58 protein-coding genes (1 of these 58 only partly in view) are annotated in these 57,671 nt (G+C 40.3%); 5 read left to right on the top strand and 53 right to left on the bottom strand.

What is annotated here, in order from left to right:
- Positions 1–1,831, top strand: the 3' portion of a protein-coding gene (locus ABRT01_RS00885) for a PBP1A family penicillin-binding protein (RefSeq protein WP_367746076.1). 1,013 nt of this gene lie to the left of the window's left edge; only the last 1,831 of its 2,844 coding nucleotides appear in the window; its start codon lies beyond the left edge, outside the window; the stop codon is at positions 1,829–1,831.
- A 40-nt stretch (positions 1,832–1,871) separates the two neighbouring features.
- Here the strand turns inward: ABRT01_RS00885 and nth are convergent, their stop codons facing one another.
- The 12 genes from nth to ABRT01_RS00825 form a co-directional block, all read right to left on the bottom strand.
- On the bottom strand, positions 1,872–2,519 hold the full coding sequence (gene nth, locus ABRT01_RS00880; RefSeq protein ID WP_367746073.1) for an endonuclease III: 648 nt from the start codon (positions 2,517–2,519) through the stop codon (positions 1,872–1,874).
- Position 2,520: 1 nt separating this feature from the next.
- Positions 2,521–3,201 (bottom strand): DnaD domain-containing protein, encoded by a 681-nt coding sequence (locus tag ABRT01_RS00875; protein WP_269412386.1) that lies wholly within the window; start codon positions 3,199–3,201, stop codon positions 2,521–2,523.
- Positions 3,202–3,322: 121 nt separating this feature from the next.
- Entirely contained in the window at positions 3,323–4,615 is a 1,293-nt protein-coding gene (gene asnS, locus ABRT01_RS00870; protein WP_269412385.1) for an asparagine--tRNA ligase, read from the bottom strand.
- Between the two features lie 4 nt (positions 4,616–4,619).
- Positions 4,620–5,804, bottom strand: a complete 1,185-nt coding sequence (locus tag ABRT01_RS00865; RefSeq protein ID WP_367746071.1) for a pyridoxal phosphate-dependent aminotransferase — start codon at positions 5,802–5,804, stop codon at positions 4,620–4,622.
- 14 nt (positions 5,805–5,818) lie between these two features.
- Positions 5,819–6,364, bottom strand: coding sequence for a cell wall elongation regulator TseB-like domain-containing protein (locus ABRT01_RS00860; RefSeq protein WP_269412383.1), 546 nt, complete (start codon positions 6,362–6,364; stop codon positions 5,819–5,821).
- 446 nt (positions 6,365–6,810) lie between these two features.
- Positions 6,811–9,612, bottom strand: a complete 2,802-nt coding sequence (gene dinG / locus ABRT01_RS00855) for an ATP-dependent DNA helicase DinG (protein ID WP_367746070.1) — start codon at positions 9,610–9,612, stop codon at positions 6,811–6,813.
- 145 nt (positions 9,613–9,757) lie between these two features.
- Positions 9,758–10,735 carry a biotin--[acetyl-CoA-carboxylase] ligase gene (locus ABRT01_RS00850; RefSeq protein ID WP_269412381.1) on the bottom strand — a complete coding sequence of 326 codons (978 nt, stop codon included), beginning with the start codon at positions 10,733–10,735 and terminating at the stop codon, positions 9,758–9,760.
- A complete protein-coding gene (locus ABRT01_RS00845; protein ID WP_367746068.1) occupies positions 10,711–12,003 on the bottom strand; it encodes a CCA tRNA nucleotidyltransferase in 1,293 nt (430 codons plus the stop codon). Before ABRT01_RS00845 ends, ABRT01_RS00850 begins: the two co-directional genes overlap by 25 nt.
- Positions 11,894–13,051, bottom strand: coding sequence for an N-acetyl-alpha-D-glucosaminyl L-malate synthase BshA (bshA, locus tag ABRT01_RS00840; RefSeq protein WP_367746066.1), 1,158 nt, complete (start codon positions 13,049–13,051; stop codon positions 11,894–11,896). Before bshA ends, ABRT01_RS00845 begins: the two co-directional genes overlap by 110 nt.
- Positions 13,048–13,464, bottom strand: coding sequence for a methylglyoxal synthase (mgsA, locus tag ABRT01_RS00835; protein ID WP_269412378.1), 417 nt, complete (start codon positions 13,462–13,464; stop codon positions 13,048–13,050). The genes bshA and mgsA overlap by 4 nt, the downstream gene beginning before the upstream one ends.
- Before the next feature lie 9 nt (positions 13,465–13,473).
- Positions 13,474–14,271, bottom strand: a complete 798-nt coding sequence (gene dapB, locus ABRT01_RS00830) for a 4-hydroxy-tetrahydrodipicolinate reductase (RefSeq protein ID WP_269412377.1) — start codon at positions 14,269–14,271, stop codon at positions 13,474–13,476.
- 20 nt (positions 14,272–14,291) lie between these two features.
- On the bottom strand, positions 14,292–14,630 hold the full coding sequence (locus ABRT01_RS00825) for a nucleotide pyrophosphohydrolase (protein ID WP_269412376.1): 339 nt from the start codon (positions 14,628–14,630) through the stop codon (positions 14,292–14,294).
- Positions 14,631–14,806: 176 nt separating this feature from the next.
- Here ABRT01_RS00825 and ABRT01_RS00820 point away from each other — a divergent pair, with 176 nt between their 5' ends.
- Complete coding sequence (locus ABRT01_RS00820) at positions 14,807–15,679, top strand: YitT family protein (protein WP_269412375.1); 873 nt, start codon at positions 14,807–14,809, stop codon at positions 15,677–15,679.
- A 135-nt stretch (positions 15,680–15,814) separates the two neighbouring features.
- Here ABRT01_RS00820 and ABRT01_RS00815 read toward each other — a convergent pair whose 3' ends face one another.
- The 32 genes from ABRT01_RS00815 to sleB all read right to left on the bottom strand — a co-directional run bounded on the left by ABRT01_RS00815 (position 15,815) and on the right by sleB (position 44,643).
- Entirely contained in the window at positions 15,815–16,504 is a 690-nt protein-coding gene (locus tag ABRT01_RS00815; protein WP_269412374.1) for a zinc metallopeptidase, read from the bottom strand.
- A 60-nt stretch (positions 16,505–16,564) separates the two neighbouring features.
- Positions 16,565–16,762, bottom strand: a complete 198-nt coding sequence (locus ABRT01_RS00810; RefSeq protein ID WP_439649456.1) for a sporulation protein YpjB — start codon at positions 16,760–16,762, stop codon at positions 16,565–16,567.
- Positions 16,763–16,897: 135 nt separating this feature from the next.
- A complete protein-coding gene (lhaT, locus tag ABRT01_RS00805) occupies positions 16,898–17,473 on the bottom strand; it encodes a lipoprotein heptaprenylglyceryl N-acetyltransferase LhaT (RefSeq protein WP_269412535.1) in 576 nt (191 codons plus the stop codon).
- A gap of 132 nt (positions 17,474–17,605) precedes the next feature.
- Positions 17,606–18,382, bottom strand: a complete 777-nt coding sequence (locus ABRT01_RS00800) for a menaquinol-cytochrome c reductase cytochrome b/c subunit (protein WP_269412373.1) — start codon at positions 18,380–18,382, stop codon at positions 17,606–17,608.
- An 18-nt stretch (positions 18,383–18,400) separates the two neighbouring features.
- Positions 18,401–19,075: a menaquinol-cytochrome c reductase cytochrome b subunit gene (gene qcrB, locus ABRT01_RS00795; RefSeq protein WP_269412372.1), complete on the bottom strand. Its 675-nt coding sequence runs from the start codon at positions 19,073–19,075 to the stop codon at positions 18,401–18,403.
- 6 nt (positions 19,076–19,081) lie between these two features.
- On the bottom strand, positions 19,082–19,594 hold the full coding sequence (locus tag ABRT01_RS00790) for a QcrA and Rieske domain-containing protein (RefSeq protein WP_269412371.1): 513 nt from the start codon (positions 19,592–19,594) through the stop codon (positions 19,082–19,084).
- A 126-nt stretch (positions 19,595–19,720) separates the two neighbouring features.
- The gene (locus tag ABRT01_RS00785; RefSeq protein ID WP_367746064.1) at positions 19,721–20,182 is read right to left on the bottom strand and encodes a DUF2487 family protein; all 462 of its coding nucleotides are present in this window, start codon (positions 20,180–20,182) and stop codon (positions 19,721–19,723) included.
- 103 nt (positions 20,183–20,285) lie between these two features.
- The gene (locus ABRT01_RS00780; RefSeq protein ID WP_269412369.1) at positions 20,286–20,861 is read right to left on the bottom strand and encodes a ReoY family proteolytic degradation factor; all 576 of its coding nucleotides are present in this window, start codon (positions 20,859–20,861) and stop codon (positions 20,286–20,288) included.
- Positions 20,862–20,907: 46 nt separating this feature from the next.
- The gene (locus ABRT01_RS00775) at positions 20,908–22,170 is read right to left on the bottom strand and encodes a tetratricopeptide repeat protein (protein WP_367746060.1); all 1,263 of its coding nucleotides are present in this window, start codon (positions 22,168–22,170) and stop codon (positions 20,908–20,910) included.
- A gap of 63 nt (positions 22,171–22,233) precedes the next feature.
- Positions 22,234–23,523 (bottom strand): 3-phosphoshikimate 1-carboxyvinyltransferase, encoded by a 1,290-nt coding sequence (gene aroA, locus ABRT01_RS00770; RefSeq protein WP_269412367.1) that lies wholly within the window; start codon positions 23,521–23,523, stop codon positions 22,234–22,236.
- Positions 23,524–23,617: 94 nt separating this feature from the next.
- Positions 23,618–24,724, bottom strand: a complete 1,107-nt coding sequence (locus ABRT01_RS00765) for a prephenate dehydrogenase (RefSeq protein ID WP_269412366.1) — start codon at positions 24,722–24,724, stop codon at positions 23,618–23,620.
- 1 nt (position 24,725) lies between these two features.
- The gene (gene hisC / locus ABRT01_RS00760) at positions 24,726–25,817 is read right to left on the bottom strand and encodes a histidinol-phosphate transaminase (RefSeq protein WP_269412534.1); all 1,092 of its coding nucleotides are present in this window, start codon (positions 25,815–25,817) and stop codon (positions 24,726–24,728) included.
- Entirely contained in the window at positions 25,792–26,196 is a 405-nt protein-coding gene (gene aroH / locus ABRT01_RS00755; RefSeq protein ID WP_269412365.1) for a chorismate mutase, read from the bottom strand. The genes hisC and aroH overlap by 26 nt, the downstream gene beginning before the upstream one ends.
- Positions 26,193–27,272, bottom strand: a complete 1,080-nt coding sequence (gene aroB, locus ABRT01_RS00750) for a 3-dehydroquinate synthase (protein ID WP_269412364.1) — start codon at positions 27,270–27,272, stop codon at positions 26,193–26,195. Before aroB ends, aroH begins: the two co-directional genes overlap by 4 nt.
- Positions 27,272–28,438, bottom strand: a complete 1,167-nt coding sequence (gene aroC, locus ABRT01_RS00745; protein WP_269412363.1) for a chorismate synthase — start codon at positions 28,436–28,438, stop codon at positions 27,272–27,274. The genes aroB and aroC overlap by 1 nt, the downstream gene beginning before the upstream one ends.
- Positions 28,439–28,739: 301 nt before the next feature.
- Positions 28,740–29,186 (bottom strand): nucleoside-diphosphate kinase, encoded by a 447-nt coding sequence (gene ndk / locus ABRT01_RS00740; protein WP_269412362.1) that lies wholly within the window; start codon positions 29,184–29,186, stop codon positions 28,740–28,742.
- 75 nt (positions 29,187–29,261) lie between these two features.
- A complete protein-coding gene (hepT, locus tag ABRT01_RS00735) occupies positions 29,262–30,233 on the bottom strand; it encodes a heptaprenyl diphosphate synthase component II (protein WP_269412361.1) in 972 nt (323 codons plus the stop codon).
- 325 nt (positions 30,234–30,558) lie between these two features.
- A complete protein-coding gene (gene menG / locus ABRT01_RS00730) occupies positions 30,559–31,269 on the bottom strand; it encodes a demethylmenaquinone methyltransferase (RefSeq protein WP_269412360.1) in 711 nt (236 codons plus the stop codon).
- A 3-nt stretch (positions 31,270–31,272) separates the two neighbouring features.
- Positions 31,273–32,055, bottom strand: coding sequence for a heptaprenyl diphosphate synthase component 1 (locus tag ABRT01_RS00725; RefSeq protein ID WP_269412359.1), 783 nt, complete (start codon positions 32,053–32,055; stop codon positions 31,273–31,275).
- Between the two features lie 346 nt (positions 32,056–32,401).
- On the bottom strand, positions 32,402–32,674 hold the full coding sequence (locus ABRT01_RS00720; protein ID WP_269412358.1) for an HU family DNA-binding protein: 273 nt from the start codon (positions 32,672–32,674) through the stop codon (positions 32,402–32,404).
- A gap of 460 nt (positions 32,675–33,134) precedes the next feature.
- Entirely contained in the window at positions 33,135–34,613 is a 1,479-nt protein-coding gene (gene spoIVA / locus ABRT01_RS00715; protein WP_269412357.1) for a stage IV sporulation protein A, read from the bottom strand.
- 270 nt (positions 34,614–34,883) lie between these two features.
- A complete protein-coding gene (locus ABRT01_RS00710) occupies positions 34,884–35,618 on the bottom strand; it encodes a hypothetical protein (RefSeq protein ID WP_269412356.1) in 735 nt (244 codons plus the stop codon).
- A 14-nt stretch (positions 35,619–35,632) separates the two neighbouring features.
- Positions 35,633–35,827, bottom strand: a complete 195-nt coding sequence (locus ABRT01_RS00705) for a DUF2768 family protein (RefSeq protein ID WP_269412355.1) — start codon at positions 35,825–35,827, stop codon at positions 35,633–35,635.
- A 241-nt stretch (positions 35,828–36,068) separates the two neighbouring features.
- Positions 36,069–36,329 carry a stage VI sporulation protein F gene (locus tag ABRT01_RS00700; protein WP_269412354.1) on the bottom strand — a complete coding sequence of 87 codons (261 nt, stop codon included), beginning with the start codon at positions 36,327–36,329 and terminating at the stop codon, positions 36,069–36,071.
- Positions 36,330–36,405: 76 nt separating this feature from the next.
- A complete protein-coding gene (locus ABRT01_RS00695; protein ID WP_269412353.1) occupies positions 36,406–37,452 on the bottom strand; it encodes an NAD(P)H-dependent glycerol-3-phosphate dehydrogenase in 1,047 nt (348 codons plus the stop codon).
- 13 nt (positions 37,453–37,465) lie between these two features.
- A complete protein-coding gene (der, locus tag ABRT01_RS00690) occupies positions 37,466–38,776 on the bottom strand; it encodes a ribosome biogenesis GTPase Der (RefSeq protein ID WP_269412352.1) in 1,311 nt (436 codons plus the stop codon).
- Between the two features lie 116 nt (positions 38,777–38,892).
- Positions 38,893–39,516 carry a YphA family membrane protein gene (locus tag ABRT01_RS00685; RefSeq protein ID WP_367746055.1) on the bottom strand — a complete coding sequence of 208 codons (624 nt, stop codon included), beginning with the start codon at positions 39,514–39,516 and terminating at the stop codon, positions 38,893–38,895.
- Between the two features lie 100 nt (positions 39,517–39,616).
- Positions 39,617–40,747 carry a 30S ribosomal protein S1 gene (gene rpsA, locus ABRT01_RS00680; protein ID WP_269412350.1) on the bottom strand — a complete coding sequence of 377 codons (1,131 nt, stop codon included), beginning with the start codon at positions 40,745–40,747 and terminating at the stop codon, positions 39,617–39,619.
- Between the two features lie 73 nt (positions 40,748–40,820).
- Positions 40,821–41,420 carry a lysophospholipid acyltransferase family protein gene (locus tag ABRT01_RS00675; RefSeq protein ID WP_269412349.1) on the bottom strand — a complete coding sequence of 200 codons (600 nt, stop codon included), beginning with the start codon at positions 41,418–41,420 and terminating at the stop codon, positions 40,821–40,823.
- A 16-nt stretch (positions 41,421–41,436) separates the two neighbouring features.
- On the bottom strand, positions 41,437–42,111 hold the full coding sequence (cmk, locus tag ABRT01_RS00670; RefSeq protein ID WP_269412348.1) for a (d)CMP kinase: 675 nt from the start codon (positions 42,109–42,111) through the stop codon (positions 41,437–41,439).
- A gap of 396 nt (positions 42,112–42,507) precedes the next feature.
- Entirely contained in the window at positions 42,508–43,842 is a 1,335-nt protein-coding gene (gene ypeB, locus ABRT01_RS00665; protein WP_269412347.1) for a germination protein YpeB, read from the bottom strand.
- A gap of 15 nt (positions 43,843–43,857) precedes the next feature.
- Positions 43,858–44,643, bottom strand: coding sequence for a spore cortex-lytic enzyme (sleB, locus tag ABRT01_RS00660; RefSeq protein ID WP_269412346.1), 786 nt, complete (start codon positions 44,641–44,643; stop codon positions 43,858–43,860).
- A gap of 261 nt (positions 44,644–44,904) precedes the next feature.
- On the opposite strand from sleB, the gene ABRT01_RS00655 reads away from it, so the two are divergent.
- The gene (locus ABRT01_RS00655) at positions 44,905–45,876 is read left to right on the top strand and encodes an asparaginase (RefSeq protein ID WP_269412345.1); all 972 of its coding nucleotides are present in this window, start codon (positions 44,905–44,907) and stop codon (positions 45,874–45,876) included.
- Positions 45,877–45,953: 77 nt separating this feature from the next.
- Here the strand turns inward: ABRT01_RS00655 and ABRT01_RS00650 are convergent, their stop codons facing one another.
- The 5 genes from ABRT01_RS00650 to ABRT01_RS00630 form a co-directional block, all read right to left on the bottom strand.
- A complete protein-coding gene (locus tag ABRT01_RS00650) occupies positions 45,954–46,940 on the bottom strand; it encodes a YpdA family putative bacillithiol disulfide reductase (protein WP_269412344.1) in 987 nt (328 codons plus the stop codon).
- Between the two features lie 278 nt (positions 46,941–47,218).
- Positions 47,219–48,502 carry a Glu/Leu/Phe/Val family dehydrogenase gene (locus ABRT01_RS00645; RefSeq protein WP_269412343.1) on the bottom strand — a complete coding sequence of 428 codons (1,284 nt, stop codon included), beginning with the start codon at positions 48,500–48,502 and terminating at the stop codon, positions 47,219–47,221.
- Between the two features lie 193 nt (positions 48,503–48,695).
- A complete protein-coding gene (locus ABRT01_RS00640) occupies positions 48,696–49,277 on the bottom strand; it encodes a genetic competence negative regulator (protein WP_269412342.1) in 582 nt (193 codons plus the stop codon).
- Positions 49,278–49,634: 357 nt separating this feature from the next.
- Entirely contained in the window at positions 49,635–51,026 is a 1,392-nt protein-coding gene (locus tag ABRT01_RS00635) for an amidase (RefSeq protein ID WP_269412341.1), read from the bottom strand.
- Positions 51,023–51,208, bottom strand: coding sequence for a hypothetical protein (locus ABRT01_RS00630; protein ID WP_269412340.1), 186 nt, complete (start codon positions 51,206–51,208; stop codon positions 51,023–51,025). The genes ABRT01_RS00635 and ABRT01_RS00630 overlap by 4 nt, the downstream gene beginning before the upstream one ends.
- A 215-nt stretch (positions 51,209–51,423) precedes the next feature.
- Here ABRT01_RS00630 and ABRT01_RS00625 point away from each other — a divergent pair, with 215 nt between their 5' ends.
- A complete protein-coding gene (locus ABRT01_RS00625) occupies positions 51,424–53,475 on the top strand; it encodes a catalase (protein WP_269412533.1) in 2,052 nt (683 codons plus the stop codon).
- A 117-nt stretch (positions 53,476–53,592) separates the two neighbouring features.
- On the opposite strand, the gene ABRT01_RS00620 is transcribed toward ABRT01_RS00625, so the two are convergent.
- From ABRT01_RS00620 to ABRT01_RS00605, 4 genes are read right to left on the bottom strand one after another with little or no spacing between them, the layout of a single operon-like run.
- Positions 53,593–53,910: a hypothetical protein gene (locus ABRT01_RS00620; protein ID WP_269412339.1), complete on the bottom strand. Its 318-nt coding sequence runs from the start codon at positions 53,908–53,910 to the stop codon at positions 53,593–53,595.
- A complete protein-coding gene (locus ABRT01_RS00615) occupies positions 53,907–54,488 on the bottom strand; it encodes a CPBP family intramembrane glutamic endopeptidase (RefSeq protein ID WP_269412338.1) in 582 nt (193 codons plus the stop codon). The genes ABRT01_RS00620 and ABRT01_RS00615 overlap by 4 nt, the downstream gene beginning before the upstream one ends.
- The gene (locus tag ABRT01_RS00610; RefSeq protein WP_269412337.1) at positions 54,481–56,025 is read right to left on the bottom strand and encodes a RecQ family ATP-dependent DNA helicase; all 1,545 of its coding nucleotides are present in this window, start codon (positions 56,023–56,025) and stop codon (positions 54,481–54,483) included. The genes ABRT01_RS00615 and ABRT01_RS00610 overlap by 8 nt, the downstream gene beginning before the upstream one ends.
- Positions 56,026–56,035: 10 nt before the next feature.
- Entirely contained in the window at positions 56,036–57,073 is a 1,038-nt protein-coding gene (locus ABRT01_RS00605; protein WP_269412336.1) for a YpbB family protein, read from the bottom strand.
- Between the two features lie 104 nt (positions 57,074–57,177).
- Between ABRT01_RS00605 and ABRT01_RS00600 the strand changes: the two genes are divergently transcribed.
- On the top strand, positions 57,178–57,429 hold the full coding sequence (locus ABRT01_RS00600) for a ferredoxin (protein WP_269412335.1): 252 nt from the start codon (positions 57,178–57,180) through the stop codon (positions 57,427–57,429).
- The last annotated feature ends 242 nt before the right edge of the window (positions 57,430–57,671 follow it).

Here is a 57,671-nt window from a genome sequence, read left to right as displayed (position 1 = left end):
GGAAGATCCAAATACCCATGAAATGGTTGATCTACAAGCCGGAGCGGTAGTATTGGATACACAAAACGGGGCCATTCGTGCCATCGGTGGCGGCCGGGGACTTGAAAACGATGGGTTTAACTACGCGCTTCAAATCAACCGTCAAGGTGGTTCAACGATGAAACCAGTTTTGGCATACGGCCCAGCGATTGAAAATGAAAACTGGTCAACCTATCACCAGATCAATGATGACAAGCCATACCAATATCCCGGTACAGATAAAAAAGCTGGTAACTGGAATGGTCAATATCAAGGCTGGATTACGATGCGTAAGGCGTTGGCGGAGTCCTTAAATGTTCCCGCCCTGAAAACAGCCGAGGAAATCGGTAGTGCGAAAGCACAAAAATTCGGTGAAGATTTAGGGCTCGATTTTGGTGATAACAATATGACCGTTGGAGATGCCATTGGCGGTGGATCATTTACAACCAACCCACTTGAAATTGCAACCGCCTTTCGTGCCTTTGCCAATGAAGGTGTATCAAGCGACTCTTATTCGGTTACAAAAGTGGAATATCCAAATGGACGGACTGTTAAGCTTAAACCGAAACAAAAACCAGTCATATCCGATTATACTGCATACATGATTACAGATATGTTAAAAACCGTCATGTCCAGTGGTACAGGTGAAATGGCTAATATTCCCGGGCTTCCTGTTGCCGGTAAAACCGGAACTACTAACAAAACAGATGTGGAAGACAGTCCAGATTCCTGGTTTACGGGTTATTCAACCAATTATACGATATCCATATGGACTGGTTATGATAACGATAATATTGGTATTTCTGATACAAAGGTTCCACTTGCAATATTTAAGGATACAATGTCCTATATCTCGAAAAACATCGATACAAAAGACTTTAAGCAGCCAAACTCCGTGGTCGAGATGGGTGTGGAAAATGGATCAAACCCTGCACGATTACCAAGCAGCAATACACCGGATTCGCAAGTCATTACCGAATTATTTGTTAAAGGAAACGAACCATCAAAGCAATCCGTGAAATTTGATAAGCTTGATCCAGTCAGTAACTTAGCCGCAAACTACGATAATGATGGCAAGAAGATTAAGATTAATTGGGACTATAATGGGGACAAGGATGTTTCCTACCGAGTAAGTGCCAGTGTCGATGGTGGGGATATGAAAGAATTATCTACAACAAAAGATAAATCAATGGAGATCTCCAAGGTTGATCCAGGCAGCGAATATAAAATCCAAGTTGTCGCTGTTAGTGGTGATGAAACAAGTGATGCGAAAACAACCACGGTAAAAGTGCCTGGCGGTGATGATGATGACGAAGATAAGAATGAAGATATGAAGCCAGTTAGCGGATTAAACGCATCGTATAATAATGGCACCATTGATGTGTCATGGAAGTATGACGGGCCTGCTGCTGCATTTGAGGTAAATGTCACATCTGATAATGGAGCATCACAGCAGCAAACAGTCAACTCAAATGGAATCAAGATTGACAATGCCAAGGAAGGATCAACATACACTATCGCGGTAACACCGATTGGAAAAAATGGCGACACAGAGGGTGAACGAGGAGATACCCAGCGTACAACTGTTACCATTCCTGGCGAAGAAAATGACTCACCTGCTGATGAAGACAATCAAGCAGATGATAATACGGATCAACAGAGTGATGACCAGGAAGAACAAGGACAAACTGAGGAACAAGATCAGCCTCAAGACGATGAAGATAATAATGATCATCAAGATGAGAACGACCAAAATCAAGATGAGGAACAAGACCAGGATCAAAGCGATGGAGATAACCAGACAGACGAATAGAGACAAGAAGAGGCAACTCATGCTTGAGTTGCCTCTTCTTTTATTTGTTTTTCATCCGTTTCTGCCCTTCTCTGCAAATATCCAACAATGGACATTCGGGGCAATTGGGGTTTTTGGCGCGGCAATGGTAACGGCCGAAAAATATCATTCGGTGATGGGTTTGGCTCCATTCCTCTTTTGGAACCTTTCGCATTAAAGTATGTTCTACTTCCAACACAGAATCTTTCCAACGGCAAATCGCCAATCGCTTCGATACTCGTTCCACATGTGTGTCAACAGCAATGGCTGGCTCATTAAAGGCAACTGATGCCACCACATTCGCAGTCTTTCTCCCTACCCCGGCCAGCTTCATCAGTTCTTCCCTTGTTCTTGGAACCTCACCATTATAGTCATCAATTAACATTTGACAAAGTTTGCGAATGTTTTTTGCCTTGTTACGATAAAGTCCGATCGAGCGAATATCCTGTTGTAATTCCTCTAATGAAACGGCTAAATAATCCTCAGGTTCCTTATATTTTTGAAATAATTCCTTTGTTACTTTATTCACCAATGTATCGGTACATTGTGCGGAAAGTAACACGGCAATAACCAGTTCAAACGGATTATCATGGTTTAATTCACATTTTGCCTCAGGGAACATCTCACGCATGACATCCAGACAATACTGTACCTGTTTTTTGGATAGCAAGTTACTCTTCCCCCTCTAACCAGTTATAATAAAAGGATGTATCCCGTTTTGTTGCTGTTTTTGTTTGGCTATGGATTTGTTTGTCATGAAATGATTGCGTAGCTTCCCTCGCCTGTTCAACGGTGTGAATCCCCTTCTTTTTCCACTCTCGCAAAATACGGTCAATATATTTAAAGTTTAGTTTCCCCATTAAAACAGCTTCTCTTAATGCTGCTTTAATTAATGATATGCTAAGCCTGTCCTCATCCAGCCAAACATTCACTGTTTCAATTTCAAAGGGGGAAAGCGGACGACCAAATTCCTGTTCAAACAAAATAAATATCGTACCCTCTTCAGGCTCTTTTTCGGATTTTGTTGTTGAGAATATTTTTTCCCAAAGTGGATCCAACGAATAAATTTCACTCCAAATTCCCTGCTCGTCTTTCGTTTGTTCAATCGACAAAAAACCTTTTTGAATCAGTTTTCGCAACATGGCAGAGCATTCTTGTTCACTTATTGTTAAAAATGATGTTAACTCTGCAGGTGTTGGAAAGTCATTCTCATCAAAAATGAAACGGTAAATTTGTAAAAGGAGCATTACCTCTGTTTCGTTAAGCCCTAGCGACTTGTAATTGGTTAACAGTCTAGTCGGAATTTGCAGCTGGTTCAGTAAAATTTGTTGAATTTGAATCGATCTCTCCATTATCATGCACCCCATACATAGTATAGCAAAGCAAACCTATTGTGCCCATTTTAAAAATCCCCTGTATGAACAAGGGATTTTTAAAACAACGTCGCAGCGGTCAATATATTTGCGTCTTTCTTTATGGATAGAGCCGATTTAGCAGACGTGGGAATGGGATGGTTTCACGCACATGATCAACTCCGGCAAGCCATGCTACTGTTCGTTCCAATCCAAGCCCAAAGCCCGAATGTGGCACACTTCCATATTTACGCAGCTCCAAATACCATTCATACGCGTCACCGGTCAAGTTATGTTCTTTATAACGCTGCTCCATTAATGCCAAATCATCGATACGCTGCGACCCGCCGATAATTTCACCATAACCTTCAGGTGCAATCAAATCGGCGCATAATACAACCTCTTCCCGATTTGGATCTGGTTTCATATAGAAGGCTTTAATATCTTTTGGATAATTGGTAATAAATACCGGCTTATTAAAGCTTTCGGCAATTGCTGTTTCATGCGGGGCTCCGAAATCCTCCCCCCATTCGATATCATCAAAGCCTTTTTCTTTTAGCAGTTCAACAGCTTTATCATATGAGATCCTTGGAAATGGTGCCTTGATCGCTTCCAGTTTCGAAGTATCGCGTTCAAGTGTCGCTAACTCCAGTTTGCAATTGGTTAGCACCGATTGCACAACAAAACTTACATACTGTTCCTGAATCTCTAAGCTTTCTTCATGGTCAACAAAGGCCATTTCCGGTTCAATCATCCAAAATTCAATTAAATGCCTTCTTGTTTTTGATTTTTCTGCCCGGAAAGTCGGTCCAAATGAAAACACTTTTCCAAATGCCATGGCTGCGGCTTCCATATAGAGCTGTCCACTTTGGGAAAGATATGCTTCCTCATCAAAATATTTTGTATGGAACAGTTCGGTTGTCCCTTCAGCTGATGAACCAGTTAAAATTGGCGGATCGATTTTAACATAGCCATTTTCATTAAAAAACTGATACGTCGCACGAATGATTTCATTTCGGATTTTCATTACTGCATGTTGTCGTTTGGAACGCAACCACAGGTGTCGGTGATCCATTAAAAACTCCGTCCCGTGTTCTTTTGGTGTAATCGGGTAATCCATTGCCTCATGGATCACTTCAATCTGCTCGACCTGCATTTCGTAACCGAACGGCGAACGTTTATCTTCAACAATTTTCCCAGTAATATACATCGATGTTTCTTGTGTCATTGTTTTAGCTAACTGAAATACTTCTTCCGTTACATCATTTTTTACGACGACACCTTGAATAAAACCTGTGCCATCACGAAGTTGTAAAAAAGCGATTTTTCCGCTTGAGCGCTTATTGGCAAGCCATGCACCAATGGTAACAGTTTGCCCTTCATGTTCTGGTACTTCTGCGATTGTTGTTTTCAAAAAATTACCTCCTATGGCGATGAACAAAACGATTGATTCTTGTCATTGCATCTGTTAATAATTCAAGTGAAGTTGCATAAGATAAACGCACATTTTCATCGGCACCAAATCCGGATCCCGGGACGAGAGCGACTTTTTCTTCTTCCAATAATGCAGTTACCCACTCGTCCGTTGTTGCAAAGCCATTCCTTGCAACAGCATCTTTTACATTTGGAAATAAATAAAAGGCTCCCTTTGGCTTATTACAAGTAATGCCCGGTATCTCAGTTAATAAACGGTAACAGGTATTAAGTCGTTCCTGAAATATTTTTCTCATTTCTTTAGTTGTCGAATCATTGCCTGTATACGCTGCAAGCGCTGCATATTGAGCAATTGACGTTGGATTAGATGTTGAGTGGGAAGCAAGATTTGTCATTGCTTTAATGATTTGTTCATCCCCGGCCGCATAGCCAATGCGCCATCCGGTCATGGCATGTGATTTGGACACGCCATTGATGATAATCGTTTGCTGTTTCAATGCATCCGACAACTGCGCGATGGAAACATGTTCATCCCTTGTATAAATCAATTTCTCGTAAATTTCATCGGAAACAATTAGTATGTCATGTTTTAGACAAATTTCACCAATTGCTTTCAATTCATCTTTATTGTAAACCGTTCCCGTTGGATTGCTAGGTGAGTTAATGACGATGGCCTTTGTTTTTTCGGTTAATGCTGCCTTCAGTTGATCAGGAGTTATTTTAAAATCATTACTCTCCTTCGCCTCAACAATCACCGGTTTACCAGCGGCCAATTTAATCTGTTCCGGATAGCTTACCCAATACGGAGCCGGGACAATTACTTCATCATCCGGGTTTAATAATACTTGAAATAACGTATAAAGCGCATGTTTCGCCCCGGTTGTCACAATAATTTGCTGCGATTGATAAGTTAGTTTATTGTCCTTGGCAAATTTATTAATAATGGCATCCTTAAGCGCTGCTGTTCCGCCTGAAGGAGTATATTTGGTAAAACCTTCACGCATTGCTTTTTCAGCCGCATCAAGAATATATTCTGGTGTATTAAAATCCGGTTCACCAGCTCCTAAGCCAATGACATCGTGCCCTTGGGCTTTTAATGCTTTTGCTTTTGCCGTAATCGCCAATGTTGATGATGGTGTTATTGTTTTTACCCGGTTTGCTAAGTCCATGTTGTCACCTTCCTCTAATTAAACATACTTTTTAAGCGAATCTGTTCAAATCGATCTCCATCGTAAATCGATAAATAATCCATTATATAGTTGTCTGAACCCTGCCAATATGTGACTTCCCATAATGGCTTTTCATCAATCATTGCCGGGGTAACTTTTACTAATTTACATTGATCGCATTGCTTCTGCCACTGGTTAATGATGTCCTGTTTCTCTTTTGTCTTTTTCGCATCAATGACAACCGTTTTTGCACCTTTTTTTTCCGGAACAAACACGTATTGCTCCTTTTGATCCTTGGCCTTACCCAAAACGATCGTATAGCCCTGATCAGCTTGAAAACGGGTAATGTCCTCAATTTCAGTTATGTTCGTATTCTTCAGCACATAAGCTTGTGTTTCCGCAAATCCATCTGTTTTATCCTGCAAAATCGTATGATACAAATAGGTGAAATAGATCAAACTAATAAGAATAACAAGACATACAATAATAACAACCCACTTTAGCCAGGTCGGTACACCAGCATGTGAATAAGGCTTAACCTTCGTATATCTTGTTATCATCTAAAGCAAGCCTTCCTTTAATAATAATTGGTCGACAATTTATTACCAGTTCTTTTGAATCCTTTGCTGTTATCCTGATACCCTGCAATCGCGTTCCCTCCAAAGCTTCTACAGGATGTGGTGACTTCTGCATTACCCACAGGACGTGGGTGACTTTAGCAGAAGATCCCCTTATCCTGAAGCGTGATTTTTACCGGACTTTTTGAACATCCTCTATTATCAATATTTGCTACACATAGTAACGTAAAACAAGCTAAAAATAATGGTACGGTTGAAGATAAATATCAAGGATTTCCTTATTCAGTATAACAAGCTTGTGTTTGTTTGTATTTATTTCAACAAAAATTTCCCTTGCCCATACCTTTTATCTTTGCTGATGCTTGTGCCCTTGCATCAGCATTTTTTTAGTGAAAAAGCCATGCCCAGCTTTTGGTCGTTATCTTATATTAAAACCACTCATTCGCTTTTTCAATTAAGTTAATGGTCGAATCAAATGTAATTGGTACATCCGGGATGGAATCAGTAAAATATTTACCGTATCTGGCTTTGATTAAACGAGCATCACAAACAAAAACAATCCCTCGATCATTTGCCGAGCGGATGAGACGGCCAAACCCTTGTTTAAATCGAATCACAGCATTTGGTAAAGAAAGTTCCATAAATGCATTCTTGCCATCATTTTTTAAACGGTCAGATTTCGCCTGAACAATTGGATGATCCGGTGGCTCAAATGGAAGTCGGACAATAACAAGGCATGATAGATCCTCACCAGGAATGTCAACACCTTCCCAAAATGAGCTGGTACCGAGCAAAATGGTTCGATCATAATGAACAAAATTTTTCTTTAATCTTGATCTGCTTCCACTGGATATACCCTGCGCAATTAACATGAATGTTGATAAATCCATGGTTTCTTTTAATACATTGTATGATTTTCTAAGCATGTCATAGGACGTAAACAGGACAAGCATCCTGCCCTGGGTAATTTCTGCCAGTGACAGGATCGACTCACATACGGAATAAATATAATCCTCGCTATTTCCCATCCGTACATCAGGAAAATCATTCGGAACCATTAGTTGTACCTGATCTCCATAAGCAAACGGAGACTGAATTTTTTTAGTGATTAACCGCTCGTCTGTTAATCCCAACCGATTTTGGATAAATGAAAAAGATTGCTTCATCGTCAATGTCGCACTTGTTAACACAACGCTTTGTTTCCGGTCAAAAAAATCCTTGGCCAGCGACCCGGCGATCGCAACCGGCTCACTATACAAATAAACAGCATTCTTCGCTCCATTTGCATCGATTTCGATCCATTTGACATCCTGACTGTCATCTTCAAGTAAAAACAATTGTTCAAGCTGATCAATCAAATGCTGAATGGTTTCCATCACAGATTGGATCGCCTCTTTATCGTTTTTATCCAGTCCTTGCCGGGATTCAATCATTTGCTCCAATTGTGCCAATATATGAATTAAGTCACGGAAATAAAAGGTCAGTCTGGTTGTCATTTCTTTTACTACTTTCCAATGTCCAGCTTGTTCTTTTCCGTTTTCAAAGCGGTATTGGATCCTCCCAATATCACTGTATGATTTTTGTTTTCGCTGCTGATCCAGAACATATTGAAACAAAAAGCGAAATAAATCATCCACCTCATACTTTGTCTGCTGAAAAATGGTATTCCAGTTCAGCAAAAATGATTCATTTGGATCGACAGGGTACTGAGCCAGCAATCCTCCGAGCCAATTATTCTCTTCAGTTGAACCAATCTGATTTAAACGATAATGAATACTGGCATAATCAAGCTTTAGACCATAATGTTTGGAAGCCGTTTCTTCAAAGTGATGTGCTTCATCAATGATCGCTTTATCGTAACTCGGAAGAAATTGATAATCGTTAAATATATCGGTACATAACAACGAATGATTAGTAATGATCAGGTTCGCCTTTTGCGCTTGTCTTCTTGCATGCTGATAAAAAGATTTTTGGAACCATGGTGAAGCAGGGTCAGCATAACCTTCTGCATCTACACAAACACGCTTAAAAAATAAATACCCACTTGAAGGCAATTGAATCTCGTCTATGTCTCCAGAATTGGTTTCCGTCAGCCAAACAAGGATCATTGCTTTGGTTAGGGTGACATCATAATTATCCGTTTGTTCCAAAGACATCTCATGCGCGAATTTTTCAAGGCTTATGTAGTGTCTTTTTCCCTTTAGGAGTGCTACCTTAAAAGGAAAAGGAACCAGTTGCTGAATTAGCGGGATCTCTTCATCGAGCAACTGTGACTGTAATTGTGTTGTATAGGTACTTATGACAATACGTTGTTTCTGATTCACTGCTTCATAAACAGCAGGGAGCAGATATGCCAACGATTTCCCTGTTCCTGTCTCCGCCTCCATTAGTGCGTGCTTGTGTGATTGAAAAGCATCAAAAATAGCCTCAGACATTTCCCGTTGTTCAGCTCTTTTTTCATAATGCTCCATTTGCAATGGGAGTGTACCGTTTTCTTCGTATATTGCGTCCAGATACTCCCCAAAAGAAACATTGACTTTGGTTTGTTCACTTTTTTTGTCGGAAAACTTCTTGAATGCCAATCCTTGAAAAACCATTATATCATCGTCAATTTCAGTTGAAAATGCTAACTTTTTATGCTGTTTATACAATAACGGATAAATATCCGATTTTAGCGTTTTTTCTAATTTCAACAACCCATCGATGGTTTCATAAGGTAATGATTCAAGTTTTTGCTTCAGCTTCAAAAATAATTTTGCCGTCACATATGCATCAGATAAAGCCCGATGTGGATCATCATGATAAATGTTCAGATAATGACTGATTTGACCTAATTTAAAGCTTGGTGCTTGTGGATACAAGATACGCGCAAGCTCTACCGTATCAAGTACTGGATTGGTTAACCTTGGTTTGTTTTGTGCAGCCAATTCTTCATTCAAGAAGCCTAAATCAAACGGTACATTATGTGCTATCAAGTAACCATCTGCAAACATTTTGGCTATCTCATCCGCTTTATCTTTAAATAACGGTGCTTCTGCAACATCATCATCCGATATTCCCGTTAAGTTTGTTATAAATGGCGGAATTTTGCGTTCCGGATTGAAAAAGGTCGAAAAAGTATTTGTGATTTCATTGTTTTCAATCGTGACAATTCCGACTTCAATGATTTTATCATTCTGTATCGGTGTATGACCAGTTGTTTCCAGATCGATAACGACGTATTTATCCATTTATTTCACCTTCTCAGATACGAAAAGAAAACTAAAACTAAAAAAGTCTTCTCCAATGTTATCTCGCTAACCTCTTTTCAATAATAGCAGGATTTTTCATACCGTCAACTATTGAATTTGCTCAGTTACGTAAGGAGGTTTTCCACTATCCAAACCAATCTATTTCTGCTGAATACAGTTTTTTTATTTTTTCATTGGAGGTTTTTGTTAATAATGCACCATCTTCAGCAATGCCCATAAATGTTGCATCATAGCATTCCTTCATTGTTTTGATCCGAATTGCCTGGCCTATTTTAAAACCATAACTCTCCCATTTATGTTTTACATCTGGAAACCCATTGTCCATGTATTCGCTATATGCAAGTTCAAATGTTTGCAGGATCGTTTGGATAAGCTGTCTAATATTCCAGTGTTGATGGCTTTCCAAAAACAGCGAAGTTGCTCTATCCTGTATTTCTGTGGGCAAATCTTCTTCAGATTGGTTCACATTCATACCGATCCCGATCACAATGTATTGTATTTTATCCTGTTCCGCTTGCATTTCAGTAAGGATACCGGCAGTCTTTTTCCCATTTAACAACAAATCATTCGGCCATTTGATCTTTGGAGTCATTTGATAATTTGTTAGAACATCCGCGATAACGGTAGCCGTCAATAAGGTAAGTTGTGGTGCCAGATACGGTAAAATAGCAGGGCGCAAAATAATACTCATCCAAATTCCCTTTTGTTTTGCCGAGTGCCATGTATGATCCGCTCTGCCTTTCCCGCTTGTCTGTTCATCGGCAACAACAATAGTACCATGATCCGCCCCTTCCCTTGCCAACTGGTGGGCAATATGCTGTGTCGACGCGGTTACTTCCTTATGTACCACTTTTTTTCCCAACCAAAATGTATCAAGTCCCCACTGAATTGTGTTTTCACTCAACTTATCAGGAAAGGTTAGAATTCGATAGCCTTTTTTGGACTTGCCCTCAATTTGATACCCGTCTTTTTCTAATTCCTTCATATGTTTCCAAATCGCTGCTCTGGAGATCGATAATTTTTCTGATAATAATTGACCGGAAATATAACTGTCCTTGTTTTCAGCTAGCAATTTGATTAATTTGTTTCGGGTGGATTCCATATTATCCACTCCTTCAATTCATTTTTATTATTTTTTAATGTACCGTACACTACTTTACGCTCTAAAATGGATAAATAACGCTTGATCCAGGAACCCTTTTGTCTATTTGGAAACAACTGGATAATATCATTGCCGTTTACTGCCAATTCTTTTAATGAGGTAATTGGAAGAGATTTTCTTTTGCGCTCCAGATCGTCTATAGATATTGCAAATGGATTTTTAAGGTTTTTCCCCAACCGGACAAATCCGGAAAAATAGTTCCTATCCAATCGATATACCAGCCATTGGTCAAGTCCAAGTGATTGATAATGGAGCCAGGCATTCACCAATTGGACTGCTTCCTGTTTTTGCTTGTTCGAACACTTCCAATGTTTCACCCAGGTATCAATCGTTATGGCTGGTTTCACAATATGAAATAACGCAATCACTTCAGCAAACGAATGTAACGGGCGAATGGATGGAGGAAGTAAGGAAAGAATCCCCGGGTATTTCTCCATGACAGGAAGCTGTCGATAAATTCCCGTGCTTCGTAAACAATCAATCCCTTGTTGAATAAATTTTCCAGCAAACATTTTTGCTATTTCAGTGGTAATTCGCTCCACAGCAAGTCCCTTTATTTGTTGTTGAAACTTAATCATGTTTGCTTGCGTTACAGGCTCTATCGAAAACCCCAATTGACTAACAAATCTTACTGCCCGAATCATTCGTAACGGATCTTCCTGAAACCGTTCTGCCGCTTTCCCAACCGTACAAATTCGCTTATATTTCAGATCTTGTTTTCCATTAAATGGATCTATAATATTTCCGTCAATATCCATTGCTAATGCATTCATGGTGAAATCTCGGCGTTGTAGATCCTGCTCAATCGTCTGAATAAATTCAACCTGATCTGGGTGGCGGTTATCACTATACGTTCCTTCCAAACGAAAGGTGGTCACTTCATACGATTCATGCTGGTGGCGAACAATTACGGTTCCATGCTCAATACCAACTGGAATAACCTTTTCAAAAATCTGTTGTACCTCAACGGGTTTGGCTGATGTGGCAATATCGACATCGCCAATTGCTCTGTCAAGCAACATATCCCGAACACAGCCACCAACAAAATATGCCTGGTGTCCATGTTCTACCAACCGTTTGAGTATTGGTTTGGCTTCTTTAAATGGGCTTGTCTGCATGCTGATCACCATTTTCATTTGCCAGGATACGATCATATAACCTGGTGTATTCGTCAACGATTTTACGCGAATGAAATACCGTCCGCGCACGGTTGAGTGCTTTTACAGAAAAATCCTGTAACATGGATTCATCCTGCAATAACGAAATCGCGTATACTGCAGCTTGTTCCAAATCCCCTGGTTCAACAATATAACCTGTTTCACCATGTGTAATTACTTCCGGTATGCCGCCAACGTTCGTACCAATGGCAGGTACCTCGCATGACATTGCCTCTAATAAAACCAGGCCAAAGCTTTCTTTTTCCGATAATAGCAGCTTTAAATCAGAGATCGACAACAGTTCACTAACGTTTTTTTGTTTGCCAAGAAACAAGACCTGATCCTGCAGATGTAATTGATCAACCAATTGTCGACAATCGGAGTACTCAGGCCCATCACCAACCAGCAATAATTTTGATTTCACGTGCTTTTGAATCATATGGAATGTACGAATCACATCTGGAACTCGTTTGACTTTACGGAAATTGGAGATGTGTATTAACACTTTTTCATCAGGTTCAATCCCGTATTGTTGTCTAACATTCAGGGATTTTCGTTTATGGTATTCCTGTTCATTAACGAAATTATAAATAACCGAAATGTCCTTATGCACACCCAGCATATCAATCGTCTGTCTGACCAAACTATGGGAGACCGCAGTTACCGCATCAGATCCTTCAATGCCATGCTTGATCATATTCTTGAATGTGTGATCGATTCCCAAAACGGTAATATCAGTCCCGTGTAATGTTGTCACGATTTTCACATCACGATTTGCGATTTGTTTCGCCAGCAGTGCACAAATGGCGTGTGGCATCGCGTAGTGCACATGTAATATATCCAATTTTTCCTGATCGATGACTTCGGCCATTTTGCTGGCAAGTGCCAGATCATATGGTGGATATTGAAATACCGGATAGTGATTAAGTTCAACTTCGTGATAGTAAATTCTGGGATGAACGTGATCAAGGCGAAACGGTAAACTTGATGTAATAAAATGAATCTCGTTTCCTGCTTCAGCGAGCAACATGCCTAGTTCCGTTGCAATGATCCCCGAACCCCCTACTGTTGGATAACAAGTAATGCCTATCTTTTTCATGATTTTGGTTCCTTCTTCTGTCGGACAATCTCCCGCCAGTGAAAATCACCGCGTTCCAGGGCAAAGATCGTAATTTCCGCCGCGGCGATATTGGTTGCTAACGGAATTAAATGCACGTCACACAAACGCATTAGCGCGCTAACATCAGGTTCATGCGGTTGCGCAGTGAGCGGGTCACGGAAAAATATCACCACATCCATGTCATTACTGGCGATCATTGCCCCGATTTGCTGATCCCCGCCAAGAGGACCGGATTGGAACCGGTGGACAGACATGCCGGTTGCTTCACTGATCAATTTACCTGTTGTCCCTGTCGCATACAGGGTATGTTTACATAGGATATTTTGATAGGCAATACTAAAACGGATCATATCTTGTTTCTTTTTGTCATGGGCAATTAAAGCAATATTCATATTGGTCACCTACTCTAAAATGTTTTCCAATCCATAAACCAATTCATTTAGGTTCGTGACCTGATGAATGGAATAACGAACACCATCCATGAAAGATGCTCGGTTAAACGAATCATGTTTAATGGTCAGTGACTGCCCTGATCCACCGAATATCACCTCTTGATGGGCGATGAGCCCAGGTAAACGGACACTATGGATATGCATCCCGTCCTTCGTTGCCCCACGTGCTCCTGTCATCGTTTCCGTTTCGTCCGGATGACCTTGTTGTTTTTCCTGTCTTGTTTCAGAAATCAGTTGTGCTGTTTTGATCGCGGATCCAGATGGCGCATCCAGCTTCTGATCATGATGCTTTTCGATAATTTCTACATCTGGAAAGTGTTTTGCCGCCATTTTCGCGAATTGCATCATTAAAACGGCACCGATAGCAAAATTGGGGGCGATCAGACAGCCGGTATTCACCTCTCTGGAAATTTGTGATAAAATGTCAATTTGTTCATCGGTAAGACCAGATGTGCCGATAACAGGACGTACAAGATGATTCAAAGCCTGTTTAGCATGTTCAAATGCTGCGTTTGGTACTGTTAAATCAACAAATACATCTGCCTCAACCTGATCAAAACACATACCTGCCTGCTCAAAAATAGGTGTCGTCAAATCTGGCATTCCCTCGACATCCTTCACCTGTTTTCCACCATTTATCCGGTCAATACAAGCAACTAACTCAAATGCTTCCTCCTGTAGCACCATTTGAACGGCTTCCGATCCCATTCTTCCTCTTGGCCCTGCAATAACTACTTTTATACTCATCAATTCCCCTCCTGTGTCATTTAGTTCTCTTTTTTAGTCCAGCGATCCTTATCTCTGGTTTCGATTTTACTGATCGACCGTTCAAATGCTTCGGACAAGTCAATCCCCAGTGAATTTGCAAAACACGTCAACACAAATATAACATCACCAAGTTCTTCTTCCATTGTTTTTTCTTGTTCCGTGGTTTTTTTCGGCTTTTCTCCATAGTAATGGTTTACTTCCCGCGCCATCTCGCCAACTTCCTCAGTAAGACGCGCCAGCAACCCTAATGGCGAGAAATAGCCTTCTTTAAATTGCGATATGTAGGAATCCACTCGTTTTTGAATTTCCTTTGTGGTAAAAACAGTTTCCGAAGACATGTATATTGCCGCACTCCTTTAATATAGATTCATCTCTATTTATGTTAGCTAAAAGGTGCGGATTTGACAAATTATTTATTTCGTACACTGAAGTTTGTTCAAGAGGCAGAATTTAACTATAATAAAAAAGTATGGGATCGTTTTTTGTTAGAAGGCTATAGATGGGAGGTTTTTCGATGATTTTCGGGCTAAGATTGAAAAATATCTTGTTAATTTTGGTTGGTTCGGCAATTTACGCATTTGGCATTGTCCATTTTAATATGCAAAACAACCTGAGTGAAGGCGGGTTTACCGGAGTAACATTACTTTTTTATTTTTTGTGGAATTGGGACCCGGCTATCATGAACCTAGTATTGAATGTCCCTGTATTTCTTATCGGGTGGAGGTTTCTTGGCAGGAACACATTTTTATATACAATTATTGGAACTGTAGCAGTTTCACTATTCCTAAGCATATTTCAGATTCATCCTTTTGCTGTTCACCTTCAAAATGATATGACATTAGCAGCCCTTTTTGCCGGTGTTTTCGTTGGGATTGGGCTTGGGATTATTTTTCGCTATGGTGGTACAACTGGCGGGTCCGATATCATTGCACGAATTGTCTATAAATACGCCGGCTGGAGCATGGGAAAGACGCTGTTTCTGATTGACTTCATGGTGATTGCCACTTCCGTCATTGTGTTTCTTAACCTTGTCGAAGGAATGTATACACTTGTGGCTGTTTATATTGGTTCCCGGGTAATTGATTTCATTCAGGAAGGAGCTTATGCTGCAAGAGGAGCGACAATTATTTCTAGTTATAGCGGAGAAATTGCACAAAAAATTAATAATGAAATGGATCGTGGTGTAACTGTTTTAGCTGGAAAAGGGAGTTTTACCGGGGAAAAACGTGATGTACTTTATTGTGTGGTCGGCCGTAATGAAATAGTCCGGTTAAAAGGGATTATTGAAAATATTGATCCCCATGCGTTTGTAGCTATGGGCTCAGTACATGATGTTGTTGGAGAGGGTTTTACCTTGGATGAAAATAAAAAACCGATTCATGACTAAAGAACAAATGCGAAAGCTCATCCTGATTACAAAGTTATCCACAGCATTAATTTTTTATAATTTTCTAAGCAGCAAAAAAGGATGGTGGATACCATCCTTTTTTAAAATTTATTTTATGAAAGTGTTATTATACGCTTAATCCTGGTTGGCCGCTACGTACATGAGAACGAAACGAAGTAATTCGGCAACTGCCACCAATGCTGCTGCAACATAAGTTAGAGCTGCTGCATTTAGAACCTTTTTCGTGTCACGCTCTTCATTATTCCGGATAATTCCCGTTGACACAAGCTGTGCCATCGCCCTATTCGAGGCATTATATTCAACCGGCAATGTTACCAGCTGGAATAACACTGCAAGAGACATGAAGACAATCCCAAAAAGAACCAGGTTCCACATACTAAAAATAAATCCGGCAATAATTAGGAAAAAAGAAGCATTTGAACCAAAGTTTGCGACTGGAGCCAGTGCACCCCTAAACCGCAAAAACGCATATTCCTCGGCATCTTGAATGGCATGTCCAACCTCGTGTGCAGCAATGGCCGATGATGCCATTGATTGACCATGGAAGTTCCCGCTTGAAAGCCGAACAACTTTCTTCCGTGGATCGTAGTGATCGGAAAGAAATCCTTTTGTTTCCTGTACCTCCACATCATATATACCATTGTCATGTAAAATTTTCCGAGCTACCTCAGCCCCAGTCATCTGGGAAGAAGTTGGTTTTTTTGCATATAACTTATAAGTGTTCTTTACTTTTGATTGAGCTAAAAGGGGGATAGCCATTATTAGTATGATATAAATGATATATCCACCAAATCCAGCAAACATGTACATTCCTCCATTTATTATTCTTCTTATGGTCAATTTTAGTCAAAGATTTGTTAAAAGTCAACTGTTTTGTTCTTTATCCTTCTCTCTTTTCTTCTGTTCCCCTTTATATTTCCTGTAACTGACATACGTCAATGTGATCGCAATTAGCCCCCCAATAATTGCGACAAACCAGTAAAACAAACTCATATCATTTGTTGCCCTGACGGCTGGGTTCGTATGTAACGGCAATGCATTCGTGTTGTCTGGTATATACATCCAAATTGATGAAATAACAAGACCGAAAAAAAACAGCTTGCTAATCAATTGCGGATGTTTCATTGTGATCACCCCACATACATCTTCTATTATCAATGTATGCGCGGGTAATTATATTTATAACGGACAATTATCCTACCTTTCTGATTGTTTTCCAAGTGTTAGCCAATATGCAAGCAAAATAGATAAAATACTAAGCCAAAAGGTAAAATAGCCGATTTCTTTCATATAGACCATCAACGACCCATACATGGGCATCATACCAAATACATAATCAATAATATCATTATGCAACGTCCAAATGGAAGCGACGGTTAAATGACGCAGTTTTATCCGATAAAAAGGAGCATATAACAAACCCTGAATAGCCATCGCTCCATGTGATGCAATCAGCATATAGCCCTGCCAACTTAAACTTCCGTCGATAAAAAGAGTTAAAAGATTCATTACTACTGCCCATATCCCATATTTGAATAGTGTAACCATTGCTAACGCTTCCATGTACGGGGCGTTTTTTCGAAACAAAAAGAAAAAAAGGACAATGGTAAAAAACAAACTGGCAGTAGGGCTATCTGGGACAAATATTAGAAAAATGGGTGGTGTGATAGCTAACTGTGTTTTATACCAAATATATCCATAAATCGTTCCCAACAGATTAACAATAAATAAAAAGAGGATGAATTTCCTGTCTTGTAATATGTACCTTACCATTACCATTTGTAATCCTTTCCACTGCAAAATAAAAGCAATGATGTGCAAATGTATCCCCACATCATTTAAAGAAAGAAAAAGACACCCTCACCATTTGATATGGCAAAGGTGTCTTCATCAAACCGATAACGGTCATTTCGCATCTTCATTAACAGAAACGATAAAGTCCGCCAGTTGATCTAATTCTTTATCGGAACCATTGAACACACCTGGAGGCATGTCGCCCGTTCCTTCCTGAGCAATTTTCTCAATTTCCTCTTTTGAGTGATCAATACCAATTAAGGAAGGTGCTGACCCTCCACCTTGTAAATCGTCACCATGACAGGATGCACAATTATTTTTGAATACTTCAAAACCAGGGTCATCTTCATCAATCTCAACATCTGCTACTGGCTCCGGTTTATTATTCTCCGCACGTGCTTCCCAGTCAACACCTGAAGCTGATTCATAAGTAAGCCAAATGACAGATGCAACTGCAAGTAACATCATTCCGACAGCAACTGGCCGTTGATGTGGTCTCCTGCCCGGGCCCCTGTCCAAAAACGGTGCCAATAACAGACTTCCAAATGCAAGACCTGGAATAACAAGAAGACCAATTAGGATATACGGTCCACTTGCAAAGTCATATTTTAGCAATTCGTATAAAAATAAGAAATACCAGTCTGGCAATGGTATATATCCTGCGTTTGTCGGATCAGCCATCCCTTCCAGCGGTGATGGATGCGCGATAGTCAAACAGAGAAATCCAACCAGGAATACAGCACCAACTAACCATTCTTTCAATAAAAAGTTGGGCCAAAAAGCTTCTGTTCTTCCAGGATACTCTGAATAGTCTTTTGGAATATTTGGTTTTGTATCGGCAGAAATCCGTGAATCACCGACAAATTTCATTCCTTTACCCTTGTGCACAGCTTCCCCCTCCTTTTTTTATAGTGGTCCGGAAATTCCTTGTTTACGGATTAACAAAAAGTGAACAGCCATTAAAGCAAACAACGCTCCCGGCAAGAAGAACACATGAATTGCGAAGAATCGTGTCAATGTCTGCGCACCGACAATGCTCGCATCACCGGATAACAGAATCTTAATCCATTCCCCAATAAATGGTACCTGTTCGGCAATTTCAAGTCCAACCTGTGTTGCGAAATATGCTTTGTTATCCCATGGCAACAGATAACCCGTGAAACCCAGTCCAAGGATACAGAAGAAAAGTAGTACTCCGACCATCCAATTAAGTTCACGCGGTTTTTTATATGCGCCTTGAAAGAATACGCGCAAAGTATGTAAGAATAGCATTACAATTACAACGCTTGCGCCCCAGTGGTGCATGCCTCTGACAATTTGCCCATGTGCAACCTCTGTTTGCAGGTAATAAACAGATTTCCATGCATTTTCAATATCTGGAACATAGTACATTGTTAAAAACATACCGGAAAGTATTTGTATTACCGTTACGAAGAATGTCAAGCCCCCAAAGCAATACACAAACGCGGAAAAATGATGCGCGGGGTTAACGTGTTCCGGTACTTCGTGATCCGCAATATCGCGCCATAAAGGCGTAATATCAACGCGTTCATCAATCCAATCATACATTTTCTGCAGCATAATTTATTACGCCCCCCCTCGTGGTTTTGCTTCTCCAAGGAACAACATTCCATCTTTTACCTTCGTTTCATAAGCATCAAGCGGAGCAGTTGGTGGTGTATGTGGAACGTTTACACCATTTTTGTAATAGCGCCCCCCGTGACATGGACAATAAAATTGGTTGGGAAAGTCATCACTGCCTTCCCAGGAAACAAAACAGCCAAGGTGCTTACAAATTGGGGAAAGTGCGACAACATCACCGTTATCATCCTTATAAACCCAAGCTGCCTTCTCAACTTCTGATTCATACCATCCGTCAACCTGATCAATTTTCCAATCGACACGTTGAGGTTCATCGGTAAGATCATCGACAGACATACCGACATTTACCATCTCACCTTTTGTAGTTGGCTGCAAGACAGGATCAACTGCCATTCGTAACATCGGAGCAAGCATACCTGCTGCCATAAAACCACCTACGCCTGTAAGCGTATAATTAAGAAATTGCCGACGGGATACCTGTTGCTTTTTCTCACTCATGATTTTCCCCCCTCTATTCGTTTTTCACGGACAAAATGATTTAATCAGATTACTAGGACACTACCATGATAGCGCAAACTGTTTGTCCGGTCAATAAATAATCCCTGTTGTTATAAAAGTTTCGTATTATACCCAATAAGATTGTATCAGTTCCCCGATTTGATTCACTTGTTCTTTGATAAAGGCCTGCATTTCTTTGGAATGAATGTCTCCGGTTTGAATCCCTGCAAGCCAGATAAGTGTTCCATTTAGTTCACGCTCATGCCTTTTCCATTTTGAATCAAACGTTACAAAAAAAACATGCTCAAACGGTTGTTTCAGACCATTCTCCACCCACAGATTCAATCGTTTGATTTCGGCATCCATGTCTTTTTCATTCAAATAGGCATAGTTTGGACTTAATAATACTCTTCCGGTCAATTCCTTTTCAATTGCATTTGTGAAAATATTCAGCACATCCCCTCGGAAAGCATCTTTCTCCAGGTTTTCATCGCGGGATAACTGAAACGGAAGTAATGGAATAATTAAAGTATCAACATATTCCTTAGCCTTTATGTATTGTTGTAAGTCCGGTTTACTCCATTGCATATGAATCCTGCCTCTCCTTCTATGTTTTACAAAAAAATAAAAAATATAAGCGAAATAATCACGCTTAACCTAAATCTTATCTATCAAGGCAAAAAAAATCAACCTATTGCCTTAGCAATTTAGGTTGAAAGGGGTTTTTTCTCTCCAGATTATGTAACCGTTTCACCAACTCTGTGAATTTTTGCTGGTCTTTCTCATCAAGTGCCTGATCAATTTCCGTTTGTAATGCATTTCGCTGATAATCGTAGATAACTTTATCCAATAGCCGTTTCGCGTATTCCCGATCCTTGTTTGTAATAAAATAATCTTCGGGGACAAACGGATTATCCTCTAAAATAGCTACATATAATGCATTTTGCTTGGCATCACGGAAATTTAATTGAATATATAAAGGCTCTTTCTGATTCAAACGGATATCGTGGAATGATTTTTCAGCATCGGTTGTTACCAATTGACTTTTGTAAAAGCGAAACGGTACTTCGTTTGAGCAATGACTACTCATGATTATCGCCCTTGGGCAAAATCTCGCTTCCCTAATAAAGTGAGCATTGGCCAATATCTCTTCATGGTTGATCAAATAGTTAAGAATCCAGACACTTTCACGCTTTTTTAATTGATAATTATTTAAAAACCATTGAATAAATTCCTTTTTATCTTGTACGGAAATAGGAGTTTGCATATCATTTACCTCCTTCACTATTCTAGTATAAAAAGTTAATTATCTGTTATCTGTCTGTTTCTTCATCCAGCCGATTATAAAATTCCTCTACCTCATAATCTTCAGGCTGATACTGTAAATACGCCCGAAAAATTGGCAGTGCTTCAGCTATCCTCCCTTCTTCGGTCAGAAAGTACGCATATTCTTTTAAAAATTCACTATCTTTATTAAGGCTATTATATGCTTCTTGATAATGGTTTAATGCATTTTTATATGATTCTGTTTCATTGTAGGCTCTTGCCAGCTCCCACTCATATAGCGGGTCATTCGCACCGGTTGTTTTCACTTCCTCAATCAAATCAATGATATCGGCATACTGATTTTTTTCTTTAAAAATTTCAATCAATGACAGGATCGCTTCTTTATAATCAGGATCCAAAGCAATTGCTTGCCGCATCCATTTTTCACTATCAGTATTTTCATTTAGTTGATGCGCCAATGTGCCTGCATAGAAAAACAGTTCCTTATTAAACTCATCAACCTGCAGCCCTTTTTTCGCTGTGGTGTATGCTTCGTTGGGTAGTTCTTCCTCTTCATAAGCTTTAGCTAATTGATAATAAACAGTGTGGTAATACGGATCGATTTCAACGACATGCTCCCATGCCTTTATCGCAATATCGCTTCTTCCTGCTTGGTATGCGGTTAATCCATACTTAAATAAGGTGTCCGAATCTTCATGTTCGACATCCTGATAAATTTTCAACGCTTCTTCATATTCCCCGATTGCTGCATAGCTCTCAGCCAAACGAACAGGGACAGATACATTTGCAACTTCCTTTGTTACCCCGATCACTTTTTGATAATACGTGATCGCTTTCAGATAATCACCGGTAGAAAACAATAATTCACCCAAAGCAAAATCAATAATCGGTTCGGTTGGATTTAATTGTTTAGCAGTAAGTAGTTTTTGTTCCGCTACCTCGAACAATCCCTGTGCCTGATACAAATCAGCAAGTTGAATCAATGCCTCTAAATAAGATTCATCCGTTTCATGAATATTATTTAACAATTCAATCGCCTTTTCATCGGCTTCAAGCTCAATATAAATATCGGCCAACATAACCTTGATTTCACCTTCATGTGGGTATTGTTGCAGCAGCTCCTCCAAGATCTGGCTTGCTTCCTGCAGAAAACCCCATTGGACAAATAGTTCTGCTATCGTAAAGCGCTCTTCTTCATCAGCCACTGGCAAATAATCTTCTAATAAAGCAATTGCTTCATCGCTTTTCTTACTTTCCATCAAGTGAACTGCTTCCATAATCGTTTCCAAGCTGGTACATCCTTTCCATAGTTGAAAAAGAATCCACCATGAAGCGGATTCTTTCGTTTAAGATTAATTTAAAACCGTAGCCAGATCAGTGAAGAAATCCGGGTAGGAAATAGCTATACAAGAATCATCATCCAAGTATACACGATCTGTTGCTATAAGCGAACCAATTGACGCCATCATAGCGATTCGGTGGTCATGAAAAGATCGTACTTTTCCACCATGTAATATTGACTTGCCGTGAATAATCATGCCATCGTCCGTCGCCTCGATTTGTGCACCTAAAGTGGTTAACACTTCAACAATCGCAGCTATCCGATCCGTTTCCTTCAATCTTAATTCAGCAGCATCCCTGATAATGGTTTTTCCTTTGGCTTGGGTTGCCAGCAACGCAATAATCGGTATTTCATCAATTAACCGTGGAATAATTTCTCCTTCAATGACCGTGCTTTTTAAATTGCTATAGGAAATTGTAACATCACCCATCTGTTCGCCGCTAATAGTTTGCTCATTACTTATTTCGACTGCAGCCCCCATTTGCTGCATGACATCAAGAATTCCGGTTCGTGTCGAATTAAGTCCAACGTTTTTAATGGTTAATTGACTTCCCTTTACAATAGCAGCAGCCGCAAAAAAGAATGCAGCAGATGATATATCACCAGGCACAAAAACATCGGTTGCGGTTAACTTCTGTTTCCCAGCCAGGGTGATTTCTCCGTCCTGTTGTTCTACATTCGCACCGAACGCACCAAGCATGTTTTCGGTATGGTTTCTTGTCGGAGTCTGTTCAATTACAGTGGTTTCCCCTTCAGCCAATAGCCCTGCAAGCAGTACAGATGATTTTACCTGGGCACTTTTGACAGGAAGCGTATAACGTATTCCGGTAAGTTCCCCGCCCCTGATCGATAAAGGTAAAAATGTTCCACCCTTTCGTCCATCAAACACTGCTCCCATTTGTTGGGCAGGTATAATCACCCGATCCATTGGCCGTTTCGTTAAATATGGATCACCATAAACAGTGGAGAAAAACCTGAGTCCTGACAGCACCCCGATCATTAGACGGGCAGTTGTTCCGGAATTGCCAAAATAAAGTGGTACAACGGGTTCCATTAAGTTTTGTGTTCCTTTCCCATGAATCGTAAGGGTGGTATGATGTTTCTCAATGGTTACACCCAAAGCTTTAAAAATGGCAACTGTCCGCAAACAATCTTCACCATCCAGAAAGTTTCTGACGGTCGTGGTTCCATTTGCCATGGACCCGAGTATAACAGACCGATGTGAAATTGATTTATCCCCCGGGACTTCTAATACACCGGTCAGTGATTTGTGACTCGGCGTCAGCTCTTTAACACTCATTCAACCACTTCCTTTTGTTCTTTACAAATTATAGGCAATGAACACGTTCCCTATGTAATATCATCACCTTAGTGGAGCTATGACGAACATCTACTCAATTATCCATGATGACTTCATATCCCTTTTTTTGTAAAATCTGGCTACCTGCCAATTGGAATGCCTCAGTCGGAAAGCTTAGGCGTAAGATACCGGTGATGCTTTCATCCCGTATTTCCAGGATTTCAATATTTTTTATGCTGATTTCTTTGGCAGCTAGGATTTGCATCACGGAAGCGACAGCGCCGCTTTGGTCGGGAATATCTACATACAAATCGTGAAATGCCGGAATTGCACCTTTATCATCTTTTCCTAAACCGTCCCGGTATTCCTTTGCCTGTTTAAGATAACCAGTCATTTGTACATGTTGATTCTGGTCGATCAGCTGCTTTAATTCCGTCATTTCAGCGATCCAATCTGACAATAACTGGGACATTTTCTCCCGGTTATGGTAAAAAATATCCTGCCACATTTCCGGATTGCTTGAGGCGATCCGTGTTATATCACGAAATCCCCCGGCCGCAAGCTTGGGAATAAATGTATGGGTATGCTCCCATTTTTTGGCCTGATGAACCAGAGATGAGGCAATCAAATGAGGGAAATGGGAGATTACTCCGGTCATTTCATCATGCGCATCAGGATGCAAAATAACAAAATTACTTCTTGTGCCCTTTAATAATTCCTTCAGCGTCTCTACCTGTGCAATTGATTGCTCGTCCAATGGTGACAGCACATAGATCGCATTTTCGAATAAATAGGTTTTCGCTGCCATGATACCCTTTTTGTGTGAACCTGCCATTGGGTGACCACCGATGAATGTAATATTGGGATTCTTTAATTGTTTGGCTGCCAACATGACGGAACTCTTCACAGAGCAAACATCCGTCATAATAACGGGATGATCGAGCGGCACCTCATCAATTTGCTGCATCAAGGCAATGGTATCCGAAATCGGTGTCCCAAAAATAACAACGTCTGCTTTTTTTACTGACTCAGTAATCGATAAGCTCGATTCATCAATGATTCCGCTCATTTGGGCAAATTCAATCGTCTTGGGGTTCGTATCATAGCCAATGATATAGCAATTGTTCGTTTCCGCAATTGCCTTTGCCAGTGATCCACCAATCAGCCCAAGCCCAATGACAAATATTGTTTGTTTTGCCATGTCAATCCCTCAACTTTGCAAAGTCTGTTAGTATCGTTTGTAATTCTTTCATATCCTGTTCATTGCCAATCGTGATACGAGCTGTATTTGGACAGCCAAGTGCCTCCCCGGGTCTAATAATATACCCTCGTTTCAATAAATAATCGTATAATTCAGTTCCTGCGACCGGCAGCTTAACGAGCAGAAAATTGGTTTGTGAATCATCATAAGACCAGCCAAGATTATCTAAGAAGCGTTGAAAGTCGTCTTTGATTTTGTAATTTCGCTGATTGGTTTCTTCAATAAAATTTTGATCCCCAATCGCAATGATTGCTGCTTTTTGTGCGAGAGATGAAGTGTTAAATGGGCCCCTGACAATATTTAATTTAGCAATCAGTTCTTCATCGCCAATTCCATAACCTACACGTAAGCCTGCCAGCCCATATGCCTTGGAAAATGTTCTTAATAATAATAGATTCTTATGTGTACGAATGGCGTCGATGGTATGATATCGGTGATCAGAAGCAATATATTCGTAATATGCCTCATCCAGTATCACCAGGACATCTTCAGGACATTGATCCAGAAATGCAATAAGTTCATTCTTGGGAATCAGACTTCCTGTTGGATTATTAGGTGAACATAGCCATACTACTTTTGTTTGTTTGTCTATTGCCTTCATCATTGCCGGTAGATCATGATAGCCATTTACGGTTGGGATTTCCTTTACATCAGCCCCCTCAACAAGTGCGTGATGTTTATATTGCCCAAAGGTCGGGGTGGCCATCACTGTGTTTACACCAGGATACAAAAATGTTCGGCAAATAATCTGTATCAGTTCATCTGTTCCGCTGCCGAAAACCAACTGATCTTCAGGGACAGCCAACTTTTCCGCTAATTTAGTCCGTAGAGCTTGCGCGTGTCCATCCGGATAAAATTCAAATTCGTTTAGTATTGATGGTAATTGTTCCCTTAGTCTTGGTGAATAACCAAATGGATTCTCATTTGATGCCAGTTTTACAATCTTGGATAATCCGTATTCAGCCTTTACCTCATCCATTTGTTTGCCTTGTTTATATGGTGCCATTTCAGTTAATATTTGTTTTCCGTACATTTGCTTCATTACCTTCCTCTCCAATTAAATCCGGACGTAGTTGTTTTGCCCCATGAAGGAATACATGCTGTACTTCCCGCTGATCCATGGTTGTATTCGTGACCATCATCACCCGGATACAACGCGTGAGACTTCCTGGGACTTCAATTTCTTGCATACACATCACTGGTACATATACCCATCCCGGAATTTGCCGAAGTGATTTTGCCGGAAAAGCAGCAGTTACATCACTGGTTACGGAAATGAAGACATGGGAAATATCCTCGGGTTTTATTCCATTGCTATCTACCATTTCCTCGACTAATTCTTTTGTATTGGTTACAATCTCTTGTTCATTATTTTCCTCGATAGTCGTTGCTCCACGTACACCACGTATCATGCTACCACCAGCTCTCTAAAGAATGATTCCAATAATAAAGATATCTCTTTGTCACTTATTTCCATCTCCTGCAAATTACCAATTTGTTTCAGTAATACCATATGAATCTTTTTGGCTACCGTTTTTTTATCTGATTTCATTTTGTTTATTAATGCTGTCACATTGACCGCCGGCTTTACTGATAATGGATAATTATTTTCTTGCAGCCAGCTTTTTAGTTTCATATATGGTAGATTTCCAGAAAAAATCGTTTCGCTGACCTTGATCGCGAATAATGTACCGATCGCCACTGCTTCACCATGTGTCAATATGCCATAACCTAATTCTGCTTCGAGTGCATGACCGAGTGTATGACCAAGATTTAAGTATTTGCGAATACCGGCTTCTTTTTCATCCGCTTCTACTATTTTTGCCTTGATCGCCATACCGTTTTGCAAATGATTTGCCAACTGATCAGTCGTTAGCGAAGCAAGATTTGTATTCATTAATTGATCAAAAAATGTTTTATCCGCAATTAATGCTTCCTTGACAAGTTCGGCATAACCGGAACGTATTTCCCGTTCGTCCAATGATGCCAATGTTGTTGTATCATAAATAACCGCTTTCGGTGGGTAAAAATTACCAATCAGATTTTTTCCTAATTCGTGGTTAATCGCAACCTTTCCCCCTACACTACTATCGTGCGCGAGGATAGTCGTCGGCATTTGAATGTAATCAATTCCGCGCATAAAGGTAGCAGCAACAAATCCGGCAAGATCTCCGACAACACCACCGCCTAAAGCAATAATCAGAGATTGCCTGTCCAAACCACCGGTAATCGCATCAGTAAGCAACTGATAGTATGTCTTGATTCCCTTTGCGTGTTCGCCGTGCTGGACAATCGAATGAAAGATACGAGCATCTTTCGGCAAACTTTTCAGACAATCATCAAGATATAAATCGGCCACAATATCGTCAGTAATTATCATGATTGTCGGGTACTTTTTCGGTAAAATTTTAGTTAGTGAAAACCGCAGATCCTTACCCGTAAAAATAAAGTAAGGATCTGTACTTGTTTGGATCAATAGTTTATCCATTAAAAACACCTTATTTCTTCCCGGTATTCATCAATGGCCGCTTTCAATTTATCAAACTGGTCGTTTGGAAATTGTTCCAAAAGCGTCCGGGCCAGCTCAAAGGCCACCACATGTTCCATGACCACAGATGCAGCTGGGACAGCACACGAATCAGATCGCTCGATACTTGCATGAAACGGCTCCTTTGTTTCAATGTCAATACTTTGCAACGGTTTATACAAAGTTGGGATTGGTTTCATGACACCACGGACAATGATGGGCATCCCGGTCGTCATTCCACCTTCAAAACCACCCAGTCGATTGGTTTTGCGATAATAGCCAGCTTGTTCGTTCCAGGTAATTTCATCATGGACTTCGCTGCCGTTTTTTCGGGCTGCTTCAAAACCGATACCAAATTCGACCCCTTTAAATGCATTAATACTTGCAACACTACCAGCGATCCGGCCATCAAGTTTACGATCATAGTGGACATAGGAACCAACACCAGCGGGCATGCCTTGTACATATACCTCACAAATCCCACCGATTGAATCACCATCCTTTTTGGCTTGATCGATGGCATCCATCATTTCTTTTTCCACTGTTTTGTCAAGCGTACGTACAGGAGACGCTTCTTGTCGTTCAAATCGCTCCTGGCATGATAAATCACTTATCTCAGCAGCCCGAATTCCAGCGATTTCTTTAACATAGCCAACAACGTCAATACCCAGTTGTTTTAACAGTGTTTTTGCAACGGCCCCAGCAGCCACGCGTGCAGCCGTTTCTCTTGCCGAGGAGCGTTCCAGTACATTGCGCATATCCCGATGACCATATTTAAGTGCACCATTCAAATCCGCATGCCCTGGTCTCGGCCGTGATACTTCACGACGGATTTTTTGATCTTGCGCAACTGGATCCTCTCCCATGATATCGGTCCAATGTTTAAAATCATCATTATGTATAACCAAAGCTATCGGCGAGCCCAATGTGTAGCCATGACGAACACCACTCGTTATTTCAGCCATGTCCTTTTCGATTTGCATGCGTTTACCACGCCCATGCCCTTTTTGTCTACGTAGCAAAGAAGAATTAATATCTTCTTTAACCAATGGCATATTGGAAGGAATGCCTTCGATGATTGTTGTCAGTTGTTTTCCGTGTGATTCTCCCGCAGTTAAATAACGCATTGTTACATCCTCCATCCAAGCAATTTTGTATAACTATATCACATTCAAATCCAAATGTGGCAATATTTAAGGAAATGATTATGTAAGTAATAATTTATAATTATATGACGAATAATTGATTTATGCAATGGAGCGATTCAAATATAGTCGCTGACACTTAAAAAAATACCCTTGGGCATCAATCCACAAGAGTATTTCCTTTTTGTTTTATAAAGCAGGGGGATTACTGCCAGTTAATGCGTGGTAAAAAAAGTATCCTGTAATAAAGAAACCTCCGTTTTGGGACGGAGGTTGTTGCTGTTTAATAAATCCAAGTGTTCTCTTGTTTTTCATATGATAAAATATCGTTTTCATTGAAAAATAAATTGATTTCACGTACAGCGCTTTCAGGCGAATCAGAGCCATGAATAATGTTTTTTCCAACCGTAACACCGAAATCGCCACGAATGGTACCTGGCGCTGCCTCAGCTGGGTTGGTTTTTCCCATCATTTCCCGAGCAGTTGTAATCACGTTTTCTCCTTCCCAAACCATGGCAAATACAGGTCCGGATGTGATGAATCCTACCAATTCACCAAAGAAAGGGCGTTCCTTATGTTCACTATAATGTGTTTCGGCTAAATCTGTCGAAATGTTCATTAATTTCGCGCCGACGAGTTGAAATCCTTTCCGTTCAAAACGTGTAACAATTTCACCAATTAAATCGCGTTGCACACCATCCGGCTTTACCATCAAAAATGTTTTTTCCATTTTTCCACCTCTTCAAGTATGTATATTTTGTCAAACCTATAAAATCTTAACAAACTTTGACAGAAATGACAATGTTCACGTACGTCGCTTACCAATGTATTTAGCAACTTCCTTTAATGTGTTCCTTGCTTTGACATTCGGCAATTGCTCGACAATATGCAATGCCTTTTCCAAATAACGATTACTCAAGTTATAGGAGCGGTTTATCGCATCTGTTTCATGCAGTCCCGTCAACAGCACTTGCATCTGCCTATCCGAAATGGTATCCGGATTCAAAAAGGTTTCTTGTAATAAACGCTTAAAGTCTTTATCCTCCATAGCGAATAAAACAGGTAAGGTAATATTGCCTTGCAACAGATCATTTCCAACCGGCTTGCCGAGTTCTTGCGCGGATGAGGTGAAATCGAGGATGTCATCAATAATTTGATAAGACATGCCAATATAATAACCGTACTGATATAATTTATTGGCATATACTTCAGACACATCCGCAGCAATGGCTCCCAATTTGCAACTTGTTGCGATTAATAAGGCCGTTTTTCGCTTGATTCTGCGCAAATAATTTCTCAGATGCTGGTTCCAGTCATACTTGTCCTTGATCTGCTCGATCTCTCCAATGCAAACGTCGACAATCGTCTTTGATAACACATGGTGTGCTTGCGGTTTTTTTAACATGGTGATTTGTTCTAAGGATCTCGCCAGTATATAATCACCGGCATACATAGCAACACGATTATCGTATAATTGCCGAATGGTTGGTTTTCCCCTCCGTAACTCAGCATCGTCAATCACATCGTCGTGAACAAGCGTAGCCATGTGAATGAGTTCCAGCGAGACAGCAACAGTCTTCATCCGTTCCATATCATAGTTGCCAAATTGTCCGGACAGCAGAACAAATACCGGACGGATCCTTTTTCCACCAGCATTCAATAACTGTGTAGCTGCATTCCGTAAAACAGGGTGTTCCGCCTGGATTGCGCTATTTAAGGCTTGTTCAATATGATCTAAATCTTTTTTTAAATATCCATAAGTCTTCGCTAATTTCATGCATGTCACCTTTTGCGTTTCAACATTGTTTTGTACTAATGTGGCAAGCCTAACCGGGTGCTTACGCCTTTGTGCCGTCTGGCTTCAGCACCCAGCGGCTAGCAAACTTCAGGTTTCTTCCTACGATAAGTCAACATCGGTTCGTAAGTTAAAGGAAGGCCGACTAAGAACGGCCTTTGCGGCCAACGTCGGCATACCCCTTTTGCAGGGGCATGTTTCCTTTATCTCGTAGGTAAGGATGTTCGGCTAAGGACGCCGCTTTGCGCGGCAACGCCGAACCACCCGTGTTGCACGGGCGCAGTTTGTACGCCGCTAACCGGGGTGCTTACGCCTTTGTGCCCATATGCATTGCTGCTGCTCCGCCACTGTAACTTTTTACTTGAACTTGGGAGAAACCTGCTTGTTCAAACATCTGTTTCAATTTCTGTTTACCTGGAAAATCTCTTGCTGATTCATGTAACCAGGCATACTCCTTATAGCTCTTTGCAAATAAACGGCCAAATAATGGCATAATAAATCGAAAATAAAAATAAAATAGTTGTCTATAGCCAATCATTGTAGGCTGGGATGTCTCCAAACACACAACTTTCCCATTTGGTTTAACTACTCGATACATTTCCCTTAAAACAGTCATATAATCCGGGACATTTCTTAAACCAAATCCGATGGTAACATAATCAAATGTATTGTCTGCAAATGGTAACTGCATGGCATTTCCGTGGATAAATTGGAGCTGCCTCATTGGAAATGTATGTCTTTGTTTTTCTTTGGCAACTTGAAGCATGTTCTCACTAAAATCCAATCCAATTACCTTCCCCGTTGGCCCTACTTTTTTTGCCAGGGAAAATGACCAATCACCGGTTCCACAACAAACATCAAGTGCTTGTTCACCATTTTGCACTTGCATTTGCTTCATCACATCTTTGCGCCATGCCTTGTGCATTTCAAATGAGATAACGGAATTCATTGCATCATAGTTATTATATATTTTTTCAAACACGTGATGGACACGTTCCTCTTTCTCTTGCTGTTGCATCTGTTACCCTTCTTCCGCTTGTTTTGTTCGGATCGTAGAATGATCATTCAGTTGAGCGGTTATACGATCTGACAGGTCATGATAACTGGATGGAATTTCCTCAATTTCTGTTTTTATTCGCGCATGCAAACGGTCGATGATTGATTCCAAATTGGCTGATAGAACAGATTCATCTTTAGGCCACCAAGCAAACAAAGGTGAATATCCTTTGTTTTGCAAGCATTGTTTTTCATGAACCAGCCGATTTTCCAGCAACCAATTCTCCAACAAACCTATTATCGCGAATTCATTCACATGCATTGCTATCCGAACAAATAATAAAGATTCCACCTTCTTCACAATTTGTACGTATTTCTCCAAGGAATCAGTAGCCAAATAATACAAGTTCATTTTTGCCTCATTGATTTCTTTAATTGCTGTTGCAAGCACATGAATCATATCAAAATCGTTACTATTTGCCAGTAATGAATAATAGAGCCCACTATAATAATCCCCGGCAAGAACGGATAACTGTTTTCTGCGTTTTTCCTGTTTGCCCTCAGCAGGATCCGTTACTTTTACGACCGTGTCATGCGTGTCCAACGCTATTTGAACGAGCATCGCGGTAATGATATATGTGTCTTTTTGTGATTCAGATAACCCCTTGGTATTGATAACGGATAACAAAACAAATAGTTTCTCTTCGGGGATAATCGCACTTCTTATGTACTTGTCTAAATATGTATGTTGCATATGCTTGTTAATTAATGCTTTGTATTTTTTCATTTGCTTATCTAGTGTGTTCAAATATCATCACCTAAGCCTTTTCACTAAGGTCACCGGAATAGATGGGCAATAAGCTAACTGTCTGGTTTGATTGTATCACTTGAAATCTGCCAATCCTCTTACAAGGTTGATCCCGCCTTTAAGCAGGATGCGCTTGTACCAAATGAGACAGTTGTACACGGCTTTCATCTTCCCAAGTCATTATAGCATAATTCCTTGGCAAATCATAAAGTGAAACTTCAGTGGGGGCTACTCCCGTGAATGTTAGTCCCGTTCTACTGGTGAAACTTCATTCAAGAAGTATTTCTTTTTTCCATAGAAAAAGGATGCGCATTGACGCATCCTTTTTCCGCCCTATGTAAATCCATTATTTTACTGTATCTTTAAGGGCTTTTCCTGGTTTAAACGCAGGCACCTTGCTTGCAGGAATTTCAATTTCTTCACCAGTTTGTGGATTGCGGCCTTTACGAGCTGAACGCTCACGTACTTCAAAGTTCCCAAATCCAATCAACTGTACTTTTTCACCTTGTTTAAGTGAATCCATGACAGATTCAAAAACTGCATCAACAGCTTTTGTAGCATCTTTCTTTGATAGTTCGCTCTTCTCAGCTACTGCATTTATTAAGTCTGTTTTATTCATGACATTCACCTCCTCCCAGAGTCTTCATAGACATTGGAATTACAAATAAATCATGATGTCTTCATTTGTTAACCAAATTGCCTGCTTTTATACTTTTAAGCCACCTTTTTCATTGATGACAAGGCTTATAATAACTGAGTTTGCAACAAAATTCAACAATAAGATCGTATTTTTATAATAAATTGGGGTATTTTTTATGATTTTTCCTGTTTTTTGTTAAAATAACCGCCTTATCCAATGCGCAGGCATTATTATAGTTATACGACATAAATACGGAATTTCCTGCTGTTTTCACAAAAAAATTTTATTTATATAAGAAATGTTGGTGGTTTCATGGAAGAACTAAAATGAAACCGCCATATTCACGCTTTTTAATAGACGAATTTAGTTTCAAAGCTATATGAGCAATCCCTTTTTTTAAGTGCAAAAATGCGCAAAAAAAATAGCAGCCCGTTTGCTGCTATAAAATAATGGCGATTAATCCACCTGACCCCTCATTGATAATCCGTTCCAGCGTATCTTTTAATTTATATCTGGCATTTTCAGGCATCATAGCAATTTTAGCTTGAATACCTTCTCTGACAATTGAACTGAGTGAACGGCCAAAGATATCTGATTCCCAAATGGATAGCGGATCTTCCTCAAAATCTTGCATCAAATATCTGACAAGCTCTTCACTTTGTTTTTCTGTTCCGATAATCGGGGCGAATTCAGATTCCACTTCAACCTTGATCATGTGTATGGATGGTGCTACTGCCTTGAGACGCACTCCAAAACGTGAGCCCTGACGGATAATCTCTGGCTCATCGAGCGCCATATCCTCCAAACTCGGTGCCGCGATTCCGTAACCTGTTTGTTTGACCATTTGCAATGCACCTGAAACCTGATCATACTCCCTTTTGGCATAGGCGAAATTTTGCATTAGTTCAAGCAGATGATCCTTCCCGCGGATTTCTTCACCAACAATTTCTGTCAGTATTTGGTCATATAAATCATCGGGTGCATGCAAATCAATTTCAGCGACCCCATCCCCCATCTCCATCCCGGCAATATTCGCTCGTTCAATATATTCATAATCGTTAAAGTGCCCCACAATGCTATCCACATCACGCAGCCGCTTGATGTCTTTTACAGTAGTCTGGATCGCATCTTGATAATTCTCCCGGAGCCAATGATTTTCTCGTAATACCATGACCCAGCTCGGCAGATTCACATTGACCTCCAATACTGGAAATTCGAATAAAGCCTCCCGCAAAACATTATGAACATCATGTTCAGTCATAGATTCGATACTAATTGCCAATACAGGAATATCATATTTTTCTGCCAATTCTTGTCTCAATAACTCCGTTTCCTGGCTTGAAGGTCTAACCGAATTGATCACCATAATAAATGGTTTACCTACTTCTTTTAACTCATCTACTACCTTTTCTTCTGCTTCAACATAGTCACTGCGAGGGATTTCACCAATGGTTCCATCGGTTGTTACAATAACCCCCATCGTAGAATGTTCTTGAATAACCTTTCTTGTGCCAATTTCCGCGGCATCATGGAATGGGATTGGTTCCTCATACCATGGTGTGTGAATCATTCTTGGTCCATTCTCATCTTCAAAACCTTTGGCGCCATCAACAGCATATCCTACACAATCTACGAGTCTGATATTGACATCCAAACCCTCATCTACATGTATGGATACCGCCTGATTGGGAACGAATTTGGGTTCTGTCGTCATGATTGTTTTACCGGCAGCGCTTTGTGGCAACTCATCAAGTGCACGACTGCGATCATTCTCGTCTTCAATACTTGGTAATACAACCTGTTCCATGAACTTTTTTATAAATGTTGATTTGCCTGTCCGAACCGCTCCAACAATACCTAAATAAATATCTCCATTCGTCCGCTTCGAAATATCTTTAAAAATATCAACTCTTTCCAAACGATCCCCTCCCGATCTCCATTACATTTACTAACGAACAAACTACGAATAATTGACATTACAAGTCTATGATGTTGTCCTATCAAATTATGCCTTAAATGAATAGAAAAATATAAAAAAGAATCCTGGTGTCTCTGTGGTGAATAACGTGTAACATTAGAAAGGACCGAAATTTTCGGGGGAGTGTCGTAACAATTACCCGTTATTCAATAATCACATTCCAATAAAACTCCCTTGCCACAATATATGTGACAAGGGAGTTTATATGCCTTATTTATCTTCTTTTTGTAAAAAAACCGGCTCTCCATCATGAACAGTGTACGGAAGTGAATACGCTGGTACAAATGGGTTGTTTTCTGCTAACAGGTAGCGGATGTCGTCCCCTTCCTTCACATCATGCCCATGCTTATTTAATGCGTCATAAAGATCCATCCGGTAGTCAACAAATAATTCACCATCGGTATTGATAATGACGGGCAGATTCTTTTGGGAGTATGGGCTTTTTACAACCGGTTCCCTGTCCAATCCTAACTTTTTATAATTTAATTTATATACTCCTTTGGTAATTTGTTCTCCATATGGCGGATACATGTGCTCATTCCGATACATATTCAGCTTGACCCCTACCGAACGAATGGTTTCCGTCATGCGCAAATCAATTAATTTAACCCGGGGATTATCCTCCGGCGTGATCAATGTGTATTGATAGACTCCGCCATTTTCATAGGCATTTCCAGGAGTTTCGGTAATAAGGTGCTTTTCCTTTAATGCTGTAAAATCAATCAAGTATTTTTGAAAAATTGGTGTATCCTCATCCTTCGTTTTGATGGGAACCAGACCATTTGTTTGTTCCTGGTATTCATCAACCGCATTTTGAACCAATTCCAGTTGATCTTCATTTGGAGCATTATTTTTGCTAAGCTTGTCATCCGGGTACAAACATCCGCTTAATGTCGCAATGATAACAAGCAAAACAATGCATAAACGAAAATATGTATATTTCATTGGTGTGTCTCCTCCTACACTGGCCCGCTAAGAACAATATAAAATATAATAATACCGCCTAAAATCAAACAGATATAAGCAAGTACAGAAATGATGATAGCAAAAAATCCTTTCAGCTTGTATCTGCTTAAGAGAATCAGACCGATTGCTATTAACAGCAGGATTATTCCAGCAAAGGATATCCACATTTTTATTAAGCCTACTGACATAACCTCACCTCTAAATCGAGCACCTCATAACCTGACAAATTATTATAACACATGATTATTGCCCATCGCACGAAAAGACCTTTTGTTTAAAACGTCCGAAAATATTTCCTGAGATGAAGGAGGGCTAACTTCATCTCAGATTGACTAAATAACACCCACAACAACTCTATCCATGAATGCTTGTGCGATTTATTTTATGCAAGATTTTCCGTATTTGCATCCTCAACTTGCCCAGTTCTTATTACTTTTTAAATAGTTGATTCAGTGATTGCATATCTGCTGGCATTTTATTTTTCGTAATAGATTGTACAATTTTGTCTTCTTTTTCTTTGGAAATTGGTTTGTTTGCCAATTTTGACAGCCTGCGTACCAAATCCCGAACGGTTTTTTCATCGGAAAAGTTCGCGTTTTTGACCGAATCAGCCACTTTATATACTTCGTTGGGATCGATGTTAGCTTTTTGGTTTAGTTTGTCAAAGAGACTCTTTTGAAAATTGCTCACTAGCTTCCCTCCTTGCAATTTAATTCATCATATTATATGCAAGGTAAGGGGGAAAGTGAGTGGATATTAGGCTAGTTTAATCCGTATTGGACGAATATCGATTACTTAACAATACAGCCAAATCATCCATTTCATCCCGTTTTGTCCGATTCATTAATTGGTCAACCACATCTTTTGGTTTGGCATCTTCAAACAATATTTTATGAATACCAGCAGTTATTGGCATTTCAATTTCTTGTTTTTGGGCAAATTGATAGGCAGCTTTTGCCGTTCTGACCCCTTCGACAACCATTCCCATCTGACTTAATACCTGGTCGAGCTTGTTTCCTTTTCCCAATAGATTTCCGGCTCGCCAATTCCTGCTGTGTACACTTGTACAAGTTACGATTAAATCCCCTACACCAGGTAATCCAAGGAAAGTTAACGGATTGGCACCAAGTGAAGCCCCAAGCCGGGCAATTTCTGCTAATCCTCTGGTAATGAGCGCTGCTTTTGCATTGTCTCCATATCCCAACCCATCCGAAATTCCTGCACCAAGGGCGATGATATTTTTTAGAGCGCCGCCAAGCTCAACCCCAATTACATCCGTGCTGGTATACACACGAAATGTATCACTCATAAACAGGTCTTGGGCCACACATGCATTTTTTTCATTTAATGACGAAACAGTAACTGTTGTTGGTTGCCGTTTTGCAACTTCTTCGGCATGACTCGGTCCGGAAAGCACAACAATATCGTCATTTTTGTACTGGGACATTTCTTCGGCTATCATTTCGGAAACACGTTTCAGGCTCTCTGGTTCAATCCCTTTCGATGCATGAATGAGGGTAACTTTTTCCTCCAATAGTGTATCCAATTGGCTGCATACTTCCCGGATCGCTTTCGTTGGAACGACTAGAATAATGGCAGATACATCTTGTATTGCCTGTTGTAAATCATGATACGCTATTATTTTTTCCGGAATCATAATTTCCAGATACTTTTCATTCTTATGGGTTGTATTAATCGCATCCGCCTGTTCCTTGCGATGCGTCCATAACCGTACATCATGTCCTTTATCTGCAAGTACAATACTTAATGCGGTGCCCCAACTTCCGGCACCTAGTACAGCAACTTTTGCCAAAATAGTTCTCCTCCTATTGCCTTTTTCGTGCAAAAATTTTTATCGGTGTACCAACAAATCCAAACGCATCCCTGATCTTGTTTTCCAAAAAACGTTTATAGGAAAAATGCATTAACTCCGGATCATTGACAAACACAACAAAAGCGGGTGGTTTCGCTGCCACTTGTGTTGTATAAAGAACTTTCAGCCGTTTCCCTTTTATAGTTGGCGTTGGGTTCATTGCCAAGGCATCCATAATAACATCATTCAAAACATTGGTTGGCACCCGTTTGGCATGGTTTTCACTCGCCAGATTGATGGCAGGTAACAGTGTATGCAATCGCTTTTTCGTCTTAGCAGACAAGAAAACAATTGGCGCATAATCCAAAAATTGAAAATGTGCCCTGACCTTTGTTTCAAACTCTTTCATTGCCTTCTCATCTGATTTTACAGTATCCCATTTATTAACAACGATCACAATAGCTCGTCCAGCATCATGGGCATAACCGGCAACCTTCTTGTCTTGCTCACGGATACCTGTTTCTGCATCAATAAGTACTAAAACAACGTCTGATCGTTCAATTGCCTTTAATGCTCGTAACACACTGTATTTTTCCGTTGTTTCGTATACTTTCCCGCGCTTTCTTATTCCAGCTGTATCAATAATGACGTATTCCTGGTCGTCTTTGCGCAATTTGGTATCAATGGCGTCTCTTGTCGTGCCCTCTATTTCACTGACGATTACCCTATCCTCATTTAAAATAGCGTTTACCAATGATGATTTTCCAACGTTCGGACGGCCAATTACACTAAAATGGATCGTATCTTCGTTTTCATCAACTAATTCCCGTTCTGGAAACAGCTCAACGACTGCATCCAGCATATCACCAAGACCAAGTCCATGCGCACCGGAAATTGGATATGGTTCGCCAAATCCAAGGGAATAAAATTCGTAAATTTGTTCCCGCATTTCCGGGTTATCTACTTTATTTACCGCCAGAACAACCGGTTTGTTTGACTTATATAATATTTTAGCTACTTCTTCATCAGCAGCTGTAATTCCTTCACGTCCATTTACCAAAAAGATGATGACGTCTGCTTCCTCGATCGCCACTTCCGCTTGTTGGCGCATCTTTACCAGTAATGGTTCATCTCCAACTTCAATTCCACCGGTATCAATAATATTAAATGTTGATGTTAACCATTCTCCTTCTGCATAAATACGATCTCTTGTAACTCCTGGAATGTCTTCTACGATTGATATACGCTCGCCAACCAGCCGATTAAAGATGGTTGATTTTCCGACATTTGGTCTGCCTACAATTGCAATAACAGATTTCCTCATGAAAGGAACATCCTTTCTACACTTTCTACTGTTTCGGGAAAGATTCCCTGTTACAGCTTTATTAATTCTAGCAAAAGCACACACTAATCACAACATATTTCCTGTCGAACTCGTAGTCATCCATTTAATGTTTTGTGTACTTTATGCTTTTTAACAGTTGGCCGTGAGAATGTTTGGGCAAAAGCGTATAAGACAGTTTTTCCTTTATGCAATATTTCAAGAACAGTAAGAAGCATCAAAAATGTCATTAACATATCAAAAAATGCCGTATCCCCGATGGGTTCCCGAATCGTATACCTCACTAAAACAACACTATGATATATTTCTCCAAAAGTAATTCCGAATAATCCAATTGCCAATTTGTGTTCGAATGATTTGATTAGCACAGAAATGATAGTAACCAGTACAAGGGGGATAAGTATCATTCGTGGCAAAAACATCCATATCGGCGTGATTTGTTCCCAAAATAGAATACCAGTATAAGCAAGACAAAGGGTAAATGCGGAAAATAACAGGTAAAGTGACTGAGCGATAGTATGAAAAAAAACAAGTGAAACGAACAGAATTAAAAATGAAAAAGTAACCTTATATTCTCCAATTTCCCATGTCATATTTGAACCGCAAATTAACAATAGCAACACACAGGCAAAATACGTTCGTTTTCGTCCTTTCCGCATAAAGAACGTAACTATGATCCATAATATCCAAGAAAACCATAAAAATATTAATCCGTCTGTCAATGAACTCACCACCCTTAGTATTATAACTACTATGGCGGTTTCTTAAACAAAAAAGTTCCTCACGACATCCATGAGGAACTTTTATTTTTTTAATTAAGTTTTACTTATATTTATTCAATTTATCACCAATCATATCACCGAGCTGGAAACTGGATTGATCATCGTCTTTCTCATATTGCTTATAATCGTCTGTGGCTTGTTGCTCTTCCAAGTCTTTAATACTTAGTGATATGCGTTCTTCTGTTTCATTAACATCAAGGACTTTAACCTTGACCGTTTGACCTTCTTCCAATACCTCCTGTGGTGTACCAATGTGACGATTGGCGATTTGGGAAATATGCACTAAGCCCTCTACACCTGGTAACACTTCAACAAACGCGCCAAAGTTTACCAGCCGCTTCACTGTACCTTCGAGAACGTCACCTTTGGAAATGCGTTCTTCTATATTTTCCCACGGGCCAGGCAATGTAGCTTTCCGCGACAGTGAAATGCGTTCATTGTCACGATCGACAGCCAATACCTCGACCTTAATTTTATCGCCCTCTGATACAACATCTGATGCCTTATTAACATGTTCATGAGCAAGCTGGGATATATGGACAAGGCCATCAATTCCGCCAAGATCAACAAATACACCGAAACTCGTAATTCGCTGTACGGTTCCTTCCAGCACTTGACCCGCTTCCAATGATTGTAATAATTGCTGTTTTCTCGCAGTCTGCTCATCCTCCACGACAGCGCGGTGGGATAAAATAACCCGGTTTTGTTCTTTGTCCAGATCAACAATTTTCACGGTTATTGGCTGATGAAGATATTCTGAAAAATCCTCTACATAATAAGTTTCTACAAGTGAGGCAGGAATAAATCCGCGCAGACCAATATCAACGACTAAGCCACCTTTGACAACTTCTTTAACCTCTGTTTCTATAATATCGCCATTTTGATATTTGGTTTCCAAAGTGTCCCAAGCCTTGTCCGCATCTACTGCACGCTTCGATAAGACTACCTCATCATCCTCTACTTTCTTTACCTTCAATTGCAGTTCATCGCCTTCTTTAACCACATCGCCTGTTGTTTCTACATGAAGGTTGGACAGCTCACTAATCGGAACAATCCCTTCTGTTTTATATCCAATGTCGACCAAAACCTGTTTTTCCTCTACCTTTATAACGGTCCCGGTCACAACATCGCCTATCGAAACTTCGGTTAACTCATGATTTGATTCACTCATCATATTGCCTCCTTAAGATACACAGCCAACTAAATAATAAAATATTCTTTTTTCTAACTTCTAACAGTTATATTTATTTGTCAAGTAAAGTAGATTCATGCTGATCTTTTAACAATTTGATTTCGGCCATAATTGCTTCCGCACATTCTTTGGCGGAACTCTTGCTGTTACGGTAAGCTTCTATATTCATTGGTTTTCCGTATATAACCGTTTGTTTGTGAAACGGTTTATATGGCCCGGAAATGAAGCATGGAACAATTGTCGCATTGGAACGTAAAGCAAAAAACCCAGCGCCTGCTAATGGCTCGCCCAATTCCCCGGTCTTACTCCTTGTCCCTTCAGGAAAGAGCCCCAGTGTATGACCTTCTTTAAGGATATTTAGCCCTTTTCGCAATGCGTTACGGTCGCTCATTCCTCTTTTCACCGGGAAGGCATGAAACGCTGATAATAACTTGTTCAAAAAACGTTTGTTGAATAATTCCCCTTTTGCCATAAAATAAATCTCTCGGGGTGAGGTGATTCCGACTACCGGGGGATCCAAATTGGATATATGATTACTGCAAATGATCACAGGACCTGAACTTGGTACATTATTTTTACCGATTACGTGGATGCGATACAAAGGAAAAAAGATAAGCGATACAATGACCTTTGCAAAATGATAAAAGCTCATAATTCATCCATCCATTTCAACTGATTACTTTTTTGACCTGATCCAATATAAGCGCTGCCACTTCCCTGATTGACAATGATGTCGTATCTACTTCAACAGCATCTTTTGCCTTGACTAGTGGCGCCGTCTCCCGTTTTGAATCAATCAGATCCCGTTGTTCTATTTCCTTTTTCAGTTCATCCAAATCCGAATGAAAGCCTTTTTCTTCGTTTTCTTTATACCTGCGTCTTGCTCGTTCTTCCACTGTTGCCAAAAGAAATATTTTCACTTCGGCATCCGGCAATACATGGGTGCCGATATCCCGCCCATCCATTACCACCCCGCCTGTTGCGGCAAGTTCCTGCTGCCGTTTGACCATTTCTTTGCGTATACTTGGATGTTTGGCTACATAGGAAACTTGATTGGTAATTGGCAACGAGCGAATTTCCGATGTGACATCTTCACCATCTACTAAAACGCTTTGTCCTCCTTCTGCCTGCATGAGCACAATTTCAGTATGTATTAACAGCTCGGACAAACGTATTTCGTCATCAACAGGGACGTCTTCTCGTAATGCCTTCAGCGTTAAAGCGCGGTACATGGCACCTGTATCAATATAAATATAACTAAGCTTACGAGCGACAATTCTCGCCACGGTGCTTTTTCCCGCTGCAGCAGGCCCGTCAATTGCTATTCTGATTTGTTCCTTCATTAATGTTACTCATTCCTCTCATTACCCAGTAATACATAATAACCCATTCAAGCCCAAAAGACATGAAAAGAAAAACACTATAGAAATAATAACATAATTATATCAAAAGCGGAAGTGCCCGGATAGCGACGTACAAACTGGAAGGATTCTGACGAGATAAAGGAAACATGCCCCTGCAAAAGGGGTATGCCGACGTTGGCCGCAAAGGCCGTTCTTAGTCGGCCTTCCTTTAACTTACGAACCGATGTTGACTTATCGGAGGAAGAATTCTGAAGTTTGCTAGTCGCTGGGCACTGGAGCTGGACGATCAAAAGCGGAAGTGCCCGGATAGCGACAATGATTACCCACGATTACCTGTAAATGAAAAGGGAGGGGCGTTTTGCCCATCCCCGAATGTCATGCATATTTCAGTTCCGTTCCACCCATTTTTTCTACTTTCTCCTCGCTGCCATCCATTGCATTAATAAAAATGCGGTATGTTTCATTACCAAGTACACCAAGGAATTCGTACGTTAATACCTCGTCACCCGAATCATTATCAATCACCGCCAAATGTTCTTCGTTAATCTTTACTTCCGGGTTGACTTTTGCTTTAGCTTCATCTTTCGTAATGTTAGGTTTGGCTATATCCCGATCGGTATGGTTCATGTAGTATTCTCTTGCGGTTAAGCCTAATATATCTCCCTTATCCAGTCCCACTTTCACCTGAACTGCATCAGAATAAACCCGGACACCATCGTCATCATAAAGAAAAGAATAGACACCAACATTATCATATTGACTGCTTTGGAAAAATTTCATATGATCAAAACCATATTTTTTTAAGTTGGCTTCAGCCTTTTTTAAGCCATCATTGAGGCTCAGTTTTTGTTCTCCCACTGGACGGTCGACAACAAGTGAAATAGGTTTTCCCCCTTGTTCTGATATATCCATATAAGAAGATTTGTCGCCATCTTTAGAGGATATACTGTAGAACGGTATATCTGCACCTTTACCACTTTTGGTTAGCGTGACATCATCGTCATTTGAAATCTGCAAAAGTGACCTGGCACGCTTTAATGCCTCGTTTTTTGAGATTTTATTCCCATTCAGAAATTTATATTGATGTTCCTGTGATGACTTTCCGGTTGGTGCAGTATTCAGGTTGCTTTCTGAGAACCCTTCTGATTTTTTCTCGACAGTTTTCAGTCCATCAATGATTGTGTTATCCGATTTGGCTTTATCAGATGCCAAGGCGAGCTGTACGTCCATCCAACGAAGATTATTATTGAGGACAACGTGTTGTACTTGGCGCAATTCATTCGTGATATCACCCGATTGTTTATATAATGTCTCCAACTTTTTTGTTTCCTGATCGGTCAGCGGCTTTTTATCTAAATCCCTAACCGCTGTTTTATAGGTAAAATCACCAATATTGGACAGAAACTCCTCTGTCTTATTAAATGGAAGCAACGACAATGGCAGTTGTCCAACATCAGATAGTGCGTTTGATGAGAGACGCCAAATTTCGGCTAATTGCGGAGATAATGTTCCCCTGGAGTTCATCGCAAGTGCCGTGCCGATCTTGTCATTTAATAAATCCATATTGTATGAGAGGTCGTGAAATGAGCGTTGATAGGTATTCTCTGCTTGCATAAGAACTGCATTTTTATCACGATGCTCCTGATAACCCCAAATTCCAACTCCAACCAAGCCAACTGCCAATACGGTAATTAATATCCATCGAGTCATGTCTATCACACCTTTCTATTTACAAAATATGTGCTTACCAATTTGTTTGATTTGCGGTCTGGACCAAATCCAGGCAGATGTAGCTGTTGCTGGATTGAAATAATATAGTGCATTTCCTGTTGGATCCCAGCCATTGATTGCATCCAGTGTTGCTCTTTTTGCTGTTTCGTTTGGTGTTAACCAAATTTGTCCGTCCGCAACGGCTGTAAAGGCCAATGGTTCAAAGATAACACCGGAAACTGTATTCGGGAAATTCGGACTTTCCACCCGGTTTAATATTACTGCTGCAACAGCAACCTGACCGACATACGACTCTCCACGTGATTCACCATATACCGCATTAGCGATTAATTTAATATCATTTTGCGAAAAACCTTGGGGTACGTTAACCGAAGTTGTTGTGTTGCTTTGCTTATTCGTGTTATTTCCACCGCCTTGATTGGCAGCCGCCTGTCCGTTCCCCATTTGTTTAAGTATGCGTTGTTTATCATACTTCGTTGCCTTAACTAGCTTTTGCTTTAATTTCGGACCCGCAAGCCCATCTACCTTCATCCCGAATTCCTGTTGAAAATTTCGTAATGCCCAATATGTTCCCCACCCAAAAACTCCATCAATCTTCCCCTTATAGAAACCAATGTATTGCAATCTGGCCTGAAGCTCGATAACATCGTCTCCTGTTGCACCTTTTTGAATAACTTGGTCACTAAAAGCATGTACAGTTTTTGGGGGGTGTGATGCCTGGAGTCCTACGGAAAAGAAACATATGATAATAAATAATAGGAACATTTTTTTACAGGTCATACTTTTTCCTCCTACCTTGCATTGATGAACCTATTTTTTGATTTAACATCCTTTTTATTCATTTATGTTGCAACCGTTTGGTAAGCGAAATTTTTAAGAGGTATAATACCGTATAAAACGTATGTAGGACGCTGATCTCTCTTCATAACTGTTTCCCATATAATCCAAATTATCGTATGATGGTATTGGGATTGGAATATATAAAGCTTGCGTGATAAGCCGGACTAGTTGAACTAAAAAACTTATTGGTAGGTGATATTTTTGAAACGTATCTTAATCATTCACACTGGAGGGACAATCTCCATGCTGGAAAATAAACAAACGGGTGAGGTTACAACAACAGCGGATCATCCATTAATGAATGTATCAGCCCATTTTAAAGCAGTTGCCGATGTGGATGAGATCATTGCTTTTCAGTTGCCCTCTCCACAAATAACCCCTAAACATATGTTGGATTTGGCCAAATTAATTGATCAAAAAAGCGACTTGTACGATGGTATCGTTGTCACACATGGAACTGACACATTGGAGGAAACAGCATATTTTCTCAACTTGGTTGTGCAAACAAATAAACCAATTATTCTCACAGGTGCGATGCGATCCAGTAACGAAATTGGTTCAGACGCACTTTATAACTTGCTTAGCTCATTAAGGGTTGCGGTAGAAGATGATGCCGCGGGAAAAGGAGTATTGGTGGTAATGAATGATGAGATACACACTGCTGATAATGTGACCAAGACATCAACCAGTAATGTGGCAACATTTCAAAGCCCACAATATGGCCCAATTGGTATCATAACGAAGGATTCGATTATTTTTCATCACACAATTATTACAAGGGAGTTTTTTCCTGTCAAAACGATTATAAAAACGGTTATCTTATTAAAAGCTTATGCCGGCATGGATAGCCAATTAATCAATGCGGTAGCAAACTTGAAACCTGATGGAGTTGTCATTGAAGGGCTTGGCCAAGGAAATCTGCCAAAAGAGGTAATACCCTCCCTGCAAACCATGATAGCTGAAGGAATACCTGTGGCACTTGTTTCAAGATGCTATCAGGGGATTGTCCAGCCAACGTACAGCTATGACGGCGGAGGCAAACAGCTTAAAGACATGGGCATTATTTTTGCTAAGGGGTTAAATGGTCCCAAGGCTCGCATAAAATTATTATTGGCACTTGAACAGCAACAGCATGATCTGGACACGTTAAAACGCTGCTTTGAGCAAAAATAAACCGGACATGTATTAAAACCAAAATGGGGATGGCTATTTACTGCCATCCCCATTTTACTTGTCTTAATCTTGTCTGTTTATTTCTTATTCTGGATCGCCTCAGCAATTAATTTGCCGTGATCACGACCATTTTCAATAAAGATAATATTATTATTATACCCTGAAGTGATAACACCAGCGACATAAATTCCCGGAATATTAGTTTCCATTGTTTGCTCATTGAAGTAAGGCCGACCGTCTTCCTCATTAATATAAATGCCGGTATTTTTAAGAAATTGGTGGTCTGGTCGATAGCCGGTCATTGCAAAAACGTAATCATTCTTAATCTGTTTTGTTTCACCGTTTACGGTATAGACAACAGCATCATCCTTAATTTCGTTCACCTGTGCATTGAATTCCATCGTTACAATATTTTTCCGTATTAATGAATCAAAATCAGGCAGGATCCATGGCTTGATGCTCTTTGAGTAAGAACTGCCCCGATATAAAACAGTAATCCGGGCTCCCGCTTTATGAAGTTCCATTGTCGCGTCAACAGCTGAGTTTTTCCCACCGATCACAACCACATCTTTATTAAAATACGGATGTCCTTCCTTAAAATAATGCACAACCTTTTGCTTTTCTTCTCCCGGAACGTTCAGCCAATTGGGATGATCATAATAGCCTGAAGCGATGATCACATTTTCTGCCTGATATTCCTGTATTTCTTGCGTTTCGCCAGTTGTCTTTTGCGATTTCACGAAAAATGTGTCATCTTGTTTTTCTATCTCTATTACCTTTTCGTAAGGATTGATTCTTATTTTTTCCCGCTCGGCTACCGTACGATAATAGGTTAAAGCTTCCATTCTAACGGGTTTTTGCTTTTCTGTAATAAACATCCGATCGCCAATTTCCAAACGATCACTTGTACTAAAAAAGGTTTGGTGTGTCGGGAAATTATAGATGGTATTAACAATATTTTCTTTTTCAATGATAAGCGGTATAATGTTTTTTCTTTGTAATTCAATTGCAGCTGATAGACCACAAGGACCGCCACCTACAATAATCGTATGCTCCATTTGCATCGTACGCACTTCCCTTTCTAACTTATAAACATAAAAAAACTCTTACCATACAAATATACATGATAAGAGTTTTTCCGTCATTCAATTCGATTTTTTCGCACCCAACCGGTCGCCTGCGCTTTTGCCACATCCAGCTCCGGCGACCAGCGGCTAGTGAACTTCCTTCACCTCCGTACGATAAGTCAACATCGGTTCGCTTCCAGCTCACCCTGTTTCCTTTATCTCCTACGGTTCAGTCCAGTTCATACGCCGCTAACCGGTCGCCTACGCTTTTGCACCTACACCCAGCCGCGGAATCTGGCTGCTTCTGCCATTTTTCGTACGCCGATCATGTATGCTGCCAACCGCATATCTACGCGTCTTGTTTGTGCTGTATTATAAATAGCATTAAATGATTTCACCATAATATTTTCCAGTTTTTCTTCAATTTCTTCCTCTGGCCAATAATAGCCTTGGTTGTTCTGTACCCATTCAAAATAGGAAACAGTCACACCGCCTGCGGATGACAGTACATCCGGTACCAGTAATTTACCACGATCAGTCAAAATTTTAGTACCCTCTAATGTTGTTGGACCGTTCGCGGCTTCAACGACAATATCTGCTTTAATATTATGCGCATTTTCCGCTGTAATTTGGTTTTCAACTGCGGCAGGTACAAGGATATCACAATCCAATTCCAACAATTCCTTATTGGTAATCGTGTTATTAAATAATTTTGTCACCGTACCAAAGCTGTCCCGGCGATCCAATAAATAATCGATATCCAAACCATCCGGATCATGAAGTGCGCCATATGCATCAGAGATACCAACCACTTTTGCACCGGCATCATGCAGAAATTTGGATAAAAAGCTGCCTGCATTACCGAATCCCTGAACAACTACCCTTGCCCCGTTTACATCAATGCCCCGTTTTTTTGCTGCTTCATTGATAACAATTGTAACGCCTTTTGCAGTTGCAGAGTCTCTTCCGTGCGAGCCGCCGAGAACGATTGGTTTACCTGTAATAAATCCTGGACTATTAAATTCATCAATGCGACTGTATTCATCCATCATCCATGCCATAATTTGTGAGTTTGTAAACACATCCGGAGCAGGAATGTCCTTATTCGGACCAACAATCTGACTAATTGCCCGAACATAGCCACGACTTAGCCCTTCCAATTCACGAAAGGACATCTCACGAGGATCACAGATGATTCCACCTTTACCACCACCATATGGCAAATCAACGATACCTGCTTTTAAACTCATCCAAATGGACAGCGCCTTGACTTCTGTCTCCGTCACGTCCGGATGGAAGCGAACACCGCCTTTGGTTGGACCAACAGCATCGTTATGTTGCGCGCGATAACCGGTAAAAATTTTGATGGAGCCATCGTCCATTCTAACAGGTATTCTCACTGTCAACATTCGCATTGGTTCCTTTAATAATTCAAATACCTCATCAGGGTAACCCAACTTATCCAACGCATTTTTTACAACAGTTCGGGTTGAATTTAATACGTCCATTTTCTCGTTTGTTTGATTTCCGGAAGAATCTGCTGCTTTATCGGCTACCATGAATTTACCTCCTATAATATCCATCCATTTTTATATAATAGCTGTACTCAGAGATTAGTATACACCTTCATAGTAAATATGCAATAAAATATAGTTATTTCCTCTCAAAGCAATGGAAAAAATAACCGGACGATTCCCAAGGTCTTTTCTATCAGTTAATCCCTGTGATGAATCAGACGTTAGATGGAAACATTCACACGTAAAATGTTTCCATAATCCGTCTAATTGCATCCTGTTCCATAATAACCTTCCCATATTCCTTCAACCGTGTGGATGTAATAATGCTTGGTGAAGAGTATTCAAGAATAATGGCAATGATATGTTCGCGGTAATTGTCCTTTAGATCCGCATCCTCCATCAGCATGTAATAGCGGTCATCCATGTGATAAATTTTTCCCCCGTCGATGGATTTGGCCTGTAAGTTAGCTGCCAATTGAATAATATCCTCGAAGTCATCAAAAGAGAAGATTAGCTCTTTGCTTTCATCCAAGGTTACTTTCATTTCAACAAAATCCTCATCCCAATTTATATTTTCACTGTTTTGTGTCACGATAACATGCATGCCCTGCGCCTGCATCAAATGGACTTGTACAAGCAGTAAACCGCCCAATTCAAAGCCCAATTCCGTACTTGCTTCGTACATCATATCACTAAATAAATTGCGGACACCTGTTACATCTTCCCACAAGTCCTCTTTGGTAAAACCGCGTTCGATTAAATCATCAAACGTTAAGAAAATGGTAAATTGATTATCGGATACTCGTTCTATACGCATCTCGTATCCTCCTTTACGCAACAAAATTATCCTATTTCAATCACTTATTTATTCTGCTTACCATATCATATGCAAATCATGGCATTGTTGAACTATTTAGAAGGATCATTTTAATGTCTTGATAAATGATTCCGCCATAAAGAATATTCATAATGGCCGGTTTATCCCTTTTGAAATTCTTACAAGTAAACATCACTATGCTTTCCTTCCCTTTATATTGTGATCATACCATATTTTATGTATTAAATTAACCATGATTAGGACAAATTCTACCCGGCATATACGTATGAAGTGTCGTTGGTATCTGGTATACGAAACAGGACATGAACCTCTCAAGATCACGTCCTCTTTGATTAATCATTCATAATAATACCTACCTAAAGGATCTGTACTTTCCCAGACGTAACCAATTTGCAGCAACTGTTTTTCGGAAAGATGATTTCCAATGAATTGCATACCGACTGGCATTCTTTTTGAATCTAATCCCATTGGTACAGATAAGCTCGGTGTACCCGTTAAATTCACAGGAGAAGTAAATGGCAAACATCGTCTTATCACATCTAAATTTTGTTTAACCCAATTCTCATCGAACGCTGGAGTTGTGATGGGGATAGTTGGTCCAAGCATTACATCAACATCGCAAAAAGTTTTATGAAATGACTCTACCATCTTTCTTCGAGCTTGTTGAGCGCTAACATATTGCGGTGTATTCGTTAATATACCCGATAGAAAGAAGGACCGGATGTCTGTGGAATAATCCTCTGCATGTTCCTGTAGCCATTTGTAATGTAAATTTGCTGCTTCCCCTGTCACAACCACGTATCCAGAAAATGTTGACATCGATAATTCAGGGATCTCAACCTCCCTTATTTCAGCTCCCAGATGTTGCAATGTTGCTATTGCATTGTTAAAGAGTTTTTCCACATCTGGGTCTAACCCCTCGAGATAGTAAGTGGGTATACCTATTTTTAGTCCGCTAATTCCTTTATTTAGATTTATCATGTAATTGGGAATAGATACCCTCAGGCTTGTAGGATCATTTGTATCAAAACCTGCCATGACGTTAAGCATCAAAGCCAAATCGGAAACTGAGCGCGCTATGGGTCCAGCAGTATCTAATGACATAGCTGTAGGGAAAATGCCTTGCGTGCTAACAAGCCCATAGGTTGGCTTTAATCCGTAAACCCCACACATGGCTGCAGGTAAGCGAATCGACCCAAAAGTATCGGTTCCAGTAGCAATTGTTGCCAGTCCAGCTGCCAAAGAAGCGGTACCACCACCACTTGAGCCGCCTGGCATACATTGGGTATTCCAAGGGTTTCGGGTAGTCCCAAAAAACGGATTGGTACCAGTTGATCCAGCTGCAAGTTCATGCATGTTTTGCTTCCCTAACATGATCACCCCAGCGTCTAACAATTTATCTGCTGCTGTAGCTGTTTCCTCCGGGACGAAATCAGCAAAAAGTTTGGAGCCAACCGTTGTTCTTATACCTCTTGTATAGTAATTATCCTTGATACCAAGTGGGATGCCATGGAGAGGTCCAATATATCGCCCATGCATAATGTTCGCTTCTGCTTCCCTTGCTTGTTGAAGCGCCAATTCGGGCAGCGGAGTAATATACGTATGAAGGATCGGATCAAACGTATCTATGCGATTTAATATATGTCTTGTCAATTCTACAGGAGATAGTTGTTTAGATTTTATTAATGATGCAAGATCGGTAGCGGTTAGAAAGGCTAGGTCAGTCATAGCATTAACTCCTTATCAACAATCGTAATTGGCACCTCTTGGTTTAGATGGGGGAAGGTGCGGAGCGATGATTGAGCCTGGTTTATCGTGTAGATTATGTTATGAATATGGGTGATATCATTTTCATAGACTGGAATTCCCTGTAAATATAATCGCTGTTTTAAGAAGTTTACGTAATCCATTCATGTTCCCTCCTTTGCGGGTTGTAATTACTATATGAAAAGCCTAGGAGAAAGTGCAGGAAGACCAAAAAATCGCGTTATGTAGTCTGCCCGCGAGCTGATTCAATAATGATGTAAATTATCCATTACCATAAATAAAAGATGTTCTAAGCTCAATAGTAAAACATACAAATATATATGGGGTTGAAAAATGTATTTATAGGATGGGTGATTATATGGATGATAAGTCATCAAGAAACGAAGAAAGACATCGTGAAAATCTCAAACAACAGCAGCTGGATCAGTTCCGTGTAAAAGATTCCGGGAAACCAATGACGACACAGGAAGGAAAAAAAAGATCACAGGATCAGGACCAATTAAAAGCCGGAATACGTGGTCCTAGTTTACGTCAGGATTACGAGTTCTTTGAAAAGATGGGCCATTTTGTTCACGAAGAAATCCCGGAAAGAGTGGTTCATGCAAGAGGTTACAGTGCACATGGAGAGTTTGAATGTTATCGGTCCATGAAACATGTGACGAAAGCATGTTTCTTACAGGAAGCCGGGAAAAAAACGCCGCTAACAATTCGTTTTTCTACTGTACAGGGAGCTAAAGGATCCTATGATACGGCAAGGGATTTACGCTGTCAGGGTGTTAAGCTTTATACAGAAGAAGGAAATGTCGATCTGACAACTATTGCCATGCCTGTATTAGTTAATCAAGACGCGATGAAGTTTCCGGATGTGATGCATGCATACCAAGCCAAGCAAGCTGATGATATACCTACGGCTTCCGGCGCCCATGACCGTTTCTGGGATTATGTGGCCAATAACGTTGAAGCGCTACATATGGTGCTGTGGATCATGTCTGATCGGGGCATTCTGAGAAGTTACCGAATGATGGAATCATGGTCCATTAATACGTACCTATTCGTTAATGAACAAGGTGTAGCCACGTTTATGCGATATGTCTGGAAACCAGTGCTGGGTGTTCATTCCCTTTTACAAGATGAGGCACTGAAAATCGGCGGACTCGATCCGGACTTTCACCGCCGGGATCTCAGAGAGGCGATTGACCAAGGCGCTTATCCTGAATATGAGTTGGGTGTCCAGTTGATTTCGATGGAGGATGAATTTGCATTCGACTTTGATGTTCTGGATCCTGCAAAATTTTGGCCGGAAGAACTTGTTCCTGTTCAGATGATCGGCAAGATGACATTAAATAGAAATATTGATAATTATTTTACGGAGTCTGAACAAGCCGCATTTAATCCTGCCAATGTCGTTCCGGGGATTGATTTTTCCAATGATCCCGTTTTGCAGGGAAGATTAATGGCGTATAGAGAGACACAACAACATCGACTTGGCAGCGCCAATTACGCTGAATTGCCAATTAACAGGCCGATCTGCCCGTTTCATAATAATCAACGCCGAGGCTATATGAGACAGCGAATTGATGTTGATAAGGTAAACTATCATCAAAATTCGCTGGCAAATAACACGCCATACACGGTGCCTCCAGAAGAAGGCGGCTATACAGATTATCCGGAGAAAGTCGATGGCTACAAAATCAGAGCCAGAAGCGATTCATTCAAAGACTACTATTCACAACCACGAATATTTTGGAACAGTTTGACGCCTGTAGAAAAGCAGCATACTATTGAGGGACTAAGCTATCAGGTTGGAAGTGTAAAAAGCGAATCTGTTCGACAGCAGGTTGCTGATATACTTGTCAACGTTGATAAGGAAATGGCATGTATTGTTGCGGACAATATTGGTGTGGATCGCCCAAGCGGGACCAATGTTCCTGTTTCTACCAGTTATCCTTCTCTTAGTCAGGCCAATACACCTAAATATGCATATACGCAGAAAGTAGGTGTACTGATTGGCAATGGTTTTAACGGTCAAGAGGTCATAAATGTGCTTAATTATCTACAGCAATGTGGGGTATTTATAGATATTGTAAGTGAAACGCTTGGTACAGTCATAGGGGCAGACGGCACAACAATCGAGGCTGATAAAACATTTCTGACAACTAGTCCCTATCTGCTTGACTCACTTTATGTCGTTGGTGGAAGTTCCAAAAATGAAGCAAAATTCCACCAGGATGTCATGTCGTTCGTAAAAGTAGCATTCAAACATTATAAACCAATTGGTGTTGCAACAACTGCACAGTCCCAGTTTAAAATAAGATCCGCAGCTGGTGTTGTTTTTGCCGGAAACAATTCCGACTTTGGAAACGAATTTGTCAAAGCAATTGCCCATCAGCGTTTTTGGAATCGAAAATAGCCCTTAAATATGCCGAGTTCTATCACCTCGGAATCAGTAATGCGAATGCATATTACCTGATAATACCCTGTAGTTTCCGGCCAACAGCTACAGGGGGTAATTTGTCTCAATACCAAATCAGCCCAGGAACCCTCTTATGTTTCCCTCACCCACATAATATAAACCTGCTAAAACAGCAATAATAATAATGATAACCAATAACAATCTGACAAGTGGTCCGCTTACCTGCCAACGGATGCGTTGATTTGTTTTGCCATGAACTTCTTTTCTCGGCGGTAAATTCAATATATCCATTTCCCTGGTTTGTGAAGGAACCATCTGTTTTTTATCCATCTGCTCATCCGCGCTGGTTCTATTTGTGGATGTATCCTTTCCATCTGTTATTTCTTCCACCAATTTTTTCAACTCATCCTGTTTATTTCCATGGTTTGTCATCTCATACACCTCTTTTTCAACCTTATAAGAAGACCAGACAAAAAATCAATGATAAAATGTGCGGTCATAGTAGTAAACAAGTTGCCTGTCAGCTTGAACATATAACCAAGATAAAAACTAACAAGAAGCACCGAAACCAACAGGACGGGCTTTTTCAGGTAACGAATATGAACAAGGGCAAAAACCGTACTTGCTATAACATATCCCATGGTCGTTTGTAGCACGCCTCGGAACAAAACCTCTTCTGCAATGGCTATCAATAGTACAAGTCCGATTATCCCCATAACTGAGCGGTTGGCAAAAATTCGTTCGTTTATCCCGCCATCGTCATAATAACGTTCAGGCAAGACATACATTAAAACGGCATCCACAGCTACGACAATCAGTCCCGGAAAAACACCATAATATACAATTTCAAAACCATTAAAACGAAACAGATGAAGCCATTGCGCAGGATGATCAAATAGGATTAAACTTAATAGAATACCAAGAAAAAGCAACAGCCCTTGGGAAAATAGTAATTGTTTGGTTAATTCCCGGTCAGTCAGCTGGTTCAATATCTCACGTTGGCTAGGCATAGTTACCACCTGCCAGCAGAAGTTTTTGCAGTTTTTCCCACCAGGAACCTGCAGGAACATCGGTATTTATTGACTTGTCCACCGGTTGTAAAACGGAATAAGAAAAACCGCAATTACTGCAACAGTTGTCCAAGGGCTTGCTGTACGAATCCTGAAAATGTTGATACAAATGTTTTCGTAAACATCCTTGAGTCTCTGTCCATTGAATCATTTCCATTAGCTTTCTTTCCTTGATGGATACGCGTTCTTCCATATAGTGCTGTATAGATAGGCGTGTTCGTTGCCAATTCTCATGATTTACTGCCCAATTATTTTTTTCTATCATACCATGTTTTTCGATTTGATGGCGCAAAAATCGCCATTGAGTTTCGTTCAGCTGGAACATATCCACGGCCTCTTCCGTGCTGGGAAAAGCCTGTTTTCGTTCTTCCAATAACTCTAGTTGTCTCACAACAATTTCCAGTTGCTGCCTGGAAGGGAGTTCTTTCCTGATTAACCCTGTTGGTATCATCTTGTCCATGTTGGCATAAAGCAGTAAAGCTATACTGGGCTCACCATCCCGACCTGCCCGGCCAATCTCCTGAATATAGGATTCCAATTGTGGTGGCAGATGAAAATGAACAACAAGACGAATATTACTTTTGTTAATTCCCATTCCAAATGCACTTGTACAACAAATAATGTCCAACTGATCGTGCATAAACTGCTGCTGAATGGCAATTCGATCCATCTGCTCCATCCCGCCGTGGTAAAATGCGATTCGTTGCTCCGGCAGTTTCTCCCTTAGTAGTTGTGCAGTCGTCTCCGCTGAGTGGCGACTGGAAAAATAAATAATTGCTGGACAAGTGTATTTCTTAAACAGGTCCCTTAAAAGGGCTATTTTTTCCTGATCATCGTCAACCTTTTTGACTGTGATCACAATATTTTCCCGATCCATTGGAAAGATATGTTTCACCATATTCGGTCGTTTTAGATAGGTAACAATATCTTGCTGCACTTCTTTGGTGGCGGTAGCACTTAATGCCATGATCACTGGATCGTTTAATTCCCGAATGACTGAGCCTAACTTTAAATAATCGGGTCGGAATTCGTGTCCCCATTGCGAAATACAATGTGCTTCATCAATAACAAATAAAGGAACTCGGATTTGCTTTAATCTTCTTATTAGTTCATCCTGCTGCAACAGCTCTGGTGAAACATAAATCAGATCATACGTCTGCAGTTCCCGATAAATTTGTCGCCGTTCCATCGGGTTCATAAAGCTATTTAATGCCGTAACTTTTTTGAAATGATTTGCCTTTAGTTGATTGACTTGATCGATCATAAGTGATATAAGCGGGGAAACGACAATCGTTGTCCCTTTCATTAGTTTGGCTGGCAACTGGTAGCACAATGATTTCCCCGATCCGGTCGGAAGTATGCCTAACACATCATTGCCGTTTAATACTTCCTCTACCAATTCTCTTTGTCCGGTTCGAAATGTTTTATACCCAAAATAATGATATAAATTTTCTTCCAATGTAGCTTGTTCTATCATATCTTCCACCCTATTCACGTTTAATTGTTGCCAATACAAGTCGAATTTGAAAATAGCCAATATCTGACGACAATGCTTCTTTAATCTGTTTTAACGAATAACTATCAATTTGCTCCATAACGGCTATAATCTCCTGATATTGTTCTCTATCAATAAATGGGCTGATCGAAAATGTTGGATCTGCTAAAGCAATTTCCACAATATGATCATGGATTGTATTCTCCTTGAGCCCTCTTATTGCGGCAATTTCCGGGATCGTGTAGTTTTTTCTCAGAAGATGGTATGTCTTTCTCGCTGTATTCGTAAAAAACGACTGTTGTTCACAATCACGAATTATCATATGTAATATTGGATAATTTGACGTATCATTCTGAATACCTGCCAGCATTTGATGAATGATCCGCATCCAGATGAGCGAAACATCTATTATCGTTGACTGATATTTTTCCGCCAGTTGCTGTTTGCTTTTTCCGAAAATCTGATAACCAGTCAGACGGTCGACAAATATATTTGCTTCATCCTCGGATAATGTACTTAACAACATATGTAATTCCTTGTATAAAGCTTTCATATAGTCCGATTCTGATGTCTTTACCATTTTGTAAAAAGATTTGACCCAGCCCTGTACCGGTTTTTTATCAACAATCGGAATAAATCGGTAATTTCCCATGTTACTATTGGTTAATGTCTGAATCAATAACAGCAAACGGTCAGAAAAGATGGGTGCTAACTGATGATACCTCAAACCGTTAAAATTGGCTGGTCGAGTCTGTGATTTTAGCCATTTTACCCCTTTTTCTGTCAACCGAAAACAGGCATCTTCATCAATATCCAGTAAGTCATGTTGTTCCAGCTGTTGAATCAATTTGTGAAAATACTGTTTCGACAACGATTGCGCAACGCCGTAGTAAGCTTGCAGTTCAAAAATATGGATATCCTGCATGGTTTGGACGGATTTTTTCCCTGTTAAAATATAATAGATAGCGGCCGTTGTTCGCTTGGCTTTGATCTTTCGGCAACAGGTTAGGATTAGGTTATGTATTAGCAATTGATTATCTTCTCCTTTTTCGTGGAAGTTGCTGGCGAAGGTTTGAAAAATAGCAAAAGTGGTTTTACAATAAAGGAAGTGTTATCTAGTTAGGGGGAAAACCCATGCCAAAATTTACAATCATTGATAAAGAAACATGCATTGCCTGTGGTGCTTGTAGCTTTTCTGCCCCGCATATATATGATGATGATGACGATGGACTATCTTTTGTTCTGCTCGACAATAATGAAGGTACCGCAGCTGTCCCTGAGGAATGGGAGGATGAGATGGAAGATGCTTGTCAGGGTTGTCCGACAGACTCAATCAAAATTGCCGATCAACCATTTTTCGGTGATCCACATAAGTTTGAAGACTAGTTTACGAGAGTCAACTTATGCTTGATACAACCACTTACCGCTGCTTATTCCCCCAAGCACCCAACATGATACCTCTTATTCTACAGTTTCCTTCCTGATTCTATCATAATTTGCTAGCATTAGAATGTCAAAACCCGCAAAAACACCTAATTCTAAAATTTATCCTGCCTGTCATAACCCAAAGCACCATATTTCGGTTTAAAATTACTTAAGAAATTGTTTTTGCCAAAATATATCGGTAG

The sequence above is a fragment of the Lentibacillus sp. L22 genome (assembly GCF_040812445.1).
In the GTDB taxonomy this organism is placed as follows: domain Bacteria; phylum Bacillota; class Bacilli; order Bacillales; family Amphibacillaceae; genus Lentibacillus_C; species Lentibacillus_C daqui.
This window is presented reverse-complemented; position numbering and strand designations above follow the sequence as displayed.

Excerpts from the sequence above, each read along its gene's own strand:
- ABRT01_RS00875 (WP_269412386.1), bottom strand. The coding sequence starts at position 3,201 with ATGGAGAGATCGATTCAAATTCAACAAATTTTACTGAACCAGCTGCAA.
- ABRT01_RS00610 (WP_269412337.1), bottom strand. The coding sequence starts at position 56,025 with ATGATAGAACAAGCTACATTGGAAGAAAATTTATATCATTATTTTGGG.
- qcrB (WP_269412372.1), bottom strand. The coding sequence starts at position 19,075 with ATGCTGCAGAAAATGTATGATTGGATTGATGAACGCGTTGATATTACG.
- ABRT01_RS00765 (WP_269412366.1), bottom strand. The coding sequence starts at position 24,724 with ATGGCAAAACAAACAATATTTGTCATTGGGCTTGGGCTGATTGGTGGA.
- hisC (WP_269412534.1), bottom strand. The coding sequence starts at position 25,817 with ATGTACGGAAAACAAATATTAACTGAAATGGCACCATATAAACAAGGC.
- ABRT01_RS00865 (WP_367746071.1), bottom strand. The coding sequence starts at position 5,804 with ATGGACTTAGCAAACCGGGTAAAAACAATAACACCATCATCAACATTG.
- ABRT01_RS00780 (WP_269412369.1), bottom strand. The coding sequence starts at position 20,861 with ATGCAAACTCCTATTTCCGTACAAGATAAAAAGGAATTTATTCAATGG.
- ABRT01_RS00635 (WP_269412341.1), bottom strand. The coding sequence starts at position 51,026 with ATGACTGACCTAGCCTTTCTAACCGCTACCGATCTTGCATCATTAATA.
- bshA (WP_367746066.1), bottom strand. The coding sequence starts at position 13,051 with ATGAAAAAGATAGGCATTACTTGTTATCCAACAGTAGGGGGTTCGGGG.
- rpsA (WP_269412350.1), bottom strand. The coding sequence starts at position 40,747 with ATGAGTGAATCAAATCATGAGTTAACCGAAGTTTCGATAGGCGATGTT.
- ABRT01_RS00710 (WP_269412356.1), bottom strand. The coding sequence starts at position 35,618 with ATGAAATATACATATTTTCGTTTATGCATTGTTTTGCTTGTTATCATT.
- ABRT01_RS00630 (WP_269412340.1), bottom strand. The coding sequence starts at position 51,208 with ATGGATTACGTAAACTTCTTAAAACAGCGATTATATTTACAGGGAATT.
- ABRT01_RS00825 (WP_269412376.1), bottom strand. The coding sequence starts at position 14,630 with ATGTCTTCGGAAACTGTTTTTACCACAAAGGAAATTCAAAAACGAGTG.
- aroH (WP_269412365.1), bottom strand. The coding sequence starts at position 26,196 with ATGATACGTGGTGTACGTGGAGCAACGACTATCGAGGAAAATAATGAA.
- der (WP_269412352.1), bottom strand. The coding sequence starts at position 38,776 with ATGAGGAAATCTGTTATTGCAATTGTAGGCAGACCAAATGTCGGAAAA.
- ABRT01_RS00675 (WP_269412349.1), bottom strand. The coding sequence starts at position 41,420 with ATGAGCTTTTATCATTTTGCAAAGGTCATTGTATCGCTTATCTTTTTT.
- ABRT01_RS00720 (WP_269412358.1), bottom strand. The coding sequence starts at position 32,674 with ATGAATAAAACAGACTTAATAAATGCAGTAGCTGAGAAGAGCGAACTA.
- ABRT01_RS00625 (WP_269412533.1), top strand. The coding sequence starts at position 51,424 with ATGGATGATAAGTCATCAAGAAACGAAGAAAGACATCGTGAAAATCTC.
- ABRT01_RS00620 (WP_269412339.1), bottom strand. The coding sequence starts at position 53,910 with ATGACAAACCATGGAAATAAACAGGATGAGTTGAAAAAATTGGTGGAA.
- ABRT01_RS00810 (WP_439649456.1), bottom strand. The coding sequence starts at position 16,762 with ATGTATATACCAGACAACACGAATGCATTGCCGTTACATACGAACCCA.
- ABRT01_RS00820 (WP_269412375.1), top strand. The coding sequence starts at position 14,807 with ATGATTTTCGGGCTAAGATTGAAAAATATCTTGTTAATTTTGGTTGGT.
- dinG (WP_367746070.1), bottom strand. The coding sequence starts at position 9,612 with ATGGATAAATACGTCGTTATCGATCTGGAAACAACTGGTCATACACCG.
- mgsA (WP_269412378.1), bottom strand. The coding sequence starts at position 13,464 with ATGAATATTGCTTTAATTGCCCATGACAAAAAGAAACAAGATATGATC.
- menG (WP_269412360.1), bottom strand. The coding sequence starts at position 31,269 with ATGCAACAGCAAGAGAAAGAGGAACGTGTCCATCACGTGTTTGAAAAA.
- sleB (WP_269412346.1), bottom strand. The coding sequence starts at position 44,643 with ATGACCTGTAAAAAAATGTTCCTATTATTTATTATCATATGTTTCTTT.
- ABRT01_RS00705 (WP_269412355.1), bottom strand. The coding sequence starts at position 35,827 with ATGTCAGTAGGCTTAATAAAAATGTGGATATCCTTTGCTGGAATAATC.
- hepT (WP_269412361.1), bottom strand. The coding sequence starts at position 30,233 with ATGAAATTAGCGAAGACTTATGGATATTTAAAAAAAGATTTAGATCAT.
- ndk (WP_269412362.1), bottom strand. The coding sequence starts at position 29,186 with ATGGAAAAAACATTTTTGATGGTAAAGCCGGATGGTGTGCAACGCGAT.
- lhaT (WP_269412535.1), bottom strand. The coding sequence starts at position 17,473 with ATGGTAAGGTACATATTACAAGACAGGAAATTCATCCTCTTTTTATTT.
- ABRT01_RS00615 (WP_269412338.1), bottom strand. The coding sequence starts at position 54,488 with ATGCCTAGCCAACGTGAGATATTGAACCAGCTGACTGACCGGGAATTA.
- ABRT01_RS00600 (WP_269412335.1), top strand. The coding sequence starts at position 57,178 with ATGCCAAAATTTACAATCATTGATAAAGAAACATGCATTGCCTGTGGT.
- ABRT01_RS00645 (WP_269412343.1), bottom strand. The coding sequence starts at position 48,502 with ATGGTAGCCGATAAAGCAGCAGATTCTTCCGGAAATCAAACAAACGAG.
- ypeB (WP_269412347.1), bottom strand. The coding sequence starts at position 43,842 with ATGACTCGATGGATATTAATTACCGTATTGGCAGTTGGCTTGGTTGGA.
- ABRT01_RS00815 (WP_269412374.1), bottom strand. The coding sequence starts at position 16,504 with ATGTTTGCTGGATTTGGTGGATATATCATTTATATCATACTAATAATG.
- ABRT01_RS00860 (WP_269412383.1), bottom strand. The coding sequence starts at position 6,364 with ATGATAACAAGATATACGAAGGTTAAGCCTTATTCACATGCTGGTGTA.
- aroB (WP_269412364.1), bottom strand. The coding sequence starts at position 27,272 with ATGGATAAACTATTGATCCAAACAAGTACAGATCCTTACTTTATTTTT.
- ABRT01_RS00790 (WP_269412371.1), bottom strand. The coding sequence starts at position 19,594 with ATGAGTGAGAAAAAGCAACAGGTATCCCGTCGGCAATTTCTTAATTAT.
- dapB (WP_269412377.1), bottom strand. The coding sequence starts at position 14,271 with ATGAGTATAAAAGTAGTTATTGCAGGGCCAAGAGGAAGAATGGGATCG.
- ABRT01_RS00850 (WP_269412381.1), bottom strand. The coding sequence starts at position 10,735 with ATGGAATCCACCCGAAACAAATTAATCAAATTGCTAGCTGAAAACAAG.
- cmk (WP_269412348.1), bottom strand. The coding sequence starts at position 42,111 with ATGAAGGAACAAATCAGAATAGCAATTGACGGGCCTGCTGCAGCGGGA.
- aroA (WP_269412367.1), bottom strand. The coding sequence starts at position 23,523 with ATGAGTGTTAAAGAGCTGACGCCGAGTCACAAATCACTGACCGGTGTA.
- ABRT01_RS00640 (WP_269412342.1), bottom strand. The coding sequence starts at position 49,277 with ATGCGTATAGAACGAGTATCCGATAATCAATTTACCATTTTCTTAACG.
- ABRT01_RS00785 (WP_367746064.1), bottom strand. The coding sequence starts at position 20,182 with ATGCAATGGAGTAAACCGGACTTACAACAATACATAAAGGCTAAGGAA.
- aroC (WP_269412363.1), bottom strand. The coding sequence starts at position 28,438 with ATGCGTTATTTAACTGCGGGAGAATCACACGGAAAACAACTGACAACA.
- ABRT01_RS00650 (WP_269412344.1), bottom strand. The coding sequence starts at position 46,940 with ATGCAAATGGAGCATACGATTATTGTAGGTGGCGGTCCTTGTGGTCTA.